Genomic DNA, 56,734 nt, shown 5'->3' with positions numbered 1-56,734 from the left:
TCCAGCTCGGCGACTGCCGACGAGACCGACGAGCGCGGCAGCCCAAGCGTGTCGGCCGCCCGCGTAAAACTCGCACACTCGACGACGCGGGCGAAGATGCGGAAGAGATCGACGCGGTCCAAGATTGGGCCTCAATTGTTCGCCATTTCCGACAAGTGAGGTCAGAATGCACAGCTTTATCCGCTAATTCTAGACGATATCGTTCCCTGCAGAAAGCGGCCGCAGAGCGCGGCCGCTTGATCCGGAGAGGCGAACGCCATGACCGACCACAGCATCAAGGACAAGACCGTCATCATCGCCGGCGGCGCGAAAAATCTCGGCGGCCTGATCGCGCGCGATCTCGCGGCCCATGGCGCGAAGGCAATCGCGATCCACTACAACAGCGCCGCTACCAAGACCGACGCCGACGCAACGGTGGCTGCGATCAAGGCCGCCGGTGCCAACGCGGTCGCCTTCCAGGCCAACCTGACGACATCGGGCGCGATGGAGAAGCTGTTCACCGATGCGGTCGCCGCGATCGGCCGTCCCGACATCGCGATCAACACGGTCGGCAAGGTGCTGAAGAAACCGATGGTCGAGATCTCGGAGGCCGAATACGACGCCATGAGCGCCGTCAATTCCAAGTCCGCATTCTTCTTCCTCAAGGAGGCCGGTCGCCACGTGAACGACAGCGGCAAGATCTGCACGCTGGTGACGTCGCTGCTCGGCGCCTACACGCCGTTCTACGCCGCCTATGCCGGTACCAAGGCGCCGGTCGAGCATTTCACCCGCGCGGCCTCGAAGGAATTCGGCGCACGCGGCATCTCGGTTACTGCGATCGGCCCGGGCCCGATGGACACGCCGTTCTTCTATCCGGCCGAAGGCGCCGACGCGGTCGCCTATCACAAATCGGCAGCGGCGCTGTCCGGTTTCTCCAAGACCGGCCTCACCGACATCAAGGATATCGTGCCCTGGATTCGTCTGCTGGTGTCGGAGGGCTGGTGGATGACCGGCCAGACCATCCTCGTCAATGGCGGCTACACCACCAAGTGAGGCAGCCGCTCTCTGCAGCGGTCCCTCACGCATGCGCTTGTCAGCGGCGCCCTCGCAGAAGGGGCGCCGCAATGCCTTTGCAGCGGGCACAATGTTGCTTGCTTGCAGCCGGATCAGGCCAGGAGCGGAATTTGACCGCTCGTTTGCCCGGCGATATCTTTCAGCCGCTGGTCCCTTCGCAGTGACAATCTATTCGAGGCGCTCATGGAATGGTCGACCAGGCCGGCCCGTCCGGATCAGCCCTTCGGCAGTTGGGCGGACGATCTCGCGGCTGCCTTCGTCCGCCTGGAGCCGCGCAGGATTGCCGAGGCCCCGTTTGCAGGCGCGATCTCCAAGGTCGACGCCGCGCCGCTCCAGATATCGCTAGTCAAGGCGAGCGGCCACACCGTGCACCGGCTCGCCTCGCACATCGCGTCGAGCACCGACGACCTCTGCTTCGTCAACCTCCAGCTCGAAGGCCTGGGACGTACCTCGCAACGCGGCCATGAGCAGATCAGCGCGCCTGGCGACCTCGCCGTTGCGGATACGACACAGCCGTTCGAGATCGCTCACCGCCACAACTTCAAGCTATTCTGCTTTGCCGTGCCGCGACGGCTGCTGCCGGACGCGCTGTTCGATCATCCGCGGCTCGGCCTGTCTGCGACCGAAGCCGGCCGCGCGCTGTCCCGGACGCTGACGAGCTACGCCGAGCTCTGCCTGACCGGCCGCCAATCCGCAACAACCTCGGCAATGCTCGGCGCCCATATCGCCGAGCTGATCGCGCACGCCCCCGACTTCCTCGCCGACATATCGGTCGAGCGCGTTCATACACCGGTGCTGCTGTCTGTCATGCTTGACCATATCGCCCGCCACTGCGACGACCCCGAGCTCGGCGCTCCGGCGCTGGCGAAAAAATTCCGCTGCTCGGAGCGTTACGTGCACCGATTGTTTGCCGCCACCGGCCGCTCCGTCGGCGAACACGTCAACGAGCAGCGGATTGCGGCGTGCGTGCGCGAGCTGCTCGATCGCAACTCGTCCCACAAGACCATTGCCGAGATCGCCTTCGACGGAGGCTTCCGCGACATCTCGCATTTCAACCGCCTGTTCAAGCGCTGCAACGGCCTCGCGCCGCGCGAATTCCGCCGCACCGCCGCGCACTGATCGCTACGCTCAAGGCTTCGGCTGCATGCCCTGCAGGAAGCGAAGCGGATTGAGCGGGCCAAGCGGGATCAGCTCGAAGCTCATCATGTGTGTCTTGCCCAGCGGTAGCTTTTCGAGCATCTCGTGGGCGACGGCCGGATCGGTGACGTTCATGATGAACGCCACGCCCCGCTTGCCCTGTAGCGAGTACCACTGCTCGATCTTGCCATCGAGATAGAGGTCGACGGTTTCCCGGACTTCGTCCGGCAGGACGGCAAACACCTGCGACTGTTCGACACCGGGATTGATGGTCCCGATGGCGAGGATTTTAGTCGTCGGCGTCGTTCTCATGGCGGCTCCTGTGCGTTTGCGGGTTGAAGCCGACAGGGCAGCCAATCAGTCTCAGTGCGGCAACAGATACAAATCTCACGCAATCTCCCCTCTGTGGAATGCGGCACGAACCTCATCGACGGCGAGCCCCGGGTTCTGCAGATGAGGGAAATGTCCGATGCCAGGCAGAACGGTCAGCTCCACGTGCAGCCTTTCGGCGAATTCTGCGCCCATCTCCTTGTTGATGTAGAGATCCTTCTCGCCCCAAACCACCTTCACCGGTGTTTCGAGCCGGGTCAGCCTCGATTCGAAGTAATCCTGGTCGCGTGTGAAGTGTGCGTAGTAGTGAGAGAACGCGTCGGCCGCTGTCATCGCTCCTTGCGTCCATCCCTGGGCCATGTCGTCCTTGAATTCAGGCGCGATCCCGAAATGCGCCTCCTTGGGCAGGCCCCGCGTGAAGGTGTTGGCCAGAATCTCGTCGCGATTGCTGTTCAAGCTGGCGCGGACCTGGTCCATCGTAGGTCCCGCCTTCAGGCTTTGCAGGCTCGGATACATGACCTCGGGCCGGTTGAACGGGGCGAAATCGCCGACGACGATCGTCCGTGCGACATCGGGTTTTTCCACCGCCAGCAGCAGCGCCGGAAGCGCGCCGATATCGGTCGCGTAGATCGTGAGCTTCGAGGTGTCGATGCCCGACTTGGCGATATATCGATCCAGCACCCGCGCATAGTCTCTGGGCGCGTAGGAGAACCTGTCGGTCGCGGGCCGCGATGAGAGGCCGTACCCGGGCCAGTCGAAGGCGTGGACCTCGTAGTCATCTGTCAGAGCGCTCGCAATGTCCTTCCAGGCATACAGGGTCTCCGGAAAGCCATGCAGGAAAAGAACGGTCCCCTTCGCCTTCGCGTTGCGCAGCACCATTCGCCTGAGCGTGATATCCTCGTCGATCTCAAGGAAGCCGATCGCGTCGTCGTTCACTGGCTTGAACATGATGCAAATCCTCGCTGCTCACGCCAAATGGATATGGCCTTCCGAAATTGATTGGTATCTGGCAAAATCGAGATACACTCTTCCAGAAAATGGAAGCAACGAATGGATCGCCTCGAAGGAATGTCGGTCGTACTGGCAGTGGCCGAGGCCGGAAGCCTGACCGCCGCGGCCCGCCGCCAGAACATGCCGCTGGCGACCGTAAGCCGCAAGGTGTCGGAGCTGGAGGCGCATTTGCGCACCAAGCTGTTCAACCGATCGACCCGCGCCTTCGTCCCGACCGATGCGGGGGTTTCCTACATCGCCGCAGCGAAGCGAATCCTCGCCGATGTCGCGGAGGCCGAGCGTGCCGTTTCCGGCGAGTACACGACGCCGCGCGGAGAGCTGAGTGTGTCGACGCTCGTCGCACTCGGGCGCTTGTGTCTGCAGCCGATCCTGTCGGACTTCCTGAAAGCGTTCCCCGAAGTGGACGTCCATCTCAATCTGCAAGATCGGACCGTCAATCTCCTGGAGGAGCATGTCGACGTCGTGCTTCGCGTCGGCGATCTGCCCGACAGCAGCCTGGTCGCAGTCCGCATCGGGGAGATCCACCGCGTGGTGTGCGCCAGCGCGGCATATCTGGAAGCGCGCGGAACGCCCAAATCGCCTGACGACCTCGTGACGCACGACTGCATCAGCTATCCGCCGATGCAGTCGCCATCCGCTTGGAGGTTCAGGCGAGACCAGACCGACTATCTGGTTCCCGTTCGGTCGCGCTTCGTGGCGAGCAATCTTGAATCGGCCTGCGATGCAGCGCGCGCCGGCCTCGGAATCACCGAGGCGTTCTCCTATCTCCTCGCTGACTCGATCAGTTCGAGGCAGCTCGTTCCGCTTCTGCAGGATTCTCAGCCGGCGCCGCAACCCGTCAACATCGTGTACTCGCCAAATCGCTTGATGCCGGCCAAGTTGCGCGCGTTTCTCGACTTCGCGGTGCCGCGTCTCAGGGAGCGCCTCGCCGAGCCCAAAGATGCGGCCCGAGGAAACAGCGCGCGCAAGCGCTCTGCTCGCCGATAACATCCCGCCGAAACGCTCCCCGCGACCGCATCCGGAATTTTGATGCCAATCTCGCGATGAAGAGAGTTCGCAGCTTCAACGCCTAAAGCAACAAGGCTATTTCCGCGAAGACCACTCGCGGCCGCCGTCCGAGCCGTTCAGCATCGTGCTGTTGAAACGGACGAGCGCGGCGGTTGCGATGGCCTCCTTTATTTGATCATCGGTCGCACCAGCGGCTTTTGCCGCTTTGGTGTGACCGTTGACGCAATACTCACACGGAATCTGTGCTGCCACAGCGAGGCCAATGAGGTGCTTGGTTTTCGCGTCCAAGGCACCAGTTGGATTCATCACGGCCTGCTGTTCGTCCCAGTGCGCCTTGAATGCCTGATCAGGAAGTGTCTGCTTCATCCATTCGGGCGCTTCCTGAGCACTGGCACCCGGTGCCGACGCCAAAGCCAACAGCAGGGCTAAACCTGCGCTCGCAAATAGAGCTCTCATGGCCAATCTCCCTAAAAATAAAGATGCGTCAGACCAGAAAAAGCGAGGCCTGCTGAAAAGCTGCCGATGCCTGCCGACGGCATGCGCGCTACCGGTTTGTCCAAACGGAGCTTCGGCACTCCCGTCTCGGTAGCTCGCAACAAAATTACGCGACATCTTTGACTATGAAAAGACGTCTGTTCCGACAGGCACCAGCCGACCCGTGTTGCCGCGCAGCAGCTCTGCCAAGAACGTTACCGTTATCGGACCCGCTTCAAAAGCTGCACCGCACGTTTCCAAATCACTCCAGTTCACTCCGTGCCAAGAAATCTGGCGCTGGTGTCCAAGATTTCCCGACCACGCCGGGATAGCCATTGCCCAAACGGCCGACACAGAGGGCATTGGCATGGCGATCGATTTCACACTCACGACGCAGCAGCGCGAGCTGCAGCTCACCTCCCGCAAGTTCGCCAGGGAGGTGCTGGCCGAGGCCAGGACGGCGGAATTGCTGGCAACGCCCGAGCAGCGCTTTCTCGCGACCAAACCGACCTACGAGGCGATGGTCGCGGCCGGCTATCTGCGCAAGTGCATTCCGGCGCCGGCCGGCGGCGACAATGCCGGCATGATCGACAGGGCGATCCTGGCCGAGGAGTTCTACGGCGTGAACCCGAGCGTGACGCTCACCATGCTCGGCAGCGTGCTCGGCCTGCTGCCGCTGCTGCTCGGCGGCACGCCGGAGCAGTGCCGGCGACTGCTCGCGCCGTTCCTGAAGACCAGCGGTGCGCCGCTCGCCGCCTTCTGCTCCAGCGAGCCCGGCGGCAGCGCCAACGCCGCCTCGCCGCCTCCCGGCGAGGGCGTCCGCACCACGGCGAGGCGCGAGGGCGACAATTGGGTGATCAACGGCCGCAAGAAATGGGTGTCCTCGGCCACCGGCTGGAATCGCGAGGGTGCCGACCTCCTGACCGTCGTGTGCCGGACCGATGCGGCGGCAGCGGCAGACTCCGCGATCTCGATCATTGCCGTGGAAGGACCGGTGACCGGCCTGGTGTTCGAACGCGCGATCGACAGTCTCGGTCATCGGGCGCATCTCGTCCCGCAGTTTGGCCTCAAGAATGTCGCGGCCCCGCACCACAATCTGCTCGGACAGCAGGGCGCGGGCCTCGCGCTGACGGCGGCGGCGTTCACCGGCACCGCGGCGCTGGTCGGCATCTTCGGCGTCGCGCTGATGCGGGCGGCCTTTTCGTTTGCGCTTGATTTTGCCCGCAGCGAGAAGCGCGGCGGCGTTCACCCGATCATCGAGCATCAGGCGGTCGGATATGCGCTCGCCGATGCCAAGACCACGATCGAAGCCGCGCGTTATCTCAGCTGGCGCGCCTGCCATGCACTGGACACCCAGTCGCCGGCAGCCGAGGAGCTTTCGGTGCAGGCCAAGATCTTCGGCTCCGAGGCCGCGGTACGCGTCATCACCGACCTGATGCGGGTGGTGGGCATCGACAGCTATGACCACGAAGCGCCATTCAGTCGCCTGCTCCAGGACGCGCTCGCACTGCCGATCTTCGACGGCGGCAATCTCGGCATCCGGCGGCGGCAACTGCACACCATGCTCAAGAGCAGCGACTACGATCCGCTGATGGCAAGCGGAGCGGCGTAAGCCAGACGCCATGTCTTGAAAGGACGCAATCATGAGCGCAGAGCGGAAAGTGGCCGTCGTCACCGGAGCATCGCAGGGCATCGGCGCCGGCATCGTTCAGGCATTCAGGTATCGAAACTTCCGCGTCGTGGCGACCTCGCGATCGATCACGCCGGGTACCGATGGCGATCTTGTCAGGGTGCAAGGTGACGTCGGCGCGCGCCAGACGGCGGAGAGCGTGTTCAAGGCGGCGCTGGATCATTTCGGCCGCGTCGACACGCTGGTCAACAACGCCGGGATCTTCGTGGCCAAGCCCTTCACCGCCTACTCGCAGGACGACTACGCGAGCTACATCTCGACCAACGTGACCGGCTTCTTCCACATGACCCAACGTGCGCTGGAGCTGATGAGCAAGCAGGGCCACGGTCACATCGTCACGATCACGACAAGTCTGGTCGACCAGCCGATGAGCAGCGTCCCGGCCGCCCTCGCCTCGCTCACCAAGGGAGGCTTGAACGCCGCAACCCGCGCGCTTGCCATCGAATATGCAAGGAGCGGAATTCGCGTCAACGCGGTATCGCCCGGCATCATCAAGACCCCGATGCACCCGGCGGAGGCGCACCCGGCGCTCGCATTGCTTCACCCGGTCGGCAGGATGGGAGATATCTCCGACATCGTCGACGCGGTGCTTTATCTCGACGGCGCAGGCTTCGTGACCGGAGAGGTGCTCCACGTCGACGGCGGACAGGCCGCCGGCCACCACATGCCGTAGCACCGAACAACATTCAGGGTTCGGCAACTAGCCCGCATGAGCCAACGGGTCGCGCGAACGGCGTGCATGACTCGCAACCGCTCAACACACTCGGTGTCGTCCCGGGCAAGCGCAGCGCGACCCGGGACCCATAACCACGAATGCGAGTTGATTTGCGAAGCTGGAGCCACAGCGCGTTTCAACAATAATGCCCTGTGGTTATGGGTCCCTGCTTTCGCAGGGACGACATCGAGTATGCATCACCTCGCTCTCCGCGCCGGCAGCATCTCCGCGACATTGCGCCGCGAAACTCGTTGCGGCGCAACAATCAAAATGAGACTGCCCGTTAAGCTAACCCGTCCCGACGACATCCGCACCGCACCTGCCTTCGGCTAGCTTTGCCGCCAACAACAGGACGCCCATCGGCCTTCGCACGCCAGGTGGACGCCGGCGACAACACAGAGGGAGGAAAGCGATGTTGAAGGGCAGTTTGGGACTGATTGCGTTAAGCAGCCTGTTGCTTTCGGGCACGGCGTTCGCCCAGGAGAAGATCAAGGTCGGCGTCACCGCAACGCTCGAGGGCACCTACACGGTGCTCGGCGAGGACGGCATGCGCGGCCACCAGACCGCGCTCAACGTGCTCGGCAAGAAGATCGGCGACAAGGAGCTCGAATTCGTCGTCGCCTCGACCGATGCGACGCCCGATTCCGCGGTGCGCGCGGTGCGCAAGCTGATCGAGCAGGACAAGGTGCAGATCCTGCTGTCGCCGCTGTCCGGCGACGAAGGCATCGCGGTGAAGAACTTTGCAAAAACCCATCCGGAGCTGACCTTCGTCAACGCCGCCTCCGGCGCGCAGGAGACGACCTATGTCGATCCGGCGCCGAATTTCTTCCGCTACAACATGGACGGCGCGCAGTGGCAGGTCGGCCTCGGCAAATACGCCTATGAGACCAAGGGTTATCGCAAGATCGCGACCGTCGGCGAGGATTACTCCTTCATCTACACCCAGGTGTTCGGACTGGTGCTGGAATTCTGCGGCGCCGGCGGCCAGGTCACCAACCGGCAATGGGTGCCGCTCGGCACCAAGGACTTCGCCTCGGTCATCGCAGCGCTTCCCGACGATGTCGATGCGATCTATCTCGGCCTCGGCGGCGCCGACGCGGTCAACTTCCTGAACCAGTATCAGCAGGCCGGCGGCAAGGCGCATCTGATGGGCGGCTCGATCATGATCGACCAGACCATCCTGTCCTCGAAGGGCAGCGCTAAGAACGCGCTGGTCGGCACCATCGCCGCAAGCGGCCAGGCCGATACCTGGGAGGATCCTGGCTGGCAGAAATTCGTGAAGGCGTATCAGGACTCCTTCCCGGAGAGCAAACGCTTTCCGAGCCCGTCGCTGCTCGCCACCAACTACTATGGCTCGACCATGGCGTTGATCCTGGCGTTGCGGCAGGTCAATGGCGATCTCTCCAACAACCAGGCCAAGCTGAAGGACGCACTGGCCAAGATCGAGATCGACGCCCCGAACGGCAAGATCAAACTCGATTCCAACCGCCAGGCGATCGGCACCAATTTCGTCACCGAGGTGGTCGATGACGGCAAGGGCGCGCTGTTCTCCAAGGTCGTGAAGGTGATCCCGAACGTCAACCAGACGCTGGGTTACGATCCGGCCGTGTTCGCCAAGATCGGCCTGCCGAGCCGCACGGTTCCGGAGTGCAAGAAGTACTGACGTATTTGTTGCAGGTGCGAGCAAGCCAGCCGTGACGAAGGCGCGCGGTTGCATCAACAGCCCTGCTCGCCCTTGCTTTCCGCGGGCGGATGATGAACGCTTGTCGAAAAGACAAGAACATCCCGCGGGAGGGGAGGCATGAGCAGGGCGCTTGCCGTCTTCCACGGCCGGTTCGGTCGCGCGACGGTCTATCAGTTGAACCGCCCCTTCAACGTGCATGCGCACCGCGAAGGGCACCTGATCTTTCATGTCGGCGGCACCCCGGCGCAGATCGACGTCTCCGAGCAGCGCTGGCTCCTCAAGGACGACACCGTGGTCGCGGTCAACCCGTGGGAACCGCACAATTTTCTGCCGACCGACATGGACCATGGCGCGATCTTCTTCGTGCTCTATGTCAATGCCGAATGGTTCGCGCCGCAGGGGGCGAGCGCGCAGGGCCTGCGGTTCGGCCGCACCTTCTTTCCGCGCACCGAGGCGCTCGACCGGCTGATCCGCCGCACCGCAGCACTGGTGTGCGGCGCGCCGTCGCTGCGCAGCCTCGATAGCGAGCTCAGGCAATTGATCGACTCCTGCTACGAGGAGAGCTGGCAGACGGCGCAGGATGCGCGCGCGGCCGCGGCGGTGACCGATTTCCGGGTCCGCAAATCGATCAAGTTGATGTCGGAAAGTCCCGGCGCCGAGATCGAGCTCGATGCGATCGCGCGCGAGGCGGGCCTGTCGCGGCCGCACTTCTACCGGCTGTTCCGCACCCAGACCGGCGTCACCCCTCACCTCTACATGAACACGCTGATCATGGAGCAGGCGCTGGACGCGCTGGTCGCGACCGAAGCGCCGATCGCCGATATCGGCTTCGACCTCGGTTTCTCCTCGCAGAGCGGCTTCACCCGCTTCTTCGCCGCCAATGTCGGCATGGCCCCGACCGACTATCGCCGCGCCGCCAAGGTGTTGCGGCCGTAAGGGAGTTCCAGAGCGAACGATAAAAGATACTGTCGATCAAATCCGACGCTTTCGACCTCGGTAGGATGCTGGGACACGCGGCCCGGCAGACGGCCGCGACGTCAGAGGGTACGCGACGGAGATGGCCAGGTTCATCGAACGCCATCCGGCCTGGGCGCTGATCGTGATCATCGCGGTCGCAGTGCTGCTGTGGCTGGTGTTCGCGATCTGGCCGCCGGGGCTGGAAGCCGCGATCGGCCGCAAGCGCGTGTTCCTCAACGCCGTGCTGAACGGCATCACGCTCGGCGGGCTGTATTTCCTGGTGGCCAGCGGCTTCACGCTGATCTTCGGGCTGATGCGCAACGTCAACCTCGCACACGGCTCGCTCTATCTGTTCGGCGGCTATATCGGCTATGCGGTCAGCACCTGGACCGGGTCGTGGATCCTCTCCTTCATCGTCGCCTTCATCGCGGTGGCGCTGGTCGGCGTGATCCTGCAATTGGCCGTGTTCCGCCGCATGGAGGGACAGGACCTCAGGCAGACCATGGTCACAATCGGGCTGTCGATCGTGTTCGCCGATCTGATGCTGTGGGTGTTCGGCGGCGATTTCTACCAGGTGCAGACCCCGGCCTGGCTGATCGGCCCGGTGCAGCTGCCGCTGCTGACGGCGATCAAATCATCCGGCGAGCCGGTCTATCTGCAATATCCGCTGGTGCGGCTCGTGATCTTCTTAGCCTCCGTCGTGATCGGGATCGCGATGTGGCTGGCCCTGAATCGGACGCGAATCGGCATGATCGTGCGCGCCGGGGTCGACGACCGCGACATCCTGGCCGCGACCGGGGTGCGGATCCAGTTCGTGTTCGTACTGGTGTTCGCGCTCGGCGCCGGCCTCGCCGGCATTGCCGGCGTCGTCGGCGGCACCTTCCAGTCGCTGTCGCCGGGCGAGGACACGCGCTTCCTGCTCGCCTCGCTCGTCGTCGTGATCGTCGGCGGCATGGGCTCGATCCCGGGAGCAGCACTGGGCGCCGTCATCATCGGCCTCGCCGAGCAGCTCGGCTCGGTCTACATCCCGACCTACGCCATCGTCGTTACCTTCCTGATCATGGTGCTGGTGCTGGCCGTCCGGCCGCAGGGCCTGCTCGCGAGGCGATGAGATGTCGTTGCTCCAGAGCACCCAGTTCCGCCCCGACCCGTCAGCCAACGCGACGCGACGCGCCTGGATCGGCGCCTGGCCGGAATTCCAGAATCCGGCAGCCTGGCTGGTCGCGCTGATCCTGGTGATCATGCCGCTGATCGCCAACGGCTTCTTCCTGATCGAGATCTTCGCCACCACGCTGATCCTCGGCATCATCGCGCTCAGCCTGATGTTCCTCGCCGGCTATGGCGGCATGGTCAGCCTGATGCAGCTCACGATCGCGGGCTTCGCCGGCTACATGGTCGCGGTGTTCGGGATGAGCGGCAACGCCAATATCAGCCTGGGCTGGCCGTGGTGGCTGGCGACCCCGATGGCGCTGGCGTTGGCAACGCTGTTCGGCACGCTCGGCGGCGCGCTCGCGGTGCGCACCGAGGGCATCTACACCATCATGATCACGCTGGCGATCGGCGCGGCGTTCTATTACTTCACCAACCAGAACTGGACGATCTTCAACGGCCACACCGGAATCAACACCGTCGCGACGCCGCATTTCTGGGGCGTCGACTGGCGCAGCGATATCGCCTTCTACTATGTGACGCTCGGCGTCGCCGCGATCTGCTACTTCGCCGTCCAGTATGTCTCGCGCGCGCCGTTCGGCCTCGCGCTGCAGGGCGTGCGCGACAATTCCCGCCGCATGGCGGCGCTCGGCTTCAATCCCAATGCCCACCGCATCGCGGCCTACGCCTTCGCGGCCTTCATCGCGGCGCTCGGCGGCGTGCTGCAGGTCTGGAATTACCGGCAGATCTCGCCCGGCTCGGTCAGCGTCGGCGCCTGCATCGACGTTCTCATCATCGCCGTGGTCGGCGGCATCACAAGGCCGATCGGCCCGTTCATCGGCGCGTTGATCTTCGTCCTGCTGCGCACCTTCGCGCTCGACGTGTTGATCAAGTTCGGGCTCGACGGCAACCGCTTCCGCCTGCTGATCGGACTGGGCTTCCTCGCCATCGTGTTCTGGTCGTCCGACGGCGTGATCGGCCTATGGGAACGCTGGCGGCGCAATGCATCGGCGACGCAAAGCCCAGGGGGAGGCCGCCATGGATAGCGTCGCGCAGCGCCTGTCCGTGGTCGGCGCTGGTGCGGCGCTGGAGCTGCGCGGCGTGACGCGGCTGTTCGGCGCGCTGGCGGCGCTGACCGACGTCACCATCACCGTGCGACCAGGCGAGCGCCGCGCCGTGCTCGGCTCGAACGGCGCCGGCAAGACGACGCTGTTCAACTGCATCACCGGCGACTTCCCGCCCTCCTCCGGCACGATCCGCTTCTTCGGCGAGGACATCACCCAGTTCCCGCCCTATGAGCGCATCCGTCGGGGCTTGCGCCGCACCTATCAGATCTCGGCGTTGTTCCCCGGCCTCACGGTGCAGGACAACGTCTATCTCGCCTGCCGCGGCGTTTCGCGCGGCCGCTTCTCGTTGCTGCGCCCGGGGCAGAACGATGCGCTGATGCACGCGACCGAAACGCTGGTGCAGGCGGTGCACCTCGCTAGCGTGAAGGACCAGCGCGTCGCCGAGCTGGCGCATGGCCAGCAGCGCCAGCTCGAGATCGCGCTGGCGCTGGCCGGCGCGCCGCGCTTCATCCTGTTCGACGAGCCGGCGGCGGGATTATCGCCGACCGAGCGGCGCGAGTTGATCGAGATCCTGACCTCGCTGCCGGCGCATATCGGCTACATCATCATCGAGCACGACATGGACGTCGCACTGCGCGTCGTCGAGAGCGTGACGATGATGCACAACGGCCGTATCTTCAAGGAAGGCCTGCCTCGCGAGATCGAGTCCGACCCCGAAGTGCAGGAACTCTATCTCGGAGGCGGCCATGAATGACCGCCGCGCCGCGCCCGCGCTCGAGGTGAAAGGCCTCGACGTCTATTATGGCCATTCCCATGCATTGCAGGGCGTCGATCTCACGCTTGACTCCGGCGTCTTCTCCGTGGTCGGCCGCAACGGCATGGGCAAGACCACGCTGTGCAAGGCCATCATGGGGCTGGTCCGCGCCAGCGGCGGCTCGATCCGCATCCGCGGCGAGGAGGTCACGCGACTCAACCCGGCGCGGATCGCGCGGCTCGGCGTCGGCTATGTGCCGCAGGGCCGCCGCTTGTGGCGCTCGTTGACTGTCGACGAACATCTTGCGCTCGCCGGCGGCCTGCGCCGCGGCGCCTGGACCATCGAGCGCATCTACGACACTTTCCCGCGCCTTGCCGAGCGCAAGACCAACGGCGGCAACCAGCTCTCCGGCGGCGAGCAGCAGATGCTCGCGATTGCACGCGCATTGCTGACCAACCCGCAGCTGCTGATCATGGACGAGCCGACCGAAGGTCTCGCGCCAGTCATCGTCGCGCAGGTCGAGGAGATGCTGCTGCGCCTCGCCGATGAAGGCGACATCTCCGTGCTGGTCATCGAGCAGAATATCGGCGTCGCCACGGCGGTGTCGCGCAGCGTCGCGATCATGGTCAACGGTCGGATCAACCGCATCATCGACTCCGCACGTCTTGCGACCGACCGCGAGTTGCAACAGCGGTTGCTTGGTGTCGGCACCCACGGCGCTGATGAGACCGACGCCGAGACAGTCCAGGCCAGAGCTGAAGTGCCCGGCGTGCCGCAGCCGGAACGCAAGGGGCCGACCCGCATCTACATCTCCAATCCGGTGTTGCCGACCCGCTGGTCGCAGCCGGTGCCGATCGCTCGCATCGAGGCCGCCGCCCGGACGCAGTCCGCAGGTGTCACGAGGCTCGAGGAGGCACCGCGCAGCCGGCGCGAGCCGGCAACGTCGAAGACATCGGGGCCACCCGTCGTGCTGGTCGTCGGCACGCTCGATACCAAGGGCGCGGAGCTGCGCTTCATCCGCGGCATCGTCGCGGGAAGCGGCCTGCGGAGCCGGCTCGTCGATGTCTCGACCAGCGGCAAGGCAGCGAGCTGCGACGTCACCGCGCAAGAGATCGCGCTGAACCACGGCCGCGGCGGCGCTGGTGTGTTCGGTTCCGATCGCGGCGCCTCGGTCACGGCGATGGCGGAAGCGTTCGAGCGCTGGCTGCGGCGCCAGGGCAATGTCGCCGGCATCATTTCCGCCGGCGGCTCGGGCGGTGCATCGCTGGTCGCACCGGGCATGCGCGCGCTCCCGGTCGGCGTCCCCAAGCTGATCATCTCCTCGGTCGCGTCCGGCGACGTCGGGCCCTATGTCGGCCCCGCAGACATCACCATGATGTATTCGGTGACGGACGTGCAGGGCCTCAACTCGATCTCGCGCACCGTGCTCGGTAACGGCGCCCATGCGCTGGTGGGCATGGTCAAGGCACGACTCGACAAACAGGCCGGCGAGCAGCGCGACACAGTCGCGCATCTCCCGGCCATCGGCATCACCATGTTCGGCGTCACCACGCCGGCCGTGCAGAAGATCGCAGCTGATCTCCGTGAGGATTTCGAGTGCCTGGTCTTCCACGCCACCGGCGTCGGCGGCCGCTCGATGGAGAAGCTGGTCGAATCCGGGCAACTTGCCGGCGTCATCGATTTCACCACGACGGAGGTCTGCGATCTCCTGATGGGCGGCGTGTTTCCGGCGACCGAAGATCGCTTCGGCGCCATCATCCGCAGCCGCGTGCCTTACGTCGGCTCGGTCGGTGCGTTGGACATGGTGAATTTCGGTGCGCCGGACACCATCCCGGAGCGCTACCGGCAGCGCAAATTCCACGTCCATAATCCGCAGGTCACCTTGATGCGGACCACGCCGGAAGAGAACGAGCGCATCGGCCGCTGGATCGGCGAACGGCTGAACCAGATGGACGGGCCGGTACGCTTCTTCCTGGCCGAGGGCGGCGTCTCCGCACTCGATGCGCCGGGTCAGCCGTTCTGGGACCCGGATGCCGACGCGGCGCTGTTCCGCGCGCTGGAGCGCACCGTGCGCCAGACCGGCAACCGGCAGATCATTCGCGTCAAGCGCAACATCAACGATCCCGAGTTTACCGCCGCCATCGTCAGCGCGTTCCGTCCGCTGCTCGGACGCGCCGGTGGCCGGCGGAGAGTGGCGAGGTGACCCATGCCCAGGTTTGAACGCGCGGCGCTGTTGAAGAAGTTTCACGCCATGATCGCACGCGGCGAGCCGATCGTCGGCGGCGGCGCCGGCACCGGGCTGTCGGCGAAATGCGAGGAGGCCGGCGGCGTCGACCTGATCGTGATCTACAATTCCGGTCGCTACCGCATGGCCGGCCGCGGCTCGCTCGCCGGGCTGATGCCTTATGGCGATGCCAACGCCATCGTCGTCGAGATGGCCGGCGAAGTGTTGCCGGTCGTGACCAGCACGCCGGTGCTTGCCGGCGTCAATGGCACCGATCCGTTCCGCGACATGGATGTATTCCTCGACCAGCTCAAGGCGCTCGGCTTCGCCGGTGTGCAGAATTTTCCGACCGTTGGCCTGATCGACGGCGTCTTCCGCGCCAATCTCGAAGAGACCGGCATGTCCTACGCGCTCGAGATCGACATGATCGCGAAGGCGCATGACAAGAACATGCTGACCACGCCCTATGTGTTCAGCGAGCAGGAGGCGACCGCGATGGCGATCGCGGGCGCCGACATCATCGTCTGCCATATGGGGCTGACGACGGGCGGAACGATCGGCGCGCAGACCGCGCCAAAACTTGCGGACTGCCCCGCCCGGATCGAGGCCTGGGCCGAGGCCGCGCTCAGCGTCAATTCGAACATCATCGTGCTTGCGCATGGCGGTCCGATCGCAGATCCCGCGGATGCCGATTTCATCATGAGGAACACCCGCAACTGCCACGGCTTCTACGGCGCCTCCTCGATGGAGCGTCTGCCGGTGGAACGGGCGCTGACGGAACAGGTTCGCAAATTCAAGGCGATCGGCGCGCGCTAGAGCTGCCGTGACCAAAGGAGGAAGAGATGTCGGGGATGCTGGTCGGTGAATTGATCCTCTGGCTCATCGTCGCAATCGTCGCGATCGTCATCATCGTCTACGTCGTGAACTGGCTGTATCACCGCTCGTCGAAGGAGGTCTCCTTCGTCCGCACCGGCTTCATGGGCGAACGGGTGGTGATCAACGGCGGCGCTTTCGTGTTGCCGTTCATCCACGACACCACGCCTGTGAATATGAACGTGCTGCCGATGGGGATCGTGCGCTCCCGGCAGGACGCCGTGATCACCCGCGATCGCATGCGCGTCGACATCGAGGCCGATTTCTACGTCCGGGTTCAGCCGACCCGCGAGGCGGTCTCGATCGCCGCTGCAACCCTCGGCCGCCGCACCATGGAGCCGGAACAGCTGCACACCCTGCTGTCCGGCAAGTTCATCTCGGCGATCCGCTCGGTTGCATCGGAGATGACGATGGAGCAGATGCACGAGCAGCGCGGCGATTATGTCGCGCGCGTCAAGGCCAACGCGGCCGAAGCGCTGGCGCAAAACGGCCTCGAGCTGGAATCGGTCGCTATCACCGATCTCGACCAGACCGACCTCGAATATTTCAACCCCTCGAACCGCTTCGATGCCGAAGGCTTGACCCGCCTGATGGAGGACATCGAGGCCAAGCGCAAGCTGCGCAACGACATCGAACAGGACTCGATGATCAAGATCCGCTCCCGCAATTTGGAAGCCGAGCGGCAGGCGCTGGAGATCGAACGCGAAAGCGAGACCGCGCGCCTCAACCAGGAACGCGATATCGAGATGCGCCGCGCCCTGCAGCGCACCGAGGTTGCCCGCGAGCGTGCGCTGCGCGAGACCGAGTCCGAGCAGGCCCAGATCGCCGCGCGCGAAGCCATCGAGAAGGCGCGGATCGCCAATGAGCAGGCGATCACCGAGGCCCGGATCGTCTCGGAGCGCGAGACAAGGCACAAGGAGATCGAGCGAACCCGTGCGGTCGAGGAAAAGGAGCTGCTGGCCCGCGAGGAGATCGAGAAGGTCCGGATCGCCAACCAGCGCTCGGTCGACACCACCCGCATCGCCTCCGAGCGCGAGGTACGCCAGCGCGAGATCGAGCGGATGCGCACGGTCGAGGAAGCCGAGATCGCCGCTCGCGAGGCAATCGAGAAGGCCCGCATCCAGCAGGACCGCGTCGTCACCGACGCCCGCATCGCCAATGAGGAAGAGACCCGCCGCCGCGAGATCGAGCGCACCCGCGCGGTCGACGAGGCAGAGATCGCGGCCCGCGAGGCCACCGAGAAGGCGCGCATCGCCCAAACCATGACCGTCAATGTCGAACGCATCTCCTCCGATGAACGCACCCGCGCGCTGGAGATTCACCAGGTCCGCACCATCCAGGAGGCCGAGATCGAGGCGCAGAAGGCGGTCGAGGCCGCCCGCATCATCAGAGAGAAGACGCTGGCCGCCGAGCGCATCGCGGCCGATCACACCACCCGCAAGCTCGAGATCGAGCGTAACCAGGCGGTCGAGATCGCCGGGATCAGCGCGCGCGAAGCCACCGAGGCATCGCGGATCGCCCAGGAGGAGCACGTCCGCTCGCTCGAAATCGCGCGCACCCGCGCGATCGAGGAAGCCGACATCGCCTCGCGCGAGGCGATCGAGGCGGCACGGATCTCGCAGGAGAAGTCGGTCGCAGCACAACGCATTCGCGCCGAGCGCGAGACCCGGGGGCTCGAGATCGCGCGCACCGAGGCGATCGAAGCCGCCGAGTTGAAGCGCCGCGACGCCATCGAGCGGCAGCGGATCGATGTCGAGCTGGCGCTGGAGAGCGAGCGGATCGCCTCCTCCAGGACCCGCGAAGTGCTCAACATCGATCAGAAAAAGGCGATCGAGCTCGCCGACGAGGAGCGCGTGATCGCGCTCGCCGCCAAGCGCTCGGAGCGGATCGATGCCGACCGCCAGGTCCGGCAGGCCGAGATTGTCGCGCGCAAGGAAGTCGACACCACCGATGTTTCGCGCGAGCAGGCGCTGGAGGCCGCCCGGATCGCGCGGCGCCGCGCGATCGAGCAGCTCGAGGTTGCCCGCAACCAGTCGCTGCAGGAGGCCGAGATCGCCGCGCGCGAGGAGGTCGAGCGCGCCCGGATTGCGTCAGACCGCGGTCTCGACGAGGCGCGCATCGGCCGCGAACGTGAGCTGCGCAAGCTCGAGGTCAACCGCGAGAAGGACGTGGAGACCGCGCTGATGGAGAAGGCGATCGCGCTGCATCAGAAGTCACTGGAAGAGTCGGCGGCGCGCGCTGCGGCCGAAGACGCACGGATCCGCGCGACGGAAGCCGCCGAGCGCGTCGTCACCGCCCGTGAGAGCGAGATCGCGAAGCGACGCAAGACCGTCGAGGTGCTGCTGGCCGAAAAGCAGGCCGAGGAGACCAAGATCGCGGCCGACGCCGAACGCGTCCGCGCCGCGGTCGAGGCCGAGGCCCAGCGCCTGCTCAACGAGGCCGAGAACGTGCTGACCGACCAGGCACGCTACTCGCTGTTCCGCCGCAAGCTGCTCGACCGCATCGAGGGCATCGTCCGCGAAAGCGTCAAACCGATGGAGAAGATCGAGGGCATCCGCATCCTCCAGGTCGACGGGCTCAATGGCAACGGCAATGGCGGCGGCTCTGGCCGCAGCGCCACCGACGAGGTGATCGACTCCGCGCTGCGCTACCGGGTGCAGGCGCCGCTGATCGATTCGATCCTGTCGGACATCGGCGTCGAGGGCGGCAGCCTCGCCAAGATGCCCGGCCTGATCCGCGAGGCGCGCGACATGCAGGGCATCAAGGATTCCGCGCGCAAGGGCGGTGGTGAGGCCAAGACGGCAGCGCCCGAGGGCGGCGGCGAACCGGCGCGCCCCGAGCGCACGCCGCGCAAGAAGGACTGAGCTGACACATGGCACGGGTTTACGTCTCCACCGTCGTCAATGCCCGCAACGACCGGGTCTGGGCTCGCGTGCGCGATTTCAACGGGCTGCCGAACTGGCACCCGGCGATCGCCGAAAGCCGGATCGAAGGCGGCGAGCCCTCCGACAAGATCGGCTGCGTCAGGGACTTCCGGCTGCGCAACGGCGATCGCATCCGCGAGAAGCTGCTCGGGCTGTCCGACTACGACATGTTCTGCACCTACTCGATCCTGGAATCGCCGATGGGCGTCGAGAACTACGTTGCGACGCTGCGGCTGACGCCGGTCACCGATGGCGACCAGACGTTCCTGGAATGGACCGCCGAATTCGACTGCGCGCCGGAGCGGGAGGTGGAGCTCGTCAACAATATCGGCGGCGGCGTGTTCCAGGGCGGCTTCGACGCGTTAAAGCGGGCGTTCGGGGGATGAAGACGTGATCGCAACTGTTCCGATCATGGCGCACTGCGCCCCCTCGCCCCGCTTGCGGGGAGAGGGTTGGGGTGAGGGGGAGTCTCCGCAAGGACGGCAGCAGTTTGGCCGGCGGAGAGTCACCCTCACCCGGAATTTGCGCATCGCGCAAATTCCGACCTCTCCCCGCAAGCGGGGCGAGGTGAAACATCCTGCACGGCTCGTCCGAACCAAAAGCCGCGGAGTATAGCCGTGCCGCATATCGTCAAAAGCACGATCCTGGATGCACCGACCGATGCGGTGTGGGCCGTGCTGCGCGATTTCAACGGCCACGACCGCTGGCATCCGGCGGTTGCGACCAGCGGCATCGAACGCGCGCAGCCGTCCGACAAGATCGGCTGCGTCAGGCGCTTCAAGCTCAAGGACGGCGCCGAGCTGCGCGAGCAGCTGCTGGCACTGTCCGATCTGGAACAGAGCTTCAGCTATTGCCTGCTCGATACGCCGATCCCGATGTTCAACTACGTGGCGCATGTCCGCCTGTTGCCGGTCACCGACGGCGACCGCACTTTCTGGCACTGGGAATCGCGCTTCACGACGCGGGCTGAGGATAGGGACCGCATCACGCAGATGGTTTCGGAAGACATCTACCAGACCGGCTTCGACGCCATCCGCCGACATCTGAAGGGGGCCGCGTAAGCGGGAGGACATCATGCCAGTCACGGTGAAGACCTTCACCAGCAGCCAGGACGCCGCGGCGGCGCTGTCATCGGATCGCGGCGCCCGCTACCTCGGCGGCGGCACGCTGGTGATGCGGTCTCTGAACGAGGGCGACGTCACGATCTCGACCGTCGTCCGCGCCAGCGATCATGCGATGACAAAGATCGACGCCACAGGTTCGCGGATCACGCTCGGCGCCGCCGTCACCTTCGCGCGCATCCTGGCCGAGCGCGATCTCGGCTTCCTGCATGCACCTGCCCGCTCGATCGGCGGACCAGCGGTGCGCAATATGGGCACGGTCGGCGGCAATCTGTTTGCGCCGGTGCCGTATGGCGACTTCACCGTGGCGATGCTGGCGCTCGACGCGGTCGTGTCGGTGCAGGGCGGGCTCGGCGGACGCGAGATCGGAATCGAAGAATTCCTGCAATCGCGCGACCGGCAGGCCGGTACGCTAGTGCTCGCGATTTCCTTTGCCAAGCCCAGCAGCACTGAGGCCTTCCGCTACCGCAAGATCGCGCGGATCAAGCCCAAAGGCGGCGCCGTGATCACGCTCGCGGCGCATCTGCCCCTCAACGGCGGCCGCATCGTCGGCGCCCGCGTCGCGCTCGGCTCGATGGCGCCGACGCCGATCCGCGCCCGCGCCGCCGAGCGCGCGCTCGAAGGCCGTTCGCTCGACGCTTCCGCGATCAATGCAGCCGCCGCGGCAGCCGCCGAAGGAACCGCGCCCGGCGACAATGCGCTCGCCAGCGCCTGGTATCGCCGCGAGATCGTCGGCGTGCATCTTCGTCGCCTGTTGTCCGGTCAGGAATAGTCAAGATGGCCAAGACTGCCCTTCAATTCCAGCATAACGGCCGCGAGGTCGCGATCTTCGTCGACGGCGGCACCAACCTGTTGGTCGCGCTGCGCGAGCTGATCGGCGACATGACGCCGAAATTCGGCTGCGGCCAGGGCGGCTGCGGAACCTGCAGCGTGCTGATCGACGGCGAGCTTCATCTCTCCTGCCTGACGCTAGCCGAAACGGTCGCCGGCCGTTCGGTCGAGACGCTCGACGGCATCAAGGACGGTCCCAACCTGCACCCTCTGCAACGCGCCTTCGCCGACAATTTCGCCGCGCAGTGCGGCTATTGCACGCCGGGCATGCTGATGGCCGCCAAGGCGCTGCTCGACCGCAATCCGCAGCCGAGCCGCGCCGAAGTCGTCGAGGCGATCTCCGGCAACATCTGCCGCTGCACCGGCTATGAGCCGATCATCAACGCCGTGCTGGCTGCCGCATCCGGTGGCCGTGCCCGCGCGTAAGGAAACAGTGCCATGCTGGAATTGCGCAAAGACATTTTCGCCGACGAACGCGACGACAATCTGAAGGAGATCGGCAAGGGCACGCAGCGCCAGGACATGCTCGGCCATGTCACCGGCACCTCGCCCTATTTCGACGATCACAAGCTGCAGGGCATGCTGCATCTGAAGGTGGTCCGCAGCGCGCATCCTCATGCAAGACTGCGCCGCATCGACACCTCGGAGGCCGAGCGGTCGCAGGGCGTGCGGCGGGTGATCCGCGCCTCCGACGTGCCGCGCAACCTGAACACGCTGCTCAGCCTGATCAATTTCGGCAAGGACGACGAACCGTCGCTCGCGGTCGACAAGGTGCGCTACAAGGGCGAGCCGATCGTCGCCATCGTCGCCGACAGCCCGCGCGAAGCCTTTGAAGCGATTGCAAAGGTCAAGATCGACTATGAGTCGCTGCCGGCGGTGTTCGATGTCGAGGACGCACTGAAGCCGGGCGCGCCCGTGGTCAACGAGGTCTATCCGAAGAACACCTTCACCTATCACGAGACCTATGATCGCCAGCAGCTGCGCTTCGGTGACGCTGACCGCGCGCTGGCCACAGCCGACCATGTGCTGGAGCAACGCTACCAGATGTCGCCGATCGAGCACGCCCCGACCGAGACCAACGGTTCGATCGCAGCGCCCGACACCAACGGTCGCTTCATCGTCTACACCTCGACGCAGGCGTTGTTCTTCTCGGTCGACACCTGCGCCAAGATCCTCGACGTGCCCTCCAACACCTTCCACTTCATCGGCGGCACGGTCGGCGGCGGGTTCGGCGGCAAGGTCGATACCCTGACCGAGCCGCTCTGCATTCTGGGCGCGATGTTGACCGGACGGCCGGTGCGCTACGTGTTCGGGCGCGAGGAGGAGATGCAATACGGCCCGCCGCGCGGCGCCGAGCGCATCTACATCAAGGACGGCGTGATGCGCGACGGCCGCGTCGTCGCCCGCAAGGTGCGCGCCTATTTCGACAGCGGCGCTTATACGCGGCTGTCGAGCTATGCGGCGGTGAAATGCGCCGCGCACCTGCCCGGCCCCTACACGATCCCGAATGTCCATGGCGACGTCTACTGCGTCTTCACCAACCGCACACCCGCGACCGCGATGCGCGGCTTCGGCGTCACCGCGATGGATTTTGCGATCGAATGCCAGATGGACAAGCTCGCCCATCTCGTCGGCATGGACCCGATGGAGTTCCGGATCCTCAATGCCTATCGCGACGGCGACGTGAAGGCGCACCGCCGCGAGGCCAAGAACACCGCGCTGATCGAATGCGTGCAGGTCGCCGCCGAGAAGGCGAAATGGCCGCTCCGTGAGGACTTCAAGCGGATGTCGTCGCGCAAGGATGGCGGCGGCGCGCGTGCCGCCGTGACGCCGACCCCGCGTGAGACGCATGCGCCGCCTGTGACAGCGTCGCAGCAGCGCACGACATATGACCGCGCGCCGGCCGCGAGCCGCGAGCCGCCGCCACCGCCTCCTCCGCCGGCACCGCCCTCGCCGCCGCGGCCGAGCGCGCCGTCGCATGGCGCCACCCGCTTCTCATCCGTCTTCGGCACCAGGAGGCGCTGACCATGACAAGGCATCGCGGACGCGGCATCGCGTCGGTCAACTATCCCATCGGCATGAATCTCGGCGGCGACCCGAGCCAGGCGCTGGTGCATTCCAATCCGAGCGGCAAGTTCACGGTCGCGCTGTCCTCGATCGACCTCGGCCAGGGCATGAAGTCGGTGACGCGGCAGATCTGTGCCGAAACGCTCGGCGTGCCGGTCGAGGACGTCTATGTCGACACCGCCGACTCGGACACCGGCCCGCATTGCATGGGCTCGTTCGCTTCGCGCGGTACGCATCGCGTCGGCAATGCCGTGATGGCGGCGGCGCGGGAGGCGCGCGGCGTGATGATGGAGGCGGCCGCCGAGGAGCTTGAGGTGAATGCTGCCGACCTTGAGACCGACGGTCGCGGTAATATCCACGTCAAGGGCGCGCCGCATCGCTCGATCTCGACCAAGGACGTCGCGATCGCGGCGCAGTTCAAGCAAGGCAAGACGATCTCCGGCCGCGGCATCTTCCTGGTGCCGCTGTCCGACGTCGACCCAGAGACCGGCGAGATGTCGCCGGCGACATGTTACGCTCACGCCTGCCTGGTCGCCGAGGTCGAGGTCGACGACGAGACCGGGGAGGTCGACATGGTCAGGATGGACTCGGCCTATGAGCTCGGCCGCGCGCTCAATCCGCGGCTGGTCGAGCAGCAGCTGGTCGGCGGCGCCTGGATGGGCGTCAGCCACGCGCTCTACGAGACGCCGGAGCCCTATTATCCGGAGCCGGTGCACGGCCCACGCGATTTCGTCGAATATCTGATGCCGGGGCCGGGCGACATCTGTCCGCACGATATCGCTGTGCTGGAACGCCCCGCCCCCGACGGCCCGTTCGGCGCCAAGGGACCGGGAGAGATGTGCGCCAATCCGGTGCTGCCGGCCGTCGCGAACGCGATCTTCAACGCGGTCGGCGTCCGGATCGACGACCTGCCGATCACGCCGGAGAAGGTGTTGCGCGCGATCCGCGCACAGGGCGGCGCGCGGCCGCAGCCGCGGCGCTGAGGTCGCTTCATGCCGGTCCGCAGCAACATCGTCGGCATCGACAGCCCCGAGGCGCTGGAGAAAGCGCTGCGCGCGGCCTATTACCTTGCCGACGATGGCATCGCGACCGCCTCCTATCTCTCGCTCGCGCTCGGCAAGCCGCTGCTGCTCGAGGGCGCGCCAGGTGTCGGCAAGACCGAAGCCGCCAAAGCCATCGCCGCCGTGCTCGGCCGCAAGCTGATCCGTCTGCAATGCTATGAGGGCATCGACGCGGCCGCCGCACTCTATGAATGGAACTATCCGCGCCAGATGCTGGCGATCCGGCAGGCCGGCGAGGAGAGCATCGACATCTATGGCGAGTCGTTCCTGATCGAACGTCCGATGCTCGCGGCACTGCGCGCACCTGATGCGACCGTGCTGCTGATCGACGAAATCGACCGCGCCGATCAGGAGTTCGAGGCATTCCTGCTCGAATTCCTCTCCGACTTCCAGATCTCGATCCCCGAGCGCGGCACCATCCGCGCTGCCGAGCATCCCGTCGTGGTGCTGACCTCGAACCGGACCCGCGACCTGCACGAGGCGCTGCGGCGGCGCTGTGTGTATCACTGGATCGACTATCCGAATGCCGAGCGCGAGGCACGGATCGTGATGATGCGCGCGTCAAGCGTCGCCGAGGCCACTGCCCGCGCCGTGGTCGCTGCCGTCGGCCGGCTGCGCCGCGAGCCGCTCAGCAAGGCCCCAGGCATCGCTGAAGCCGTCGACTGGGCAGAGGCCGCAACCCTGCTCAACAAGGGCGGCGCGCGCTGGCCTGACGCGTTCAAGCGCTCGATCGGCGTCGCGCTGAAGGACGAAGAGGATCTGCATTTCATCTCGCCGCGGCTCGATGCGATCATCGCGGAGGCAGCCGCGTGAGCGACGATCTCAAGCTGCCGCGCGCCGCGCGGATCTTCGTCACCTTTGTCGCATTGCTGCGCGCCAACGGCTTCTCCGTCGCGCCGGAGCAGACGACGAGCTTTTTGGCGGCGATCGGACTGCTTGGGCCCAGGAGCCTGGAGCATATCCGCCGGGCCGGGCTTGCCACGCTGGCGCCGCCGCCCGAGCGCCGCGCGACGTATGACCGGCTGTTCGACATTCATTTCCGCGGCGCCGAGGCGATCGAGCAGGCCGAGGGCGAAGACGAGGAGACCGTCCGCCTGCAGGAGGAAGGCCGTGGCGAGGACGAGCCGCCGCTCGCCGACGAAGCCAACGAATCCGGCCTCGCGGCGGCGCGGGCCGAGGCGCTGGTCGAGCGCCGCTTTGCGCAGACAGCCACCAGCGATCCGCTGCGAAAACTGTCGCGCGAAGCGGCAAAACGGCTGCCGCGGCGGCGCGGCCACCGGCGGCGCCGCGCGCGCTCTGGCCCGTTCGCCGACCTGCGCCGCACGCTCCGCGAGAGCGTGCGCAACGACGGCGAAGTGTTGCGGCTCGGCCGGATGCGCCGCCGCCAGCGCCCGCGCAAGATCCTGTTCCTGATCGACGTCTCCGGCTCGATGAAGGCGCGCACCGAGGAGAACATGCGGCTCGCCCATGTGCTGGTGCAGGCGGCCGGCAATGTCGAGGTCTTCACCTTCGGCACAAGGCTGACCCGCGTGACGCCGTCGCTGCGGCTGAAGCGCCGCGAGCAGGCGTTGAATGCAACGTCGTTCCTGGTCAGCGACTGGGACGGCGGCACAAGGATTGGCGACGCGCTGCAGGCGTTCCTCGCCGTGCCGCGGTTCGGCGGATATGCCCGCGGCGCGGCGGTCGTGATCGTTTCCGACGGCCTTGAGCGCGGCGATCCGGCCGCGCTGCGCGATGCGGTGGCAAAGCTGACGCGCCGGGCCTGGCGCGTCAGCTGGCTGACGCCGCTCGCGACTGCGCCCGGCTTCGTGCCGCAAACCGAGGCGCTGATCGCGATCCAGCGCTTCGTCGACGATCTCGTGGACGGCGGATCGAGCGCGGCTGTCGTTGCGCACCTGCTGTCGCTTGCAACAAGGAGAGCTGCGTGACCGGCATCGTCGACGGACATCATCACATCTGGCGTCAGGCTGATCTCGCCTGGCTGTCCGGCCCGATGCAGCCGCGCATCTTCGGCCCCTACGAGCCGATCCGCCGCGACTATCCGATTGAGGAATATCTCGACGACCTCAGGGGCACCGGCGTCACCCGTTCGGTCTATGTCCAGACCAACTGGCCGAACGGCCAATTCGAGGATGAGGCGGCCTGGGTGCAGCAGACCGCCGACGCGCACGGCTGGCCGCACGCGCTCGTCGCCTATGCCGATTTCTCCGTAGACGACGTCCGGCCGCAGCTCGATCGCCTGAAACGCTATCCGCTGGTGCGCGGGGTGCGCATGCAGCTGCACTGGCACGAGAACCCGCTCTACCGCTTCGCGGCGCGTCCCGATCTCTGCACCGATCCCGTGATCCGGCGCAATGTCGGCCACCTCGCCGACTATGGCTGGAGCTTCGACTTGCAGGTGTTCGGGTCGCAGATGGCCGATGCGGCAGGCCTCGCGGAAGCCTGCCCTGCCGTGACGTTCATTCTGCAGCATGCCGGCATGCTGGAGGATCTGTCGCCGCAAGGCCGCGCCGCCTGGCGCGCCGGCATGGCGCGGCTCGCGCAATGCCCCAACGTGGTATCCAAGCTGTCCGGGCTCGGCACCTTCATCCACCGCAACGATGCCGCGCATATCGCCGGCATCGTGACCGATACGGTTGCGACCTTCGGCGCGGACCGCTGCCTGTTCGGCTCCAACTTTCCGATCGAGAAGCTGTGGACCAGCTACCGCGATCTCATCGACGCCTTCAAGGCAGCCGCCGAGCGGCTCAGCCCATGGCAGCGCGAAGCAATCTTCAGCACAACGGCGGCGCGGGTTTATCGGCTGGGGCCATAGCTGCGCCGCGAGCACGGACACGACAACGAACACGAATTTGGAGGGAGAGCGATGCCGTTGGAGATCAAGATCCTGGACTATGGCGATATCGAGCTGGAATCGAGCTTCCTGGTGCTCGGGCACAATTGCGGCCGCACCCGCCGCGTGCTGACGCTCGGCTTCCTGATCCTCGGCGGCCCCTATCCTGTTCTGGTCGATACCGGCTACCGCTCCAACCAGATCATGGAGACGCTCGGCATGCGCGGCCTCCAGTTCCACGAGAACATGATCGAGAACCAGCTCGCCCGCCACGGCGTGCGGATGGGCGACGTCCGCTTCGTCTGCCACACCCATCTGCACATCGACCATGCCGGCAAGGACGACCTGTTTCCGATGAACACCACCGTCGTGGTCAACCGCAAGGAGCTGGAATACTCCGTCTCCGGGCTGATGCACCCGCAATATCCGGCGCCAGACATCAAGCATCTGATCGACCGCCTGCACACCAAGAGTGCGCTGCGCTTCCTCGACCTCGAAATCACAGGTCCGGTCGAGCTAATGCCCGGCGTCTATTGCGACGCCGCCAACGCCCATACCGAGGGCTCGATGAACATCCACGTCCACACCGCCGACGGGATCGCGACGATCTGCGGCGACGTGATCTATGACTTCAACGATCAGATCGTCACGCCGTTCAACGAGATCCAGGACGCTGAACCGCGCACCACCGGCAATCACGGCACCAGCAAGCGGGCCGAGAAGGCCGCAATCAAGAAGCTGCTCTCCAGCTCGCGTTATCTGCTTCCGGTGCACGATCGCCCGGCCAAGATCGAGGGCGGCACGGTGGTTGGCCGCCTGCACGACCAGGTGCCCGGGCCCGTCGTGCAGAGCCTGCCGCAGCGCAGCTGGTTCCCGGCGTAACAACGAGGACGAACGCGATGACGCATGTCACGCTGCGCGCGGAGTTCGAAGACCTGATCGATCCCTACGCGCCGGTCGGCCAGGTCGGCACCGGCTTCGATTTCACGGAGGGACCGATCTGGCACCCGGTCGATCACTTCCTGCTGTTCTCCGATATGCCCGGCGACGTGCGCCGGCGCTGGGATGCGCGGCGCGGCGTGGTCGAGGTCAAGCGTCCGTCGAACAAATGCAACGGCATGACCTACGACGCCGACCTCAACCTGATCGTCTGCGAGCATGCGACGTCTTCGCTGATCCGCGAGCGGCCCGACGGGCGGCGTGAGATGCTGGCCTCGCATTACGAGAACCAGGAGCTCAACAGCCCGAACGACGTCTGCGTCCATTCCTCGGGCGCGATCTATTTCTCCGATCCCTGGTACGGCCGCATGCCGGTCTATGGCGTCGAGCGGCCGCGCCAGCTCGGCTTCCAGGGCGTCTATCGCGTGTTGCCCGGCGGCGGCGCGCCGAAGCTGCTGGTCGACCGCTATCTGTTCGAGCAACCGAACGGGCTGTGCTTCTCGCCCGACGAGCGCATCCTCTACGTCAACGACACCGTGCAGGCGCTGATCCGCGCCTTCGACGTCGATGCCGATGGCTCCCCCGGCAATCCGCGCGTATTTGCGAGCGGCATTCGTTCCGAGCTCGAGCCCGGCCTGCCCGACGGCATGAAGTGCGACCAGCGCGGCAATGTCTGGGTCACCGCGCCCGGCGGCGTTTGGGTCTATTCGCCCGGCGGCGATCTGCTCGGCAAGGTCCGGCTGCCCGAACTCGTCGCCAACCTCGCCTGGGGCGGCGCCGATTTCCGCACGCTGTACCTGACCGCGACCCATTCGGTCTACGCAATCCCAACCAAGGTCGGGCCGCGCAACGAACCCCATATGAACGGCAAGCGCGGCAGCACTGCCGCCGCATCGTCCGCCCCGCCCACGCCCAATCTCGCAGCCGGCGAGATGCAGATCGACCCGCAACGCTGCGCGATGATCATCCAGGATATGCAGAACGACGTCATTATGGATGGTGGTGCATTCGCCGAGTCCGGCGCGCCTGATCACGCGCGCCAGCAACATGTCGTCGAGAATGTCCGCCGCGTCGCCGAGGCGGCGCGTGCGCGCGGCGTCGCCATCATCCATGTCTGGTTCGTGGTCGAGCCAGGCGCGCCCGGCGTAACGTTGAACGCACCGCTGTTCGAGGGATTGGTCGACAGCAAGGCGATGGTGCGCGGCAGCTGGGGCGCCGCGCCGGTCTCGGGGCTCGAGCCGCGTCCGGGTGACTTCGTCGTCGAGAAGATGCGGATGAGTGCCTGGGAAGGCACAAGACTCGAGACCATCCTGAAGGCGACCGGTCGCGACATGATCATCAACACCGGGGCCTGGACCAACATGTCGGTCGAGCACACCGCGCGCACCGGCGCCGATAAGGGCTATTTCATGATCGTGCCGGAGGATTGCTGCTCGACCATGAACGCCGACTGGCACAACGCCGCGATCAACTTCGCGCTCCAGAACGTCTCCGTGGTGACCAACGCCGACACCGTCATCAAGGCGCTCGGCTGAGGAGGTGCGGTGCCGAAGCTGCTGCATCTCGCCTGTTCTCCCCGCCTCGATTCGGAATCGGCGGCAGGCGCGCGAGTTTTTGTGGAGAGCTTCCGCAAGGCGCGACCGGACTGGGAGATCGACGCGATGAACCTGTGGCGCGAGCCGCTGCCGGAGTTCGAGGTTTATCTGCTGGAGGCGAAATACGCCCGGATCGGCGGCAAGAGCTTCACCAATTCGCAGCACGACGCCTTCGCCGTCGCCGAGCGCCTGGCGCTGCGGCTGTCGCTGGCCGATCGCGTGCTGATCTCGACGCCAATGTGGAATTTTTCGATTCCCTACAAGCTTAAGCAGTGGCTCGACGTCATCATCCAGCCCGGGCTGACTTTTCGCTTCGACCCGGCGCAGGGTTACCTGCCGCTGCTCAAGGACCGCCCGACGGTCGTGATTCTGGCCAGCGGCAGCGATTTCGTCACCGGCATGAACCGCGGCCGCATCGACATGGCGACGCCCTATCTGCGCGAAGTGCTGCGCTTCATCGGCATCAATGACGTGCGCCTCGTGCCGATCGGCCCGACCACCGGGCCCATTGAGCCGATCCGCGCGGCTCGCGAGGCAGCGCACCGGCGACTTGCGGAAATGGCGGCGACGTTCTGAGTAGTCCTCACCGCATCGTCGTCCCGGCGAAAGCCGGGACCCATAATCACAGGGTCGTGTTGTTGCAGAAGGCTGTGGCCACGGCGTCGCGCAACAATGAATATTCGGGGTTATGGGTCCCGGCTTTCGCCGGGACGACGGCAAGTTTGCCGGGCCGCTTGTGGAAGAGTCACCCGTCAGGGATGTCGCACCTCCCCTCGTTATTCCGGGCTCGCGCTACGCGCGCCCTCAGGTGCGCAATGGCGCACCGGGGAATGACGAACGAACTACGTCTCCGCCACGGGAAACACGAGCCTGCACAACAGCCCCGGCGCGTTGTCGCGCAGTTCGATCCGCGCGCCGTGCAGGCTCGCGACCGCTGCGACCAGGCTGAGACCGAGTCCATTTCCCGGCGTATAGCGGCTCTGCTCGAGCCGATAGAAGCGCTTGAAAACCCGATCGTGCTGCTCGGCGGGAATACCGGGGCCGTCATCGGCGACCGAAATCACCGGCCCGCCCTCGTCATTGTCGCAGGTTACCGTCACCCGTCCGCCCGGGCGGCCATGCTTGATGGCGTTGTCGACGAGATTGGCAATAGCATCGAACAGCAGGTCGCGGTCGCCGGTGACCTGCACCGCCGGATCGCCGGCAAGAACGAGGCGCGTGGTGACCTGCTCGGCCGCAGCATCGTAGAGCTCGACCACCTCGCCTGCGATCTCGACCAGGTTGACCGTGCGAAACGCCCCCTTGCGAGCCCGCGTCTCGATCTCGGAAATCCGCGTGATCGATGCGAACATCCCGAGCACCGCGTCGAGATCGGCGATGGTGTCGCCGATCAGCGCCGCATCCCCTTCCCCGTTGCGTGGAGCATGGTAGGCCTTCTCCAACCGGCCGCGCATCCGGGTCAGCGGCGTGCGCAGATCGTGGGCGATGTTCTCGCTGACCTGCTTGACGTCCCCCATCAGGGATTGGATGCGATCCAGCATCAGATTGAGATTCTCGGCGACGCGATCCCATTCGTCACGGCTGCCGTGGAGCGGGATACGCTGGTCGAGGCCGGAGAGCATGATGGCGCGACTGGTCGCATTGATCGACTCGATCCGGCTGACCGTTCGCTGCGTGACCCCGATGCTGGCAGCCGCCGCAAGCCCGATGATCAGCACAATAGCCGCGATGCCCGCGGCCCTGATCTGCGCCATGAAGCCATCGAGATCGCTGATGTCGCGGCCCACCAGAAGCCGATCGCCGTTTGACAAGGTCTCCGTCGCAGCTCGCACCAGAGCGGGTTCCGCGGAGAGCTGCGGCAGCGAAGCGCGGAATTCAGCCCATCCCTGCGCGGCAGCATCGTTTGGCCATTGCTTCAGATTTCCAGCGAGTATCGCGGATCCGGGGCCAGCCAACAGATAGACATGATCGGCTACGTCCTTGTCCGCAATGCGCTGTGCGATCGACGCGGCCAGGCCATCACGGCCGGATCGCGCATAGGCAGCATCGAGGCTCGCCTGCTCAGTCATGATTGCGCGATCGGACCTGTCGCGCACATAGGACAGCGTCGACCAGTAGACGTAAGCGAAGATGGCGGACACGATCAGGCCGAACACGCCGATGGCGATCAAGGCCAGGCGAAACGTCGATGACCCAAGGGTTTTAGCCAGGAGCACGGAGGCAGTACCCGATGCCGCGGATCGTGTGGATCAGCGGATAGGCTTGCTGGTCGTCGACCTTGCGGCGCACCCGTCCGACATAGACATCGATGATGTTGGTCGAGGGATCGAAGTGCAGATCCCACACGTGCTGCAACAGCATGGCGCGCGACACCACACGGCCTTCATTCCGCGTGAGATACTCGAGCAGCTGGAATTCCTTCGGCAGCAGTGGAATCTTCCGGCCGCGGCGGCTTGCCGTCCGCGCGATCAGATCGACCGCAAGATCGCCGACCCGCAGGATGGTCTCCTTGGCAACGGTCTCGCTGCGGCGACCGAGCGCCTCGAGCCGTGCCAGCAGTTCGACAAAGGAAAACGGTTTGACCAGATAGTCGTCGCCGCCGGCGCGCAAGCCGCGCACGCGGTCGTCGACCTCACCGAGCGCGCTGATGATCAGAAACGGCACTGCGATGCCGTCGTCGCGCATCTGACGCATCACCGTGATGCCGTCGATATCGGGCAGCATGCGATCGATCGTGATCACGGCATAGTCGCGCGCCGCGCCCTGGCTCAACGCCTCGCGGCCGTTCGCCGCAAGGTCCACGTCATAGCCGCTGGTCGTGAGCTCTTCGACGAGTTGACCCGCGGTCTCCGGATCGTCCTCGACGACGAGAATGCGGCGGTGAGCTCCGGTCATTGTGTTCAACTCTCCGAGCGCCCGCCCCGCGACGATCGCCGCCAGACTATCCCATTCCGGGGCTGGATGGAACGTCTGGCGACGACCGCGACAACGGTGCGGTTGGTTGGGCGATCACCAATAGTCACCGCACACATTGACCCATTGCAGACCGTAAGCCGTCCATACCCGGCGGTAACAGCCATCGTAGTAATCGGCATAGACGTAAGGCCCGCCGAAGAATGCGAAGCGATGGAAGCGGTGGTGATGGAAGAAGCCGCCGTGATGGAAGAAGCGTCCGCCATGGAATCCGGCTCCGGCAAATCGCGGGCCGAACGCAGGAGCGCCGGCAAAGCGCGCGCCGCCGAAGTGCCCGCCGGCAAAATGGCCGCCGCCGCCCATCGCGGCGAATGCCATGCTTCCGCCACGCATACCGCCACCGAAACCTCCGCCATGCATTCCGCCGCCAAAGCCGCCACCGTGCATGCCGCCACCCATGGCGCCAGCGAAGCCACCGCCGTGGCCGCCACCGAAGCCACCACCGCCACCATGTCCGCCACCGCCACCGCCGCCGCCTCTGGCGAGGGCTGCGGGTGCAAGCGCGACGCTGACCGCGAGCGTCGCCGCCGTGAGACACGTGAGAAGCCTGTTCTTCATGAAATCCTCCCTGATTGGGACCGCGGCAAATCTCGTATCGCCGCACGCGAGCATGATCAGAAGACGCAAGCGGACCGCCGACTTCAACTTACAAATGCGCCAGATTCTGACGCAGGATTTAGAATTGGCGAACGAGCGCGGCCATGCGGAAATCACCATGATCGCAGCCAGGATTTCGTTGGCCGAGATCGACGGACATTTGGCCGGAATCACCGGATAGCGCTCGTTGAAGCGATCCGCCCGGTTTCTTAATCGTGAGGGTGTCGAGGAATGACGGCGTCCTGGAGAGATTGCAGATCCGGTTCACAATTTGTCGATTTAAGGGTCTCCCCTCCTCGCCGGCCGTAACCCAACCACCATGCAATCACCTTTCACCCGGCTTCGCTGCCGGCGCCGGGAAGGCGAAGTGCTGACCTTCAGCAAGGAGCTTTCGATGAGCGACGAGATCAAAAGACCGTTTCTGACCCTCGCTTCCGGCGCACCTGGCACCTTCACCGTCACCCACGACATCACGCGCTACACCAAGGCCAGCATCTTTTCCGCGATCGGCAAGCAGACGCCGATGTTCGCGCGGTTCTCGACGGTTGCCGGCGAACGCGGCGCAGCCGATGCCGAGCGCGACATCCGCGGCTTCGCGCTGAAATTCTATACCGACGAAGGCAATTTGGACGTGGTGGGTAACAACACGCCGGTGTTCTTCTTCCGCGATCCCTTGCGCTTCATCGACCTCAATCACGTGATCAAGCGCCATCCGCGCACGGGCGTACGCGACCCCGACATGAACTGGGATTTCTGGACGCTGCTGCCGGAAGCGTTGCACCAAGTCACCATCGTCATGAGCGAGCGCGGCATTCCGAAGAGTTTCCGTCACCAGCACGGCTTCGGCAGCCACACCTACAGCATGGTCAACGCGAGCAATGAGCGCGTCTGGGTGAAATTCCATTTCCGCACTCAGCAAGGCGTCCAGAACCTGACCGATGCGGAGGCCGAGGCCGTGGTCGGCAAGGACCGCGAGAGCCACCAGCGCGACCTGTTCAACAGCATCGAGCACGGCGACTTCCCGCGCTGGACGCTGTTCATCCAGGTGATGACGGACGCGCAGGCCAAGGCATTCCCGTTCAACCCGTTCGATCTTACCAAGGTGTGGCCGAAGGCGGATTATCCGCTGATCGAGGTCGGCCATTTCGAGCTCAATCGCAACCCGGAGAACTTCTTCGCCGAAGTCGAGCAGGCGGCGTTCACGCCGGCGAATGCCGTGCCCGGCATCGGCTATTCGCCGGACAAGATGCTGCAGGCCCGGCTGTTCTCCTATGGCGACGCGCAGCGTTACCGGCTCGGCGTCAACCACCACCAGATCCCGGTCAACGCGCCGAAATGTCCCTTCCACAGCTACCACCGCGACGGCGCGATGCGCACCGACGGCAATCTGGGCTCGACGCTGACCTACTGGCCGAACAGCCATGGCGAGTGGACCGAGCAGCCGCAGCTGAACGAGCCACCGCTGGAGCTGTCAGGCGCGGCCGCGCATTGGGATCATCGCGTGGACGACGATCACTGGCAGCAGCCCGGCGATCTGTTCCGCAAGATGAATACTGCGCAAAAGCAGGCGCTGTTCGACAACACTGCCCGCCAGGTCGGCCATGCATCGAAGCACATCCAGGAACGGCACGTCGCGAATTGCAGCAAGGCCGACCCGGCCTATGGCAAGGGCGTCGCGGAGTCACTGGCCAGGTTTGCTGAAGGAAGGGTGTAGAAGCGGAGGCAAGGGCCGCTCGACGATCGCGTCGCGATTGGCACCAAACATTCGGTGTCGTCCCTGCGAAAGCAGGGCCCCATAGCCACCGAAGGACGTTGTTACGCGACGTTGGGCCACAGCTTGGTTCGACAATCCGCTCCTGCGGTTATGGGTCCCTGCTTTCGCAGGGACGGCGGCTGATATGCTGCGCCACGGCTCGACCCGTCGCTGCACCTAGGTCGGCTTGCCGCGTCCGCTCTTCTCGGCCGCGCGACGCAGCGCCTCCGCGAGCGCGCCGCCGCCGGACTGCTCCTGCGGGCGGCGCGGGGCCGACGACGTCATCTTGGCCGAACCACGTGAGAAATCGCGCGACGGACCCGCATTGTCCTTCTTCGGACCGATCTCATCGTCAAGCCGCAGGGTCAGCGCGATGCGCTTGCGTGCGACCTCGACGTCCAGGACCTTGACCTTGACGATGTCACCGGGCTTCACCACCTCGCGCGGATCCTTGATGAAGTTCCGCGACATTGCCGAGATGTGCACCAGCCCATCCTGATGCACGCCGATGTCGACGAAGGCGCCGAAGGCCGCAACGTTGGTCACGGTACCCTCGAGGATCATGCCCTTCTTGAGATCCTTGACCTCCTCGACGCCCTCCTTGAACACCGCCGCCTTGAACGCCGGGCGCGGGTCGCGGCCGGGCTTTTCCAGCTCGCGCAGAATGTCGGTGACGGTGGGCAGCCCAAACGTGTCGTCGACGAAGGTTTGCGGCCTCAGCCCGCGCACCATGTCGGCGTTGCCGATCAACGCCTTGATGTCGCTCTTGGTCGCCTCGAGGATACGGCGCACCACCGGATAGGCTTCCGGATGCACGCCGGACGAATCGAGCGGATCCTCGCCATTGCTGATGCGCAGGAAGCCGGCGCACTGCTCGAACGCCTTCGGCCCGAGCCGTGGCACCTCCTTGAGCGCCTTGCGCGACTTGAACGGACCATTGGCATCGCGGTGCTGCACGATGCTTTGCGCCAGTCCCTGGCCGATGCCCGACACCCGCGAGAGCAGCGGCACCGAGGCGGTATTGGCATCGACTCCGACCGCGTTCACGCAGTCTTCCACCACGGCATCGAGCGAGCGCGCCAGCTTGGCCTCGCCGAGATCGTGCTGGTATTGGCCGACACCGATCGCCTTCGGATCGATCTTGACGAGCTCGGCCAGCGGATCCTGCAGGCGTCGCGCAATCGAGACCGCGCCGCGAATGGTGACGTCGAGGTCGGGCAATTCGTTCGAGGCGAAGGCGGAGGCCGAATAAACCGACGCGCCGGCTTCGGAGACGACGATCTTGGTCATCTTGCGCTCGGGCAGCCGCTTGACGAGCTCAGCCGCGAGCTTGTCGGTCTCGCGCGAGGCGGTGCCGTTGCCGATCGCGATCAGCTCGACCCCGTGCTCGAGCGCGAGCTTGCCCAGAATGGCGAGTGCCTCGTCCCAGCGCCGCTGCGGCTCGTGCGGGAAGATTGCGGTGTGCGCCACCACCTTGCCCGTCGCATCGATCACCGCGACCTTGACGCCGGTACGATAGCCGGGGTCGAGCCCCATTGTGGCACGCGGGCCGGCCGGCGCTGCGAGCAACAGATCGCGCAGGTTCGAGGCGAACACCCGCACGGCCTCGGTCTCGGCCGCGGCCCACAGCCGCATCCGCAGATCGATATTGAGGTGAATCTGGATCTTGGTGCGCCAGGCCCAGCGCACCGTCTCGGTCAACCACTTGTCGCCCTTGCGGCCCTGGTTGAAGATCGCAAAGCGGTTCATGATCTTGAGCTCATAGAGGCCGGGTACGCCGACGGCCGGCGCCTCGGCCTCCGGCTTGATCGCCAGGTCGAGAATCTCTTCCTTCTCGCCGCGGAACAGCGCCAGGATGCGGTGCGACGGCAGCTTCGGCAACGGCTCGGAGAAATCGAAATAGTCCTTGAACTTCTCGCCTTCGGTCTTCTTGCCGGTGCGAACCGTCGAGCCCATGATGCCGTTCGACCACATCTCCTCGCGCAACGCGCCGATCAGATCGGCATCCTCGGCGAAGCGCTCAACCAGGATCGCGCGCGCGCCGTCCAGCGCGGCGGCGACGTCAGCGACCTGCTTCTCGGCATTGACGAAGGGAGAAGCGACCTCGTTCGGATCGTTTTGCGGCTGCGTCAACAGCTGATCGGCAAGCGGTTCGAGCCCGGCCTCCTTGGCGATCTCCGCCTTGGTGCGACGCTTCGGCTTGTACGGCAGATAGATGTCCTCGAGCCGGCCCTTGCTGTCGGCCGCCATGATCTGGGCTTCGAGCGCGGCATCGAGCTTGCCCTGCTCGCGGATCGAATTGAGCACCGCGGTGCGGCGCTCCTCGAGCTCCCGCAGATAGGTCAGCCGCTCTTCCAGCGTGCGCAGCTGCGCATCATCGAGCGCGCCGGTGAGCTCCTTGCGGTATCGCGCGATGAACGGCACCGTGGCGCCGCCGTCAAGCAGCGTCACCGCCGCCTCGACCTGCTCGTCGCGAACCCCCAGCTCCTGCGCAATCTGATGATGAATCTTTGCCACGCCTGTCTCTCTGATCCCGTTGCACCGCCGGACCTGGACAGTGCGGACGCCGCTTATGAACCATCCCGGATTGATTCATCAAGGCGCGCTGTGGATCAAATGAGGCGCCGCCTGCAATCTATTTCCGGGATGTCGGCCGCCCGCGGCTTGACAAATAGACCCGCGCCGCATTGCCGCCGAAAATCGCAGCTCTTGCCTCACTTGACAAATCAGCCAGCAAGGTCTCCGCCGCCGCGAACCAGTGCGCATAGCCGCCGGCGAGATTGACGACGGGCCAGTCGCTGCCCCACAGCATCCGCTCCGGCCCGAAGCAGGCCATCGCGTGATCGACGGCCTCGCGCAAATCCTTGACCTGCCAGTTCGGCGCCGCCTCCGTCGCAAGCCCCGAGAGCTTGCAGACGACGTTGGATCGTGTTGCAAGGTTTGCGATGTCGTCCTTCCAGGCCGCGATGTCGCCGGTCGCGAGGTGCGGCTTGCCGAAATGGTCGAGCACGAATTGCAGGTCCGGATGGCGATCGACCACCTGGACGAGCCGTGGCAGATGCCGCGGCAGCACCAGCGCGTCGAACACCAGATCATGCCGCGCCATGGCCTCGAGCGGTGCCGCCAGCTCGGGCCGCAACAGCCAGTCGTCATCGGCGATGTCCTGCACCATCGGCCGCAGGCCGACCAGCAGCTCGCGCCCGGCGACGGCATCGACGCGCATCGCGGCATCGGGCGCATCGAAATCGATCCAGCCGACCACGCCGCGCACCAGCTCGGTGCCCTTGGCGACGTCGAGCATGAATGCCGTCTCGGCTTCGGTCGGCGCGGCCTGCACCAGGATCGTGCCATCGATCCCGGCTACGGCGAGATGCGGCGCGAGATCGGTCAGGCCGAAGTCGCGATAGATCGGACCGCGCTCCGGCGTCAGCCAGCCGTAATCGGCGCGCGCCAAGGTCCAGACATGGTGATGGGCGTCGATCCGCATCATGCCGGCACCGGCGCATGCTGGTCGAGCAGCCCCTCGGCTTTCAAATCGCGCCATAGCGCGGCGGGCACGGGTGATGACAGGGCGGCGACGTTGCGCTCGACCTCCTGCGGGGTCTGCGCGCCGAGCACGAGGCTCGCAACCGCCGGATGGCCCAGCGCGAAATGCAGCGCAGCGGTCGGCAGCGCTACGCCGTGGGCGCGGCAGACGCGCTCGATCGCGGCGACCTTCTGCATCACGTCAGGCGGCGCGTCCTTGTAATTGTACTTGGCGCCGGCAACCGCGCCGGTCGCCAGGATACCGGAATTGAACACGCCTCCCAGCATCATGCCGATGCCCTGCTTCTCCGCCAGCGGCAGGAATTCGGCCAGCGCCGGCTGCTCCAGCAGCGAGTAGCGGCCGGCGAGCAGCATGGTATCGAACGAGCCTGCCTTGGCGAAGCGCACGCACATCTCGGCCTCGTTGACGCCGATGCCGATGCCCTTGACCACACCCTGGGAACGCAGATTGTCGAGCGCGACATAGGCGCCCTCCATCGCCTCGCGAAACCGCGCCTCGATGGCGTCAGCACCATGGGTCCAGACATCGACGTCGTGGATCAGGAGCAAGTCGATGCGATCGGTGCCGAGGCGCAGCAGCGACTGCTCGACCGAGCGCATGGTGCCGTCATAGGAATAATCGACCACCGCACGGTGCGGCTGCCCGCCGGCGAAATTGGAGCCGTCACCGCGGCCGTGAAACGGGTCCATCCAGCGCCCGACCTTGGTGCAGACGACGACGTCATCGCGCGCCAGGCGGCGCAGCGCCGTGCCGCTGCGGTGCTCGGCGAGACCATGGCCATAGAGCGGAGAGGAATCCAGCAGGTTGACGCCCAGCGCAAACGCTCGCTCCGCCGCTGCGATCGCGGCGGTGTCGTCAAGCCGCGCAAAGAGATCGCCGAGCGGCGCCGTGCCGAAACCGAGAATGGAAACATCGAGCCCGGTGCGACCGAGCCTGCGGCGCGGCAGTGCGGGGGAACCGGGATTGGAGGACTGCTGTTGGATCATTGTGGCCTTCCGCCATACGTTTCTTGTTAGCCCCTCTGACGAGACTAGCGTCGTTGACGGAGATCGTGAAGGGACCTTCGGTCGCCAACGGTGCGGTAAGGCTTTCTCATCGCACACATGCCTTATCCTCAAAAATGCGATCGGCAACTTCACGTTGCCTATCGGCAGAAAATGGGCTATGGGAACGCTCCGTAGTTTCAATACAGGAGGCGACGATGTTCAGATCTGTGCGCTTCCCGGGTTCGCCGCGCGATATTTGACGCGCGTCCCGGGATTGGATCCCGGGTGAAAATCCTGACACCCACACGTAATCGAATTTACCTCGGACCTCCGGCTCCGCGCCTGCGGAACTATTGTCATGACATCGACACTTCTGGTGGCCTCTCGTCGGGAGGCCACACGCTCCGCGCTGCTCGAACGTCAGCTGCGGAAATATCATCCGCATGTTCAGGGAAAGGTTCGCGCGCTGGCCGCACGACACACCCGCGTGGCGGACCTTGCCGCGAGCTTTCCCGCGCTTCTGTTTGCGCTGGCGGTCCCGCGCGGCGGGGTCGCTTCCGCGTCCGCACTCGCATGTGTGATCGACGGCCGCTCTCTCGCGGACGCGGCCGCCGCGGCGGGTGTTGCGCTCTGGTTGCGCAAATTGCCGCCGGAAGCATTCACGAGCCCGATCACGCGGCTACCCGATGACGAGCTGCTTCGCCGGCAGATCGCCAACCATCTGCCCCAATCGCCGAAGCTCGCGCCGGTCTGGCTTAAATCAGTAGCCGCGGTGGCGGAGCTTGCACATGGACCCGCCGCGGTCTGGATCGCGCGCGAACTGGTCCGGGCGCCGCCGCGTGCCGATCCCGCGCGATTGCGGCTGCTCGGCCTGTGGGCATGGTTCTCGACGCAGCCGGCGACGTTGGGGCACACGCTGATCGACCGGAGATGGACGCCAGGCATGCAGACCGGCTCGGCGCTCGCTGCCGCCGACACATGGCGCAGCATGATCGAGCTACATGTCAGCCTCGGCCCGCAGCCGATCGCGGACATGTGGCTGCAGCCAGATCGGGTTGCCGGTTACGACTTCATCCCGCTGACCTCAACTGCGGATATCTCGGAGGAGGCGGAGGCCATGCAGAATTGCCTCCGCACCTACGGCCACCAGCTCGCACACAACCGCTCGCGGCTTTGGAGCATCAGGCGGTGCGGTCAACGAGTCGCCACCCTTAGGGTAGCGCCCCGCTTCGACGATCCACTGCCCGTTATCGCCGAGCTCAATGGCGTCAGGAACACCGCCGCGCCGCGCGAAGTCTGGTGGGCTGCACGCCAATGGCTAGATGCGCACGACCTGTTGCGGATCGAGATGGCGCCGCGCAAATGGGGCACTGCCCCTCTCGACCGGCCAACCTGGCGCCCGATCTGGCGGCCATACTGGCTCGCCAAGCGGCGGATTCCGGAATGGCTCCCGCTCGCTCCGTCGCGCAAGGCACTCGATGCGTTGTGACGCTGTTACCGTTCGGAAAGAATCTGCTCGGCGACGTTGTCGACCACGACAGGACTCTCGAAATAGGTCACCGTCGGATCGGCGCCATATTTCTCCCGGGCACGGGCGCGCCATGCGTCGGTGTAAAGCGCTTCCGCATCCTGCCTCGAGTTCCAGAAATAGACACCGCCGGCCGTCATCCCGTCCTCGGAAATCATATAGGTCTTCCGAAACAGCCCCGACACGCCGCGATAGAGCGGCGCCGTGCTCAGAAAGATGCTGCGCGCTTCCTCGCGGGTGATCGGCTTCGGCAATCTGAACGTCGTGACGGCGGTAATCATCCTGACCTCCTGCGGCATCATCCTTGACATGGTTGTCAATCTTGACGATGATGTCAAGAATGAATAGGTGGAGCGAACCGAGATGGTAGGTGTGCGTCAGTTTGATGAGGATGAGGTGGTCGCAACCGCGCTCGACGTGTTCTGGCGCAAGGGCCTGCACGACGCGACCATGCAGGACCTCGCCGCCGCGACCGGCGTCCAGCGCGGCAGCCTTTACAACGCCTATGGCGACAAGGAAGCGATCTTCCTGCGCGCCTTCGATCGATATGCCGAGCAATTCCTCGAAGCGGCCGGCAACGCGCTGGCGCAGGGCGATGCGGCGAGCGGGCTCAAGAACTTCTTCGACATGATCATCGTCAACATGACCGACGGTTCGCCGCCGCGCGGCTGCCTGACCACCCGTACGGCGCTCGACGCGGCCATCTCAAGCACGGATGTGCAGCAGCGCGTGCAGGGCGTGCTCACCCGGCTCGAACAGCTGATCGGCAAGGCCATCAGCGGGGCCCCAGGCAAGCGGAGCGTTGCCGATGCGAACCGGCTGGCCCGCGTCATCGTGACGTTTACGCGAGGGTTGGCCGTGATGGAGCGCGCCGGCTACAGCCGCAAGCAATTGAGGGAGTCCGCCACGACGTTCATCGAGGCGGTCGTGGGCAACGCCTGAGGCGCCGTTGCGCTGTCCCGGACGCGACGGAAGGCGGTTCAGCCTGGCGGCTTGCGCGACCATGCGCCGACGAAGGTCGGGAGTGCAAAGACGCCCTGCAGGGCGACCACTTCCGCGCGCAAGCGTTCGGCAAAGCTGTCCAGTGCCAGATCCGCTTCGGTTGCGATGCCGAGCTTGACGATATGCGGCAGATTGCTGCGCAAGCCGCTGGCCATGTAGTCGTAGCCGTCGAAATCCGCTCCACCTCCCGCCGGCGCGAACAGGCTCATGCGCGGCGCGGGAAGCCCGGACGCGACGAAGGCGCCGTGCAGCGACAATCCCATCCGGTTGTTCAGCCCTGCCCGTGCGAACATCTCCTTCACAAAGCCCCATGCCTGCGACAGCAGCGGCGACGGCGGAATGGCGATCGGCCCCTCACCCCAGTCGAGATCCTGGAACGCGACGATGCCACCAGGCTTGACGTGCCCAAGCAATTGCCGAAGCAGCGCTGCTGGGTCCTTCACATAAATCAGCACGAGCCGGCCGATGACCGCATCGAAATCACGCTCCAGCGCGATCGTGTTGATGTCGCCGGCGCGAAACGAGACCTGGTTCAGGCCGAGCGAGCGCGCCGTGCTTGCGGCTTCTTCGACGATGGCGGGGTTGCTGTCGACGCCGACGACCGCGCCGCTCTCGCCGACAAGACCTGCGGCGATAAAGGAGACGTTGCCGGCTCCGCTTCCGACGTCGAGCACTTTCATGCCCGGCGAAAGTCCGGCTTCTTTCAGGAGCTGCCATGTCGACGCGTCGTAGAGCTGGGACTGTCGCCTGAGCCTGTCGGTCTCCGCGGTCGAGCGGCCCATCACGTAGTTCGGATCGTAGCCGGACGTCGCTTGCATGGGTGTACCCGTCTTCGGTTCATGAATGTGAGGTGCCGGATTGCCGGACGTCGTCACGGCACCGTTGTCGCGCCCGCGCTCATTTCGACCGCAGGCTCGACAGGAAAGCTTCCAGATCCGCCGCGAAGCGTTGCGTGAATGCGATGGCGCGGTGGGGTGAATGGCCGCACCCTTCGTAGCGAACGATGTCGGCACGCGGATTGCCGTGTGCGAAGCGCGATTCGTGGCCTTCCAGCAAGGCCGCGCCAGAGCCGGGATCGGCCTGAATAATCTTGACCGGGCACAAGAATTCCCGCTCGGTCGGAATCGCCGCAAGAACTGAGCCCGCAACGTCTCCGTCCGCCCAGCATCGCCCGTCTTGCCGCTGCAGCGCAGACGCATGACTGAGCAGATGGCGGGAGCCGAAGTGATCGCTACCGATTCCACCCATCGGCGTTGGAGAGTCCGAAACGAACGCAAGGTACGTCCCGAGCGGCGCGCGCGCTTGCTGCCATGCGGCCTGACGCGCGCTGACGATCCCAAATAGTTTTGGGAATGCCGATTTCTCCCACTCTCCCGGCTGCCCGAGAAACCAAGGCGGATCTTCGAGGAAGGCTGCACGCACGTTGGCGTCACCGCTCTGCGCCAGCACACCGGCAACGCAGCCGCCGAGCGAATGCCCGACAATCACCGCCGGGCGCCCGATAGCGGCCAACGCCGTCTGCGCGTCCGAAACATAGTCGGCGAGAGCGTAGCTTGCAGCCCGATCCGAATGGCCGTGCCCCCGGAAATCAAGGGTCCAGACCCTGTAACGATCCCTGAGCCGATCGCCGATTTCCTGCCATGTGTCCCGGCTCAGCGACAGGCCGTGCAGAAACAGGATCGGCTCTGCGTCCGTTGGGCCATCAACGGACGCAGCAAGCCTGATGCCATTATTGTCGAGCGATAGATCGGTCACCGAACATCTCCATTGTGAAATACGATCAGCACCAGGCGCCGGCTTGCTGGATTGCAGCTCGGCATGAGCCGCCGTCCGCCGGTTTCAGCGTCCGATCTGCTTGAACTTGTCTGTGAGGCCATCGAGATAGCCAACCCAGGTCGAATTGATCGGCTGGTTCTCGATCAGCGCGTGAAAGCGGATCATCATACAGATCAAGAACAGCGGCTGGATGAACGCCGCGCGCACCGTCACCGCCAGCAGGGCCGCGATGAAGACCGTGACCAAGGCGCCATACTCCCTGACAGCGTCAGGCAACCAGACCGTCACCACGCCCGCGGGGACCAGCAGCAGCAGGCACAGCAGGATACTCAGGACCCGCTCCACGATGACCATCCAGACCGACGTGGTCAGGATCGGCTTGGCGTTCTGGCAATAATAGACCAGGCCGTCCTGGATGTTGCGCCTGGGATCATCGCCGCCGCGCGCCAGATCGTAGGACAGCACCACCTTGTCCAGATAGCGCGTCGCGGCCGACAAGATGGTGTTGAGCAGACCGACGATCGCCTTCATGCCGGGCGCCGGCAGCCATTCGCCAAGCGTATCGAGCGCATTGTGAAACGCACGGAGCACGGCGCGGATCAGCGCATTGAGCCCGAACAGGACCGCGACCTCGCCGAACCGGTTCATCACGATCCGGCGGCCGTAGGCGAACTGCCCTTCGGTGCCGCTGCCGATGCGGCCGTGCGTGATCAGTTCGGTCAGCACCGCGACATGGCCGCACGCGATCATGTGAACGGTGTAGCGCAGGATGGCGCCCCAGATCCAACCACCGAGCAGCAGGATGCCGAGCAGCCAGCAATAGCCGAACACGCTGGCGACGTGAGTGCCGAGCCACACTGCGCCGCCCACGGCGACAATGGCCCAGACCACGCAGGCCGCGGCAAAACCCAGCAACACGCCCCATCGCGCCAGCGCGTAAGGCAGGGTCTCGAGCAGCAACTTCAACGCGGTGCCGAGACCGTGATCGCGCACCAGCAACGGATAGGAATGCGACGGTCCTTGCGACGGCCCGGTGCCGCGCCATTCGGCTGAACCGCCGCCACCCCGACCGCCGTTATTGGTCAGACTCATGTCGGACATCTGGTGCTCTCTTCGATTATCGGGATCGATTGCCGGATCGGTTCAACGCGACGGCCCTCAACACGGATTCCCGGCGCGGCCGTCTTCCCGCTTTGCCGGCAATCGGCGCCGGCAGGCGGATCGCCGCACTGCCAGGCGTCACAGCGCCAACACCTCGGGGCTGGCAGAGGGTTGGTCCGTTGGCGCTGTGAGCCGGCGCAGCCGCGACATCGAACAGGGGAGCGTCGATGTCGCGGCCCAGCGATCAATGACCAGCCGGCAGTTCGGCGTAGTTGCCGTCCTTGTCGCGGCGGTACACGACATAGTCGATCAGGGTGATGTCACCCTTCGGCGTGTAGCTAATGTTGCCGAGCACGGTATCCCAGCTGCCGGCCTTGATGGCGGCGGCGACCTTCTTGGCATCCGTGGTCTTGGCACGGGTGACGGCCTGGCTCCAGATCTGGAAGGCCGCATAGCTGTAGAGCGTGTAACCGTCGGGATCGATGCCCTTGTCCTTGAACTTCTTCAAGGTTGCGGCCGCGGTGACCTTCTTGCGCGGATCGGGCGAGAAGGTGAACAGCGAACCCTCGGCAAGCGGGCCTGCGATCGCCGCGAACTGCTTGTCGACCAAAGCGTCGCCGCCCATCAGCACGGCATTGACGCCCTGCTCGCGCATCTGGCGCAGGATCAACGCGGCTTCGGCATAGTAGCCACCGACATAAACGAAATCGATCGACTCCTTCTTGAAGCGGGACACCAGCGCGGCAAAATCCTTGTCGCCCTTGGTGTAGGCTTCATAGAGCTTCTCTTTCACGCCCGCGGCGTTGATGGCGTTCTTCGTTTCGTCGGCGAGGCCTTTGCCGTAGGTCGTCTTGTCGTGGATGATCGCGACGTTCTTGGTCTTGTAGTTCTTGATGATATAGGCCGCCGCGACCATGCCCTGCTGGTCATCCCGGCCGCAGACGCGGAATGTGTTCCACAGCCCGCGCTCGGTGAACAGCGGGTTGGTCGAGCCCGGCGTGATCTCCAGCACGTTGCCCTCGGCGTAGGCGTCCGAGGCGGGAATCGAGGTCGACGAGCAGAAGTGCCCGACGACGAACGGAATCTTCGCGCCGGCCATTTTCTCGGCGACCGACACGGCCTGCTTCGGATCGCAGGCGTCGTCGCCGACTTCCAGCTTGAGCTTCTTGCCGAGCACGCCGCCTGCCGCGTTGATGTCGGCAATCGCGAGATCGGCGCCGTTCTTGAACTGCTGGCCGAAGCTCGCCTCCGAGCCGGTCATCGGCCCGACCACGGCAACACTGACATCCTGTGCCATGGCAGCACTGGACAGCGCCAGGCTTGTGCCGAGCGCAAGAAAATATCCTCGAAGTGCAAACGTCATCACATTCTCCTCGATGGTCTTAAGTCGCCTCAATGCATCGCAATCGACTCATATCGCCGGCTGCGACGATCACCGGGGGCTGCCTTTTATGCGCGCGGTAGCCCGCAGGCTCGGACTGAGGCGACGGGGGATTGGACATATGCGACATCGTGCAACAATGTGAAACACGTTGCCGTGCATTGGTTTGTGGAATCGTCAGCGGGCGCGATCGGGGACGATCTTGTGTGCGCGACAGCACATAGCTGATGTATTCGATCACGGCCGCACCAGCGGCTCGGGCTGTGCCGGCTTGACGTCCGCTCCGACCGGTGCGGCCGCCTCGACGGCACCTTTCAACTCGATCTCGTAGTAACCACCGACCTTGATCGCGCCCCATTGCGTCGAGACCGCGAGGTTTATTCTTTGTCGCGTCGGCAAATCGGCGTCGGTGTGCCGGTGAGCGACGCCGCCCTGAGACAGGACTTCGATATGGGACAGCCGAGCGCCGTCCGCGTTCCAGAAATCGAAGTTGAGATGCTGCGGCAATGGACGACCGAATTCGCCTATCTCCTTGAAGGCGAGCTCGACATCGACATGGCCCGGCCCCGCCATGAACGTGTAGTAGTGTCCGCGGACGTCATTGGTGATGTTGGCACGATTGACGCCAAGGCCAAGCACCGTCGGACGACGAGGATCGGTGGACTGCGCCGGTGCCCGGCCGGCCAATGCGCCCGTCCAGAGAAGCAGGCAGAGCGCCGGCTTCACGACCAGCACGAGGACGCAGGCGATCGGCCGTTCACTGAGCGGGAAATACGGAACGCGCTTCATTGCGATCATCCGAGAACAGCAAAGGCGTCGACCGCATGTCCGCGCCGAGATACGCCTCACCGGCCATTTGATAGTTGGCCGATGCCAAAGCGAGGTGCTGGACGGCAGCATGGACGTCGCGCATGCAGCGTTCGAGCCCGCAACTCACGTCGACCGAGGCCGAGCCGCCGGCACCGAACATCAGCTCGGTCGCCTGCTTGGCGGTGTTCGCCGCATGGGTCGATGCCAGCCACAGCGTGGCGCGCTCGGCAACGCTGAGCACCTTGCCGGCACTGACGGCCTGCCACGCCTCTCCCAGCGTGCCGTAAAGGAAAGCCCGTCCCGAGCCAAGCAAGGCCTCGGCACGCCCGAGATCAGCCTGGACCAGCGTATCCTCGCGGAGCAGCTTGCGCGAGCGCGATGCGACCTTTCGTCCGACAAGCTCGACCAGAATGTCGATCGCATGGCGGGCGATGCCGAGCGGCACGGCGGCGAGCGCCGCCCCGAACAACGCAATCGTCGGAAACGCATAGAGCGGCCCCTGCTCCACCGGCGGCTCGCGAAACGAAAGCGACCGCGCGGATGGCACGAAAGCATCCGCGATCGCATAGTCATGGCTGCCCGTGCCGCGCAGCCCGACACTGTGCCAGGTGTCGAGGATCTCGCACTGCGCAGTCGGAAACAGCATGAAGCGCAGCACCGGGGTGCCATCGGGACGCAATCGCGGTTGATCCCCGTCGAAGATCCGGCAATTGCCGATCATCCAGCCGGAATGCTGACAACCGCTTCCGAGCGGCCAGCGGCCCGTGACGCGATAACCACCATCGACGACCCCGGCGGTGCCAAACGGCCGCAGGGCGCCCGCGGTTCGAACCAGCGGATCGCTACCGTAGATATCGCGCGCGGCATCCTTCCCGAGATAGCCGCCGAACACGCCATAGGCGCCACCGATGGCCATACACCAGCCTGCGGCACCGTCGGCACGCGCGATCTCCTCGACCACCCGGACGAGGGTCATCGGGTCGGCCTCCTCGCCGCCGAATGCGCGCGGAAGCCAGAGCCGGAACAGCCCTGCTTGTGCCATCGCTTCGATCAGCGGGACAGGCAGCCGCCGCGACCGCTCGCTCTCCTGCACGGATCCCTGAACCTGCGGCGCGAGCGCAGCGGCAGCATCGACGAACGATGAAGTGGTGGTGTCAGTCATTGGTGGCCTCGCTGTGTCGCTATCTGTGAATCCCCCGCGCAGCGTGATTCCGCGGGGGCCGCCTTTTAGGCGTCTCAACGATGCGAGGCTCGGACGGATGTGACGGGGAATAGGACGTACGCGACATCACGCAGCCATTTTCGCAATCATTGCATTTCCTGCCCGCGCTAGTTCGGGTTCGGAACAAAGATGACTATCTTCAAGTCTCGCGACGGCTTGAAGTTGGTATGCCGAACTTCGAAGCGCGTCGGGCCGGTCTTCTTGACGCCATCGGCGCAGAAGCTGACGAAGTTGTTGGGCTCGCCCTTGTCGATGGTGAGGTGAAATTCGCCGATCGGCGCCGCCCAGTTGGCGCCGGTCGAGAGCACATAGGCAATCGACCGTTCACTGAACGGCGGATAGGGAGCGCGCCTCGTCGCGCGCGCCCGCTCGATGCTGCGGATCAGGTCATCGTCGATGCAATAGGATGCGAGAAACGCCGGCGCTTCCGGATTGCTGCGCCAGTTGTCGGCGCCGATGATCGTCTGCACGGAGCCGCCGACGCTCGGACGATAGGTCTGCTCAAACGTGATCTCGCGGCCCGCGGGAAAGGTCTGCGTCCAGGTATAGGCCGAACGCAACGTCCAGGTCGGCACCAGATGATCCTGCATCGGGCCGCCCGACCCGTAGGTCTCGATGGCGCCGACGCCGAGCTTGACGAGCTCCGGCCAGTTCGACTTCGGCAGCTTGTCGAGCAGCTCGCCCGCGAGGCCCCTGATCGGCATCAGCGGAATTCCGAGCTTCCGCAGCAGCGCCGTCTGATCTACGTCATTCGCCAGCGCCGTCTGCTCGAGATGCGGCACGGCCGCCTTGCCGTCGACGGTGACGTGGAAGTCAAAGATGTTTTCGGGATCGTTGGTCGGGAGCCCTATGTTTTCGTCACCTTCCTTGCCGTCGATGTCGGGCATCGGGAACGCGATCATAATGGTCTTGTCGGCGGCCGAGGTGTTGAAAAAGCGATAGACGATCCGGACCTGCTTCTCGGAGATGAACAGATCCTCGGAGCGCATCACGATGTCGGGGTCCTGCTTGAAACGGAGGCCCCCGGTTTCCAGCGCAGCGGACGTGTCATTCGCCCGCGCGCACCAGGGCATCAGCCCGGCAAGCAGAACTAGAAAAGCCCCTTTGGCGATCGGAGGCATGGTCATTCCTTCTCTCTTGATTGGAGGCCAAACTCGCGGCAGTCAGTCGCATCCGTCCTTGACCGGGAAGAAATCGGAGACGTCGACGTGCGTCGTCTCGATCGGCAGCACGACCCAACTGTCCATCTCGAGATGACCGCAAAGCTTTACGACAGCGATCGATTTCCGGCCCTGCCAGGCCGTCACTGTGAATCCGATCGGGACAGCACTGCGCTCGAAAATATGCAGCTTGGCAATACCGGCGGCAGGGCCGGCCGCAAGCGAGATCGTGATTTCGCCGGCGCCGGTGCCACCAGGCAGGATTGGCGATTGCCGCGGTGGCCCAAACGAGAGCTCGCTCCCGGCCGAGACCGCGACGGTCTGTTGGAACCCGTTCTCGATCCTGAGCACAGGTTTCGCGCCCGCGGCCTCAGTGGCGATCGGCGCTATTCCCGCCAGAAGGTAGAGAAACGCTGGTGCTGATCGAACGAACGAAACCGACTTGAGCGCAATCCTTCCTGAATGAGTCCGCGCAGAGCCGAACAGGTTCGCCGGGTCGTGATCTTTCTCCGACGACAATATCGATGCACGCACACGTGCGCCTTCGCTGCGAACGATGTTAAATGGCAAGTACTCTTCCTATCGCAATCAGACGGAAGCTGCCTTTTATGTGCTTCGCGGATATGCGGCACGGACCGACACGACACTGATTTGGACATATGCGACATCGGTCGAGGACGTGAGACGAATTTGTCGCCGCATGTTGCATCGCTGTCCGGCAGCAAGGTTGTATGCCGGCCGGCCGCCCGCTAGTGATCATTCACCTCGGACGCTGCCCTATCGTCGACGACCTTCATGAAGATGGACATGCAGCATGCGCGGATCATACCGGCGGATATCCCGATCGCTCCTGTTGATTGGCGCGGCACTGATCGTGACAGCCGCTGCGACACCAGCACCTGAAAGCACGATCCGCTGGGATGCGAAGAACGCCTACCTCAAATGCGACGGCGCGATCGACGGCAGCATCACCTGGCCTGCCGAACCGGAGGCCGCGTGCGTCGCCATGTTGATGTGCGCGAATGAGCGAGCTTTGTCGGCAGAGCGTCAGCAGCGGCTGATCGAACAGATCCGGCGGGTGCCCGGATGCGGCGAGCCGTAGGCCACGCATCGCGTGACCGCGCGACCAGGGGCCGCTCAGGAACGCCGCGGCGCGGCGCGGATATCCGATGGCGTCGCGCCGTAGTGCCGGCGGAAGGTACGGTTGAAGTAGGAAAGATCACCAAACCCGACTTCGAACGCAATCGTGCCGATGGTGCTGCGGCTGTGGCGCGGATCGGTCAGCAAATGATGCGCGCGCGCCAGCCGCTGGCCGAGCACGAATTCCGAGAATGTCGAGCCTACGCTCTCGAACAGCCGCTGGATATGGCGCGGCGTGAGCTTCAGCCGCGCCGCGACCGCGGGCAGCGTGAGGTCGCCATGGCTCAGATTCTCACTGATGTCGGCCTTGACCGCGGCAAGCCGCGCGGCCGCCAGCCCGCCATCCTCCGCGGCAACCGCCGCGTCGGGATTGGCGCCGATGATCAGCGCGCCGAGATCGGTCAGATGCTTGACGACCGCGTTCCGCAGTTCGGGAGTCGAAAGCTGATAGCTGTCGTCGAGCTCACTGATGTAAAGCGCAAGCAACCGCATCGCTTCGGTGTTCGCCGGCAGCGGGCGGATCAGCATGTCTTCGGGATCGTGAACCAGCGAGGCGAGCGCCTTGCGCGGCAACCGAAGGCCGACGAAACGGCTCGGCGACACCGGGACCACCATGTTGCCGGCTTCCGCGCTCGACTGCAGTACTGCTTGACCCGGGCTAAGCTCGATGTCGCGGCCACGCTGTGACGCGCGCACGTTGCCGCTCGTGATGATCGTCAGCACGAGGTCGTCATTGCCGTCGAGCAGTTCGCGCGGCCGCGCGATCTTGAGATTGCTGCACGCCCAGGATCCGATCCCGAGCCCCGACAGTTCGCGCACACTCGCTTCGGCATGGAACGCGCCGTCGTCGAGCGGTTCCGGATCGAGCTTCACGATCATCCGCCCGATCTGCTCGCGGAAGATCGGCAAGCGGTCTCGCGCGCCGAAGTGCGCCGTCGAGAATCGGAACCCGGTCATATCGCCTGACTGCATTGTCATCGGCTCGCTCTCATGGCGGCGGAAATCGCGGGTCATATAAGGCCGATTTGTGGCAGTACACACCAATCATGGTGGCCATGCAGCGCGGCTGTAAACGTGAACCTTTCTCGGGTTCCGCCGATACCTCGATCTGACAACTGTCAAGCGTCGCGGATAAGCATCGTAAATACGCGGTCTGGCGCAGCGAGCGAAATTGCTTCGATCTAGATGTGTGTTTGTCGCGCCCGAATTCGCGATCGGGACTAGAATTGTCCTCGCTCCGATCAGCCCGAAGACGCCGCCTACACTGGCGCATGGATAATTATAATTGACTGACCGGACGGTCAATAGTAATCCGATCGCAGGTCATGCGACCTTCACTCATGGAAGGCGCAACGGGAGGTCATCATGGTCAGCGATCTGGTGTTGACCGATATCCGCGCCGGATATCGCGTCCTGACGCTCAACAGGCCCGACCGCCTGAATTCCTTCAGTGCCGATCTGCACGCCGCAATGATGGCCGCGTTGATTGCTGCGGAGCAGGACAAGTCCTGCCGCGCGCTGATCCTGACCGGAGCGGGACGCGGATTCTGCGCCGGGCAGGATCTTTCCGACGGCGTCTTCACGCCGGGCGAAACGCCCGATCTCTCGGCGCCGATCGAAAAATACTACAACCCGCTGGTGCGCAAGCTGCGCAGCATTCCGATGCCGGTCGTGTGCGCCGTCAACGGCGTGGCCGCAGGCGCCGGCGCGAACGTCGCCCTGGCTTGCGATATCGTGATCGCCGCGCGGTCGGCCAAATTCATCCAGGCCTTTGCCAAGCTCGGCCTCGTCCCGGATTCGGGCGGCACGTGGTTCTTGCCGCGGCTCGTCGGCGGGGCACGGGCACGCGCCCTGGCGATGCTCGCCGAGCCGATCTCGGCGGAACGGGCGGAAGCATGGGGCATGATCTGGAAGGTGGTCGAAGATTCCGACTTGATGACCGAAGCCCACGCCCTCGCCGCCTCGCTCGCGACGCGGCCGACCGACGGTCTTGCGTTGATCAAGCAGGCACTCGATGCCTCCGAGACCAACACGCTCGACACGCAACTCGAGCTCGAGCGTGACCTGCAGGGCCGCGCAGGCCGGTCGGCGGACTACGCCGAAGGCGTCACCGCGTTCCTCGAGAAGCGCTCGCCACGCTTTGTCGGACGAGCCCAGGATTGAACGTTCTGATTGAACGTTCAGCCGGCACGGCAATACGCAACATAGATCACAGGTCAAAGGATTCAATTTCGATGACACAGCCTGAATTCGACGGCGCGCAAACCGCGGACACAGTCATGAAACTCGACAGCTTCGTCCGCGGGAAGTGGAGCGGCGTCGGCGAGCCAGCGGCCGAGATTCGCAGTGCGGTCACCGGCGACGTCGTAGCGCTCACGACCAGGAGCGATCTCGACATGCGCGAGATCCTCGCCTACGGCCGCACCGTCGGCGGCCAGAATCTCCGAAAACTGTCGTTCCACCAGCGCGCGGGCCTGCTGAAGACGCTGGCCGACACTCTGAGCCAGCACAAGGACCGGCTCTACAAACTGTCATTCCATGCGGGAGCAACCCGCACCGATGCGATGATCGACGTCGATGGCGGCATCGGCACGTTGTTCGCCTACGCCAGCAAGGGCCGCCGCGAGCTTCCGAACACCAAATTCCTGCTGGACGGCAATGTCGAGGGGCTATCCAAGGGCGGCGCGTTCGCCGGTCAGCACATCGTCACGCCGTTGCACGGCATCGGCGTGCACATCAACGCGTTCAACTTTCCGTGCTGGGGCATGCTGGAGAAGCTGGCGCCCGCGCTGCTCGCCGGCGTCCCCGTCGTCACCAAGCCCGCGACCGTCACCTCCTATGTGGCCTACGAGCTGGTGCGGATGATCGCCGAATCCGGCGTGCTGCCCGAAGGCGTGCTGCAATTCATCGTCGGCTCGACCGGCGATCTGTTCGACCATCTCACCTGCCAGGACGTGGTGTCCTTTACGGGCTCGGCCGACACCTCGCAAAAACTGCAACGGCATCCGGTCATCGCGCGCGAGGCTGTCCGGTTTATCGCCGAGCGGGATTCGCTCAACGCGGCGATTCTCGCACCGGACGCCGCGCCGGGAAGCCCGGAGTTCGACCTCTTCATCAAGGAGGTCGCGAAGGAAATGACGGTCAAGGCGGGCCAGAAATGCACCGCGATCCGCCGTGCGCTGGCGCCATCAGCGCAACTCGATGCCGTCATCACGGCGCTGCGCGACCGTCTCGCAAAGGTCACGATCGGCAATCCTGCGAACGACAAGGTCAGGATGGGACCGCTGGTTGGGCTCGCCCAGCGCAGCGACGTGCTTGCCCATGTGGCCCGGCTTCGCACCGAGGCTGAACTGGTGGCCGGCGATCCAGACAACGTCCCGCTCGTCGATGCCGACGCCAAGCGCGGTGCCTTCGTGCCGCCGCTGCTGCTGCATTGCGCGAAGCCGCTCGCCGCAACCGCGGTGCACGAGATCGAAGCGTTCGGGCCGGTCTGCACCGTGATGGGCTATGACGATCTGGACCAGGCTATCGCACTGACCAATCGCGGTGGCGGCAGCCTCGTGGCATCGGTCTACACCCACGACATCCCGACCGCGACCGAGCTCACCTTCGGCATCGGCAGTTTTCACGGCCGTGTCGCGATCATCGATCGCGATTGCGCGACCGAGCACACCGGACACGGCTCGCCGATGCCGCAGATGGTTCATGGCGGCCCGGGCCGCGCCGGCGGCGGCGAGGAACTCGGCGGCATCCGCAGCCTCCAGCACTACATGCAGCGCACCGCCTTGCAGGGCTCGCCTCGCATGCTGAGCGGCGTCACCGGCCGCTGGTTCAAGGGCAGCCCGGTGCTCGAGGGCGACCTGCACCCGTTCCGCTATCACTACAACGATCTCGAGATCGGGCGCACGCTGGTCTCGAAGTCGCGGCAGATCACGCTCAACGACATCGAGCATTTCGCGCATTTCACCGGCGACACTTTCTACGCCCATATGGACGAGGAAGCGACCAAGGGGCATCCGTTCTTCCCGGGCCGCGTCGCGCATGGCTATTTGCTGCTGTCGTTCGCGGCTGGCCTGTTCGTCGATCCCGACTACGGACCAGTGCTGGCGAACTACGGCCTCGACTCGCTGCGCTTCGTCAAACCGGTCCAGCCGGGCGAACAGATCCAGGTGCGGCTGACCGCGAAGGAGAAGACGCCGCGCAACAAGCAGTACGGCGAAGTGCGCTGGGACGTCGAGATCACGACCGGCACCGGCGAGACCGCGGCGACCTACGAGCTGCTGACCATGAATGCGATGAGGAGCTAGGATCCGCAACGCGGATCTGGCCCACCACGTCAGAGCAGCGCAGGCTGCCGGCTTCGGCCGGCGGGCTTCGCCTTACCGCGCGGCCGGATCACGGCCGCCTCCTCCGCACCGGCCAGGACCAGCTGCGCGACGAAGCCGGCATATTCGGCGCGGGTCATCGGTCCGCCCTCACGGAACCACATGTAATGCCAGTTCAGCATGCCGAAGACGCTCATCGTCAGCGGCTTGAGAACGCGCTTCTGTTTCGCAGCCGGCACCGCCGCGGCGAGCGCATCCGACATGATCCCGACGAGGATCCGCTCGCTCGCAAGCAACGGCTGCTGCTTGTCCTTCGGCAACAGCTTGAGGCTTGAGATCTGGACCTGATGCTCGGCGTCGGCGTGCCGGTATAGTTCGAGCAGGGTCGCAACGATCGCCCTGAAGCGCTCGACCGGATCGCCGGCCGACGCACTCGCCTTGCGAACCGCCGCCACCAGCTTTTCGAGATGCGACGACAGGAGATCGAACAGGATCGCTTCCTTGTCGGGATAGTAGTGATACAGCAACGCCTTCGAGACCCCGCACGCATCAGCGATGGTGTTCATCGACGTGCCGACATATCCCGAGGCAGCGAACAGCTCGGCCGAGCGATGCAGCATGGAGAGGCGCTTGTCGTCGTAGTCCTTGGCGCGCGATCGGGCCATGTCTTTCCGTTTCCACCAGCCGGCCGTGAAAGTTCTGGAACCACCGCCCTGCCGACGGGCCGCGTCCGAACCGCCATTTATTGACCATCCGGTCGAACAATTCCATGGCTGAGTTGGAACGGCGCCTCTGTTGCCAAGTCGCGCCAGGACGAACGAAGGCCCCCAATGCCAAGCGCATTGAGGCCCGCGTCCCCCGCCTCACATGCCTCTAGCTGTTAAAGCCCGCCGGGATGAACGCCGGCAGCTTCTCCTCGATGAAGCGCTTGACTTCCGGCGAGTTGAAGACCTGGATGAAGGCCTTCAGGCGCGGATCATCCTTCTTGTCCGGCCGCGCGGTGAAGCGCAGCACGAGGCCGTCATCGACCGTGCGGTCGATCAACAACGCCGACTTCGGATCGCCGCCGGCCGGGATCAGATAGGTGATGTTGACGAGCGCAAGCGTGACGTCGTCGAGCGACCGGTAGGTCTGCGCCGGATCGAGCTCGACGATCTTCAAGTTCTTGGGATTGTCGATGACGTCGAACCGGCTGACCGCGAAGCCCTTGCCCGGCGCCAGCTTGATCAGCCCGGCACGTTCGAGCAGGATCAATCCACGCGCGCCGTTGAGCGGTTCATTCGGGATCGCCACGCTGTCGCCGGACTTGATCTCGTCGAGCGACTTGATCTTTTTCGAGAACAGCCCGACCGGCGCGATCACGCCGACCTTGTCGACCTGGATCAGGTTGAAGCCGCGCTGCTTGTTCTGGATCGCGAGATAGGTGCCGTGCTGGAACAGATTGGCGTCGACGTCGCCGCTGTTGACCACCTCGTTCAACGCGACCCAGTCCGATAGCTCGACGATCTTGACGTCCTGGCCCTTGTCCTTGGCGAGCTTGGCGGCAAACGCCGCCAGCTGACCGACCGGTCCGGCGCTGGTCGCGATCTTGAGCGGTTCGTCGGCAATGGCGGCCGCTGTCATGGCAAGCAGCACACCGGCTACCTGCGCCAGGCGCAATAGTGTCTTCATGGTCTCGGTTCCAACTCCGTCTTTCGGTGATCGATCAGGCGGCCTTGCGGCCGCTACCGCTTGCCTCGGCCTGGGCCAATGCCTGGGTGAGGTCGGCGAGGATGTCGTCGGGATGCTCGATGCCGACCGAGAGCCGCACATAGCCCGGCGTCACGCCTGCCGCGAGCTGCTCCGCGGAGCTCAGCTGCTGATGGGTGGTCGACGCCGGGTGGATCGCCAGCGACCGCGCATCGCCGATATTGGCGACGTGATAGAACAGTTTCAG

General features: G+C 65.0%; 55 protein-coding genes (1 of these 55 cut by a window edge). 32 read left to right on the top strand and 23 right to left on the bottom strand.

What is annotated here, in order from left to right:
* Positions 1 to 122, bottom strand: the beginning of a protein-coding gene (locus FNJ47_RS06190; RefSeq protein ID WP_163151681.1) for a LysR family transcriptional regulator. 787 nt of this gene lie to the left of the window's left edge; 122 of the gene's 909 nt are visible here — the first part of the coding sequence; the start codon lies at positions 120 to 122; its stop codon lies beyond the left edge, outside the window.
* Between the two features lie 136 nt (positions 123 to 258).
* On the opposite strand from FNJ47_RS06190, the gene FNJ47_RS06185 reads away from it, so the two are divergent.
* A complete protein-coding gene (locus FNJ47_RS06185) occupies positions 259 to 1,032 on the top strand; it encodes an SDR family oxidoreductase (RefSeq protein ID WP_163151679.1) in 774 nt (257 codons plus the stop codon).
* Positions 1,033 to 1,236: 204 nt separating this feature from the next.
* Positions 1,237 to 2,172, top strand: a complete 936-nt coding sequence (locus FNJ47_RS06180; RefSeq protein WP_163151677.1) for a helix-turn-helix domain-containing protein — start codon at positions 1,237 to 1,239, stop codon at positions 2,170 to 2,172.
* Between the two features lie 9 nt (positions 2,173 to 2,181).
* Here FNJ47_RS06180 and FNJ47_RS06175 read toward each other — a convergent pair whose 3' ends face one another.
* On the bottom strand, positions 2,182 to 2,502 hold the full coding sequence (locus FNJ47_RS06175; RefSeq protein WP_163151675.1) for a muconolactone Delta-isomerase family protein: 321 nt from the start codon (positions 2,500 to 2,502) through the stop codon (positions 2,182 to 2,184).
* Positions 2,503 to 2,577: 75 nt separating this feature from the next.
* A complete protein-coding gene (locus FNJ47_RS06170; RefSeq protein ID WP_163151673.1) occupies positions 2,578 to 3,468 on the bottom strand; it encodes an alpha/beta fold hydrolase in 891 nt (296 codons plus the stop codon).
* A 102-nt stretch (positions 3,469 to 3,570) separates the two neighbouring features.
* Here FNJ47_RS06170 and FNJ47_RS06165 point away from each other — a divergent pair, with 102 nt between their 5' ends.
* On the top strand, positions 3,571 to 4,518 hold the full coding sequence (locus FNJ47_RS06165) for a LysR family transcriptional regulator (protein WP_163151671.1): 948 nt from the start codon (positions 3,571 to 3,573) through the stop codon (positions 4,516 to 4,518).
* Between the two features lie 96 nt (positions 4,519 to 4,614).
* On the opposite strand, the gene FNJ47_RS06160 is transcribed toward FNJ47_RS06165, so the two are convergent.
* The gene (locus tag FNJ47_RS06160) at positions 4,615 to 4,995 is read right to left on the bottom strand and encodes a carboxymuconolactone decarboxylase family protein (protein ID WP_163151669.1); all 381 of its coding nucleotides are present in this window, start codon (positions 4,993 to 4,995) and stop codon (positions 4,615 to 4,617) included.
* 385 nt (positions 4,996 to 5,380) lie between these two features.
* Here FNJ47_RS06160 and FNJ47_RS06155 point away from each other — a divergent pair, with 385 nt between their 5' ends.
* From FNJ47_RS06155 to FNJ47_RS06050, 22 genes are all read left to right on the top strand, one after another.
* Entirely contained in the window at positions 5,381 to 6,625 is a 1,245-nt protein-coding gene (locus FNJ47_RS06155; RefSeq protein ID WP_163151667.1) for an acyl-CoA dehydrogenase family protein, read from the top strand.
* Positions 6,626 to 6,656: 31 nt separating this feature from the next.
* Positions 6,657 to 7,376, top strand: a complete 720-nt coding sequence (locus FNJ47_RS06150; protein WP_163151666.1) for an SDR family NAD(P)-dependent oxidoreductase — start codon at positions 6,657 to 6,659, stop codon at positions 7,374 to 7,376.
* Positions 7,377 to 7,830: 454 nt separating this feature from the next.
* On the top strand, positions 7,831 to 9,081 hold the full coding sequence (locus tag FNJ47_RS06145) for an ABC transporter substrate-binding protein (protein WP_163151664.1): 1,251 nt from the start codon (positions 7,831 to 7,833) through the stop codon (positions 9,079 to 9,081).
* A gap of 138 nt (positions 9,082 to 9,219) precedes the next feature.
* Positions 9,220 to 10,038: a helix-turn-helix transcriptional regulator gene (locus FNJ47_RS06140; RefSeq protein ID WP_163151662.1), complete on the top strand. Its 819-nt coding sequence runs from the start codon at positions 9,220 to 9,222 to the stop codon at positions 10,036 to 10,038.
* Between the two features lie 121 nt (positions 10,039 to 10,159).
* A complete protein-coding gene (locus FNJ47_RS06135) occupies positions 10,160 to 11,170 on the top strand; it encodes a branched-chain amino acid ABC transporter permease (RefSeq protein ID WP_163151660.1) in 1,011 nt (336 codons plus the stop codon).
* A 1-nt stretch (position 11,171) separates the two neighbouring features.
* Complete coding sequence (locus FNJ47_RS06130) at positions 11,172 to 12,254, top strand: branched-chain amino acid ABC transporter permease (protein ID WP_163151658.1); 1,083 nt, start codon at positions 11,172 to 11,174, stop codon at positions 12,252 to 12,254.
* Positions 12,247 to 13,029, top strand: coding sequence for an ABC transporter ATP-binding protein (locus FNJ47_RS06125; protein ID WP_163151656.1), 783 nt, complete (start codon positions 12,247 to 12,249; stop codon positions 13,027 to 13,029). The genes FNJ47_RS06130 and FNJ47_RS06125 overlap by 8 nt, the downstream gene beginning before the upstream one ends.
* A complete protein-coding gene (locus FNJ47_RS06120; protein ID WP_163151654.1) occupies positions 13,022 to 15,232 on the top strand; it encodes an ABC transporter permease in 2,211 nt (736 codons plus the stop codon). The genes FNJ47_RS06125 and FNJ47_RS06120 overlap by 8 nt, the downstream gene beginning before the upstream one ends.
* A gap of 3 nt (positions 15,233 to 15,235) precedes the next feature.
* Complete coding sequence (locus FNJ47_RS06115; protein WP_163151652.1) at positions 15,236 to 16,069, top strand: phosphoenolpyruvate hydrolase family protein; 834 nt, start codon at positions 15,236 to 15,238, stop codon at positions 16,067 to 16,069.
* Between the two features lie 26 nt (positions 16,070 to 16,095).
* The gene (locus FNJ47_RS06110; protein ID WP_163151650.1) at positions 16,096 to 18,990 is read left to right on the top strand and encodes a flotillin family protein; all 2,895 of its coding nucleotides are present in this window, start codon (positions 16,096 to 16,098) and stop codon (positions 18,988 to 18,990) included.
* 8 nt (positions 18,991 to 18,998) lie between these two features.
* Complete coding sequence (locus tag FNJ47_RS06105) at positions 18,999 to 19,436, top strand: SRPBCC family protein (RefSeq protein ID WP_163151648.1); 438 nt, start codon at positions 18,999 to 19,001, stop codon at positions 19,434 to 19,436.
* A 231-nt stretch (positions 19,437 to 19,667) separates the two neighbouring features.
* Positions 19,668 to 20,111: an SRPBCC family protein gene (locus tag FNJ47_RS06100; RefSeq protein WP_163151646.1), complete on the top strand. Its 444-nt coding sequence runs from the start codon at positions 19,668 to 19,670 to the stop codon at positions 20,109 to 20,111.
* 13 nt (positions 20,112 to 20,124) lie between these two features.
* Entirely contained in the window at positions 20,125 to 20,943 is an 819-nt protein-coding gene (locus FNJ47_RS06095; RefSeq protein WP_163151644.1) for an FAD binding domain-containing protein, read from the top strand.
* A 5-nt stretch (positions 20,944 to 20,948) separates the two neighbouring features.
* Positions 20,949 to 21,428 (top strand): (2Fe-2S)-binding protein, encoded by a 480-nt coding sequence (locus FNJ47_RS06090; protein ID WP_163151642.1) that lies wholly within the window; start codon positions 20,949 to 20,951, stop codon positions 21,426 to 21,428.
* Between the two features lie 12 nt (positions 21,429 to 21,440).
* Entirely contained in the window at positions 21,441 to 23,027 is a 1,587-nt protein-coding gene (locus FNJ47_RS06085) for a xanthine dehydrogenase family protein molybdopterin-binding subunit (protein ID WP_163151625.1), read from the top strand.
* A 2-nt stretch (positions 23,028 to 23,029) separates the two neighbouring features.
* A complete protein-coding gene (locus FNJ47_RS06080) occupies positions 23,030 to 24,052 on the top strand; it encodes a xanthine dehydrogenase family protein molybdopterin-binding subunit (RefSeq protein WP_021075858.1) in 1,023 nt (340 codons plus the stop codon).
* Positions 24,053 to 24,061: 9 nt separating this feature from the next.
* Positions 24,062 to 24,943 (top strand): AAA family ATPase, encoded by an 882-nt coding sequence (locus FNJ47_RS06075; protein WP_163151623.1) that lies wholly within the window; start codon positions 24,062 to 24,064, stop codon positions 24,941 to 24,943.
* Positions 24,940 to 26,058, top strand: a complete 1,119-nt coding sequence (locus FNJ47_RS06070; protein ID WP_163151621.1) for a VWA domain-containing protein — start codon at positions 24,940 to 24,942, stop codon at positions 26,056 to 26,058. Before FNJ47_RS06075 ends, FNJ47_RS06070 begins: the two co-directional genes overlap by 4 nt.
* Positions 26,055 to 26,945 (top strand): amidohydrolase family protein, encoded by an 891-nt coding sequence (locus FNJ47_RS06065; RefSeq protein ID WP_163151619.1) that lies wholly within the window; start codon positions 26,055 to 26,057, stop codon positions 26,943 to 26,945. Before FNJ47_RS06070 ends, FNJ47_RS06065 begins: the two co-directional genes overlap by 4 nt.
* A gap of 51 nt (positions 26,946 to 26,996) precedes the next feature.
* On the top strand, positions 26,997 to 27,845 hold the full coding sequence (locus FNJ47_RS06060; protein ID WP_163151617.1) for an MBL fold metallo-hydrolase: 849 nt from the start codon (positions 26,997 to 26,999) through the stop codon (positions 27,843 to 27,845).
* Between the two features lie 17 nt (positions 27,846 to 27,862).
* Positions 27,863 to 29,437, top strand: coding sequence for an isochorismatase family protein (locus tag FNJ47_RS06055; RefSeq protein ID WP_163151615.1), 1,575 nt, complete (start codon positions 27,863 to 27,865; stop codon positions 29,435 to 29,437).
* Positions 29,438 to 29,446: 9 nt separating this feature from the next.
* On the top strand, positions 29,447 to 30,073 hold the full coding sequence (locus tag FNJ47_RS06050) for an NAD(P)H-dependent oxidoreductase (RefSeq protein ID WP_163151613.1): 627 nt from the start codon (positions 29,447 to 29,449) through the stop codon (positions 30,071 to 30,073).
* 266 nt (positions 30,074 to 30,339) lie between these two features.
* On the opposite strand, the gene FNJ47_RS06045 is transcribed toward FNJ47_RS06050, so the two are convergent.
* From FNJ47_RS06045 to FNJ47_RS50385, 3 genes are all read right to left on the bottom strand, one after another.
* Complete coding sequence (locus tag FNJ47_RS06045; RefSeq protein ID WP_430649354.1) at positions 30,340 to 31,416, bottom strand: sensor histidine kinase; 1,077 nt, start codon at positions 31,414 to 31,416, stop codon at positions 30,340 to 30,342.
* Positions 31,417 to 31,699: 283 nt separating this feature from the next.
* Complete coding sequence (locus FNJ47_RS06040) at positions 31,700 to 32,392, bottom strand: response regulator transcription factor (RefSeq protein ID WP_163151609.1); 693 nt, start codon at positions 32,390 to 32,392, stop codon at positions 31,700 to 31,702.
* Between the two features lie 114 nt (positions 32,393 to 32,506).
* Complete coding sequence (locus FNJ47_RS50385; protein ID WP_163151607.1) at positions 32,507 to 33,028, bottom strand: hypothetical protein; 522 nt, start codon at positions 33,026 to 33,028, stop codon at positions 32,507 to 32,509.
* Here FNJ47_RS50385 and FNJ47_RS06030 point away from each other — a divergent pair.
* The gene (locus FNJ47_RS06030; RefSeq protein WP_163151605.1) at positions 33,027 to 33,248 is read left to right on the top strand and encodes a hypothetical protein; all 222 of its coding nucleotides are present in this window, start codon (positions 33,027 to 33,029) and stop codon (positions 33,246 to 33,248) included. The two genes, FNJ47_RS50385 and FNJ47_RS06030, sit on opposite strands and share 2 nt — an antisense overlap.
* 213 nt (positions 33,249 to 33,461) lie before the next feature.
* Entirely contained in the window at positions 33,462 to 34,781 is a 1,320-nt protein-coding gene (locus FNJ47_RS06025) for a catalase (protein WP_235999488.1), read from the top strand.
* Positions 34,782 to 34,997: 216 nt separating this feature from the next.
* Here the strand turns inward: FNJ47_RS06025 and FNJ47_RS06020 are convergent, their stop codons facing one another.
* The 3 genes from FNJ47_RS06020 to FNJ47_RS06010 all read right to left on the bottom strand — a co-directional run bounded on the left by FNJ47_RS06020 (position 34,998) and on the right by FNJ47_RS06010 (position 39,353).
* The gene (locus FNJ47_RS06020; protein WP_163151601.1) at positions 34,998 to 37,337 is read right to left on the bottom strand and encodes a Tex-like N-terminal domain-containing protein; all 2,340 of its coding nucleotides are present in this window, start codon (positions 37,335 to 37,337) and stop codon (positions 34,998 to 35,000) included.
* Between the two features lie 118 nt (positions 37,338 to 37,455).
* Complete coding sequence (locus FNJ47_RS06015) at positions 37,456 to 38,310, bottom strand: amidohydrolase family protein (RefSeq protein ID WP_163151599.1); 855 nt, start codon at positions 38,308 to 38,310, stop codon at positions 37,456 to 37,458.
* Positions 38,307 to 39,353 (bottom strand): aldo/keto reductase, encoded by a 1,047-nt coding sequence (locus FNJ47_RS06010; protein ID WP_163151597.1) that lies wholly within the window; start codon positions 39,351 to 39,353, stop codon positions 38,307 to 38,309. The genes FNJ47_RS06015 and FNJ47_RS06010 overlap by 4 nt, the downstream gene beginning before the upstream one ends.
* 358 nt (positions 39,354 to 39,711) lie before the next feature.
* On the opposite strand from FNJ47_RS06010, the gene FNJ47_RS06005 reads away from it, so the two are divergent.
* Positions 39,712 to 40,842, top strand: a complete 1,131-nt coding sequence (locus FNJ47_RS06005) for a hypothetical protein (protein WP_163151595.1) — start codon at positions 39,712 to 39,714, stop codon at positions 40,840 to 40,842.
* 5 nt (positions 40,843 to 40,847) lie between these two features.
* Here the strand turns inward: FNJ47_RS06005 and FNJ47_RS06000 are convergent, their stop codons facing one another.
* A complete protein-coding gene (locus tag FNJ47_RS06000; RefSeq protein WP_163151593.1) occupies positions 40,848 to 41,162 on the bottom strand; it encodes a monooxygenase in 315 nt (104 codons plus the stop codon).
* Between the two features lie 82 nt (positions 41,163 to 41,244).
* Here FNJ47_RS06000 and FNJ47_RS05995 point away from each other — a divergent pair, with 82 nt between their 5' ends.
* Positions 41,245 to 41,823, top strand: a complete 579-nt coding sequence (locus FNJ47_RS05995; protein ID WP_163151591.1) for a TetR/AcrR family transcriptional regulator — start codon at positions 41,245 to 41,247, stop codon at positions 41,821 to 41,823.
* A gap of 38 nt (positions 41,824 to 41,861) precedes the next feature.
* Here the strand turns inward: FNJ47_RS05995 and FNJ47_RS05990 are convergent, their stop codons facing one another.
* From FNJ47_RS05990 to FNJ47_RS05955, 8 genes are all read right to left on the bottom strand, one after another.
* The gene (locus FNJ47_RS05990; protein ID WP_163151589.1) at positions 41,862 to 42,701 is read right to left on the bottom strand and encodes a class I SAM-dependent methyltransferase; all 840 of its coding nucleotides are present in this window, start codon (positions 42,699 to 42,701) and stop codon (positions 41,862 to 41,864) included.
* A 79-nt stretch (positions 42,702 to 42,780) separates the two neighbouring features.
* A complete protein-coding gene (locus tag FNJ47_RS05985) occupies positions 42,781 to 43,638 on the bottom strand; it encodes an alpha/beta fold hydrolase (protein WP_163151586.1) in 858 nt (285 codons plus the stop codon).
* A gap of 84 nt (positions 43,639 to 43,722) precedes the next feature.
* Complete coding sequence (locus FNJ47_RS05980) at positions 43,723 to 44,760, bottom strand: hypothetical protein (RefSeq protein ID WP_163151584.1); 1,038 nt, start codon at positions 44,758 to 44,760, stop codon at positions 43,723 to 43,725.
* Positions 44,761 to 45,004: 244 nt separating this feature from the next.
* Positions 45,005 to 46,123, bottom strand: coding sequence for a branched-chain amino acid ABC transporter substrate-binding protein (locus FNJ47_RS05975; protein ID WP_163151582.1), 1,119 nt, complete (start codon positions 46,121 to 46,123; stop codon positions 45,005 to 45,007).
* Positions 46,124 to 46,378: 255 nt separating this feature from the next.
* A complete protein-coding gene (locus FNJ47_RS05970; protein ID WP_163151580.1) occupies positions 46,379 to 46,930 on the bottom strand; it encodes a hypothetical protein in 552 nt (183 codons plus the stop codon).
* A complete protein-coding gene (locus tag FNJ47_RS05965) occupies positions 46,899 to 48,113 on the bottom strand; it encodes an acyl-CoA dehydrogenase family protein (RefSeq protein ID WP_163151578.1) in 1,215 nt (404 codons plus the stop codon). Before FNJ47_RS05965 ends, FNJ47_RS05970 begins: the two co-directional genes overlap by 32 nt.
* A 167-nt stretch (positions 48,114 to 48,280) precedes the next feature.
* Positions 48,281 to 49,300 (bottom strand): DUF4424 domain-containing protein, encoded by a 1,020-nt coding sequence (locus tag FNJ47_RS05960; RefSeq protein ID WP_235999486.1) that lies wholly within the window; start codon positions 49,298 to 49,300, stop codon positions 48,281 to 48,283.
* 36 nt (positions 49,301 to 49,336) lie between these two features.
* Complete coding sequence (locus FNJ47_RS05955; protein WP_163151576.1) at positions 49,337 to 49,684, bottom strand: hypothetical protein; 348 nt, start codon at positions 49,682 to 49,684, stop codon at positions 49,337 to 49,339.
* A 463-nt stretch (positions 49,685 to 50,147) separates the two neighbouring features.
* Between FNJ47_RS05955 and FNJ47_RS05950 the strand changes: the two genes are divergently transcribed.
* Complete coding sequence (locus tag FNJ47_RS05950) at positions 50,148 to 50,435, top strand: hypothetical protein (RefSeq protein ID WP_163151575.1); 288 nt, start codon at positions 50,148 to 50,150, stop codon at positions 50,433 to 50,435.
* Positions 50,436 to 50,470: 35 nt separating this feature from the next.
* On the opposite strand, the gene FNJ47_RS05945 is transcribed toward FNJ47_RS05950, so the two are convergent.
* A complete protein-coding gene (locus FNJ47_RS05945; RefSeq protein WP_163151573.1) occupies positions 50,471 to 51,430 on the bottom strand; it encodes an AraC family transcriptional regulator in 960 nt (319 codons plus the stop codon).
* Between the two features lie 408 nt (positions 51,431 to 51,838).
* On the opposite strand from FNJ47_RS05945, the gene paaG reads away from it, so the two are divergent.
* The gene (gene paaG, locus FNJ47_RS05940; protein WP_163151571.1) at positions 51,839 to 52,636 is read left to right on the top strand and encodes a 2-(1,2-epoxy-1,2-dihydrophenyl)acetyl-CoA isomerase PaaG; all 798 of its coding nucleotides are present in this window, start codon (positions 51,839 to 51,841) and stop codon (positions 52,634 to 52,636) included.
* A gap of 116 nt (positions 52,637 to 52,752) precedes the next feature.
* Complete coding sequence (gene paaZ / locus FNJ47_RS05935) at positions 52,753 to 54,780, top strand: phenylacetic acid degradation bifunctional protein PaaZ (RefSeq protein ID WP_163151702.1); 2,028 nt, start codon at positions 52,753 to 52,755, stop codon at positions 54,778 to 54,780.
* Between the two features lie 29 nt (positions 54,781 to 54,809).
* Here paaZ and FNJ47_RS05930 read toward each other — a convergent pair whose 3' ends face one another.
* From FNJ47_RS05930 to FNJ47_RS05920, 3 genes are all read right to left on the bottom strand, one after another.
* The gene (locus tag FNJ47_RS05930; RefSeq protein WP_163151568.1) at positions 54,810 to 55,463 is read right to left on the bottom strand and encodes a TetR/AcrR family transcriptional regulator; all 654 of its coding nucleotides are present in this window, start codon (positions 55,461 to 55,463) and stop codon (positions 54,810 to 54,812) included.
* 208 nt (positions 55,464 to 55,671) lie between these two features.
* Positions 55,672 to 56,469: a MetQ/NlpA family ABC transporter substrate-binding protein gene (locus tag FNJ47_RS05925; protein ID WP_163151566.1), complete on the bottom strand. Its 798-nt coding sequence runs from the start codon at positions 56,467 to 56,469 to the stop codon at positions 55,672 to 55,674.
* Positions 56,470 to 56,503: 34 nt separating this feature from the next.
* On the bottom strand, positions 56,504 to 56,734 hold a 231-nt coding region (locus FNJ47_RS05920), incomplete at its 5' end, for a PLP-dependent transferase (RefSeq protein WP_175068350.1).

It is taken from the genome of Bradyrhizobium uaiense (genome assembly GCF_010811875.1).
Classification (GTDB): domain Bacteria; phylum Pseudomonadota; class Alphaproteobacteria; order Rhizobiales; family Xanthobacteraceae; genus Bradyrhizobium; species Bradyrhizobium uaiense.
Note: the sequence above shows the minus strand (reverse complement) of the source record. Positions and strands in the feature narration are given on the sequence as shown.

Excerpts from the sequence above, each read along its gene's own strand:
- FNJ47_RS06090 (WP_163151642.1), top strand. The coding sequence starts at position 20,949 with ATGGCCAAGACTGCCCTTCAATTCCAGCATAACGGCCGCGAGGTCGCG.
- FNJ47_RS06030 (WP_163151605.1), top strand. The coding sequence starts at position 33,027 with ATGAAATCCTCCCTGATTGGGACCGCGGCAAATCTCGTATCGCCGCAC.
- FNJ47_RS06015 (WP_163151599.1), bottom strand. The coding sequence starts at position 38,310 with ATGATGCGGATCGACGCCCATCACCATGTCTGGACCTTGGCGCGCGCC.
- FNJ47_RS06060 (WP_163151617.1), top strand. The coding sequence starts at position 26,997 with ATGCCGTTGGAGATCAAGATCCTGGACTATGGCGATATCGAGCTGGAA.
- FNJ47_RS06165 (WP_163151671.1), top strand. The coding sequence starts at position 3,571 with ATGGATCGCCTCGAAGGAATGTCGGTCGTACTGGCAGTGGCCGAGGCC.
- FNJ47_RS06170 (WP_163151673.1), bottom strand. The coding sequence starts at position 3,468 with ATGTTCAAGCCAGTGAACGACGACGCGATCGGCTTCCTTGAGATCGAC.
- FNJ47_RS06000 (WP_163151593.1), bottom strand. The coding sequence starts at position 41,162 with ATGATTACCGCCGTCACGACGTTCAGATTGCCGAAGCCGATCACCCGC.
- FNJ47_RS06135 (WP_163151660.1), top strand. The coding sequence starts at position 10,160 with ATGGCCAGGTTCATCGAACGCCATCCGGCCTGGGCGCTGATCGTGATC.
- FNJ47_RS06145 (WP_163151664.1), top strand. The coding sequence starts at position 7,831 with ATGTTGAAGGGCAGTTTGGGACTGATTGCGTTAAGCAGCCTGTTGCTT.
- FNJ47_RS05945 (WP_163151573.1), bottom strand. The coding sequence starts at position 51,430 with ATGACCGGGTTCCGATTCTCGACGGCGCACTTCGGCGCGCGAGACCGC.
- FNJ47_RS06120 (WP_163151654.1), top strand. The coding sequence starts at position 13,022 with ATGAATGACCGCCGCGCCGCGCCCGCGCTCGAGGTGAAAGGCCTCGAC.
- FNJ47_RS06155 (WP_163151667.1), top strand. The coding sequence starts at position 5,381 with ATGGCGATCGATTTCACACTCACGACGCAGCAGCGCGAGCTGCAGCTC.
- FNJ47_RS06110 (WP_163151650.1), top strand. The coding sequence starts at position 16,096 with ATGTCGGGGATGCTGGTCGGTGAATTGATCCTCTGGCTCATCGTCGCA.
- FNJ47_RS06085 (WP_163151625.1), top strand. The coding sequence starts at position 21,441 with ATGCTGGAATTGCGCAAAGACATTTTCGCCGACGAACGCGACGACAAT.
- FNJ47_RS05950 (WP_163151575.1), top strand. The coding sequence starts at position 50,148 with ATGCGCGGATCATACCGGCGGATATCCCGATCGCTCCTGTTGATTGGC.
- FNJ47_RS06160 (WP_163151669.1), bottom strand. The coding sequence starts at position 4,995 with ATGAGAGCTCTATTTGCGAGCGCAGGTTTAGCCCTGCTGTTGGCTTTG.
- FNJ47_RS05975 (WP_163151582.1), bottom strand. The coding sequence starts at position 46,123 with ATGACGTTTGCACTTCGAGGATATTTTCTTGCGCTCGGCACAAGCCTG.
- FNJ47_RS06040 (WP_163151609.1), bottom strand. The coding sequence starts at position 32,392 with ATGACCGGAGCTCACCGCCGCATTCTCGTCGTCGAGGACGATCCGGAG.
- FNJ47_RS06185 (WP_163151679.1), top strand. The coding sequence starts at position 259 with ATGACCGACCACAGCATCAAGGACAAGACCGTCATCATCGCCGGCGGC.
- FNJ47_RS06025 (WP_235999488.1), top strand. The coding sequence starts at position 33,462 with ATGAGCGACGAGATCAAAAGACCGTTTCTGACCCTCGCTTCCGGCGCA.
- paaG (WP_163151571.1), top strand. The coding sequence starts at position 51,839 with ATGGTCAGCGATCTGGTGTTGACCGATATCCGCGCCGGATATCGCGTC.
- FNJ47_RS06105 (WP_163151648.1), top strand. The coding sequence starts at position 18,999 with ATGGCACGGGTTTACGTCTCCACCGTCGTCAATGCCCGCAACGACCGG.
- FNJ47_RS05995 (WP_163151591.1), top strand. The coding sequence starts at position 41,245 with ATGGTAGGTGTGCGTCAGTTTGATGAGGATGAGGTGGTCGCAACCGCG.
- FNJ47_RS05965 (WP_163151578.1), bottom strand. The coding sequence starts at position 48,113 with ATGACTGACACCACCACTTCATCGTTCGTCGATGCTGCCGCTGCGCTC.
- FNJ47_RS06130 (WP_163151658.1), top strand. The coding sequence starts at position 11,172 with ATGTCGTTGCTCCAGAGCACCCAGTTCCGCCCCGACCCGTCAGCCAAC.
- FNJ47_RS06080 (WP_021075858.1), top strand. The coding sequence starts at position 23,030 with ATGACAAGGCATCGCGGACGCGGCATCGCGTCGGTCAACTATCCCATC.
- FNJ47_RS05925 (WP_163151566.1), bottom strand. The coding sequence starts at position 56,469 with ATGAAGACACTATTGCGCCTGGCGCAGGTAGCCGGTGTGCTGCTTGCC.
- FNJ47_RS06150 (WP_163151666.1), top strand. The coding sequence starts at position 6,657 with ATGAGCGCAGAGCGGAAAGTGGCCGTCGTCACCGGAGCATCGCAGGGC.
- FNJ47_RS05980 (WP_163151584.1), bottom strand. The coding sequence starts at position 44,760 with ATGTCCGACATGAGTCTGACCAATAACGGCGGTCGGGGTGGCGGCGGT.
- FNJ47_RS06010 (WP_163151597.1), bottom strand. The coding sequence starts at position 39,353 with ATGATCCAACAGCAGTCCTCCAATCCCGGTTCCCCCGCACTGCCGCGC.
- FNJ47_RS50385 (WP_163151607.1), bottom strand. The coding sequence starts at position 33,028 with ATGAAGAACAGGCTTCTCACGTGTCTCACGGCGGCGACGCTCGCGGTC.
- FNJ47_RS05960 (WP_235999486.1), bottom strand. The coding sequence starts at position 49,300 with ATGACCATGCCTCCGATCGCCAAAGGGGCTTTTCTAGTTCTGCTTGCC.
- FNJ47_RS05990 (WP_163151589.1), bottom strand. The coding sequence starts at position 42,701 with ATGCAAGCGACGTCCGGCTACGATCCGAACTACGTGATGGGCCGCTCG.
- FNJ47_RS06075 (WP_163151623.1), top strand. The coding sequence starts at position 24,062 with ATGCCGGTCCGCAGCAACATCGTCGGCATCGACAGCCCCGAGGCGCTG.
- FNJ47_RS05930 (WP_163151568.1), bottom strand. The coding sequence starts at position 55,463 with ATGGCCCGATCGCGCGCCAAGGACTACGACGACAAGCGCCTCTCCATG.
- FNJ47_RS05970 (WP_163151580.1), bottom strand. The coding sequence starts at position 46,930 with ATGAAGCGCGTTCCGTATTTCCCGCTCAGTGAACGGCCGATCGCCTGC.
- paaZ (WP_163151702.1), top strand. The coding sequence starts at position 52,753 with ATGAAACTCGACAGCTTCGTCCGCGGGAAGTGGAGCGGCGTCGGCGAG.
- FNJ47_RS06095 (WP_163151644.1), top strand. The coding sequence starts at position 20,125 with ATGCCAGTCACGGTGAAGACCTTCACCAGCAGCCAGGACGCCGCGGCG.
- FNJ47_RS06005 (WP_163151595.1), top strand. The coding sequence starts at position 39,712 with ATGACATCGACACTTCTGGTGGCCTCTCGTCGGGAGGCCACACGCTCC.
- FNJ47_RS06180 (WP_163151677.1), top strand. The coding sequence starts at position 1,237 with ATGGAATGGTCGACCAGGCCGGCCCGTCCGGATCAGCCCTTCGGCAGT.
- FNJ47_RS06175 (WP_163151675.1), bottom strand. The coding sequence starts at position 2,502 with ATGAGAACGACGCCGACGACTAAAATCCTCGCCATCGGGACCATCAAT.
- FNJ47_RS06125 (WP_163151656.1), top strand. The coding sequence starts at position 12,247 with ATGGATAGCGTCGCGCAGCGCCTGTCCGTGGTCGGCGCTGGTGCGGCG.
- FNJ47_RS06140 (WP_163151662.1), top strand. The coding sequence starts at position 9,220 with ATGAGCAGGGCGCTTGCCGTCTTCCACGGCCGGTTCGGTCGCGCGACG.
- FNJ47_RS06055 (WP_163151615.1), top strand. The coding sequence starts at position 27,863 with ATGACGCATGTCACGCTGCGCGCGGAGTTCGAAGACCTGATCGATCCC.
- FNJ47_RS06115 (WP_163151652.1), top strand. The coding sequence starts at position 15,236 with ATGCCCAGGTTTGAACGCGCGGCGCTGTTGAAGAAGTTTCACGCCATG.